The 41,361-nt window shown below is 64.4% G+C and carries 32 protein-coding genes, 2 tRNA genes and 2 pseudogenes (1 of these 36 cut by a window edge); 12 read left to right on the top strand and 24 right to left on the bottom strand.

What is annotated here, in order from left to right; translation table 11 throughout:
* The 3 genes and pseudogenes from HMPREF2924_RS35490 to HMPREF2924_RS12630 all read left to right on the top strand — a co-directional run.
* Positions 1 to 144: pseudogene (locus HMPREF2924_RS35490) on the top strand (P-type conjugative transfer protein TrbG); the annotation flags it as partial.
* A 2-nt stretch (positions 145 to 146) separates the two neighbouring features.
* Positions 147 to 1,418: a TraB/TrbI/VirB10 family type IV secretion system protein gene (locus tag HMPREF2924_RS12635; protein ID WP_003138971.1), complete on the top strand. Its 1,272-nt coding sequence runs from the start codon at positions 147 to 149 to the stop codon at positions 1,416 to 1,418.
* Positions 1,415 to 1,657: a DUF2274 domain-containing protein gene (locus HMPREF2924_RS12630; RefSeq protein ID WP_016254220.1), complete on the top strand. Its 243-nt coding sequence runs from the start codon at positions 1,415 to 1,417 to the stop codon at positions 1,655 to 1,657. Before HMPREF2924_RS12635 ends, HMPREF2924_RS12630 begins: the two co-directional genes overlap by 4 nt.
* Before the next feature lie 651 nt (positions 1,658 to 2,308).
* On the opposite strand, the gene HMPREF2924_RS12625 is transcribed toward HMPREF2924_RS12630, so the two are convergent.
* A complete protein-coding gene (locus HMPREF2924_RS12625; RefSeq protein WP_003131233.1) occupies positions 2,309 to 3,721 on the bottom strand; it encodes an ATP-binding protein in 1,413 nt (470 codons plus the stop codon).
* Positions 3,722 to 3,797: 76 nt separating this feature from the next.
* Here HMPREF2924_RS12625 and HMPREF2924_RS12620 point away from each other — a divergent pair, with 76 nt between their 5' ends.
* Positions 3,798 to 5,141 (top strand): response regulator c-di-GMP phosphodiesterase, NosR family, encoded by a 1,344-nt coding sequence (locus HMPREF2924_RS12620; RefSeq protein WP_003090053.1) that lies wholly within the window; start codon positions 3,798 to 3,800, stop codon positions 5,139 to 5,141.
* A 10-nt stretch (positions 5,142 to 5,151) separates the two neighbouring features.
* On the opposite strand, the gene HMPREF2924_RS12615 is transcribed toward HMPREF2924_RS12620, so the two are convergent.
* Positions 5,152 to 6,759 carry a methyl-accepting chemotaxis protein gene (locus HMPREF2924_RS12615; protein ID WP_003090055.1) on the bottom strand — a complete coding sequence of 536 codons (1,608 nt, stop codon included), beginning with the start codon at positions 6,757 to 6,759 and terminating at the stop codon, positions 5,152 to 5,154.
* 111 nt (positions 6,760 to 6,870) lie between these two features.
* Positions 6,871 to 8,019, bottom strand: coding sequence for an alkane 1-monooxygenase AlkB1 (gene alkB1 / locus HMPREF2924_RS12610; protein WP_003090058.1), 1,149 nt, complete (start codon positions 8,017 to 8,019; stop codon positions 6,871 to 6,873).
* Positions 8,020 to 8,365: 346 nt separating this feature from the next.
* Here alkB1 and HMPREF2924_RS12605 point away from each other — a divergent pair, with 346 nt between their 5' ends.
* Positions 8,366 to 8,968: a nitroreductase family protein gene (locus tag HMPREF2924_RS12605; RefSeq protein ID WP_003090061.1), complete on the top strand. Its 603-nt coding sequence runs from the start codon at positions 8,366 to 8,368 to the stop codon at positions 8,966 to 8,968.
* 64 nt (positions 8,969 to 9,032) lie between these two features.
* Here HMPREF2924_RS12605 and HMPREF2924_RS12600 read toward each other — a convergent pair whose 3' ends face one another.
* The gene (locus tag HMPREF2924_RS12600; RefSeq protein WP_003131230.1) at positions 9,033 to 9,932 is read right to left on the bottom strand and encodes a DMT family transporter; all 900 of its coding nucleotides are present in this window, start codon (positions 9,930 to 9,932) and stop codon (positions 9,033 to 9,035) included.
* A gap of 132 nt (positions 9,933 to 10,064) precedes the next feature.
* On the opposite strand from HMPREF2924_RS12600, the gene HMPREF2924_RS12595 reads away from it, so the two are divergent.
* Together HMPREF2924_RS12595 and HMPREF2924_RS12590 are read left to right on the top strand one after the other, a co-directional pair.
* Entirely contained in the window at positions 10,065 to 10,502 is a 438-nt protein-coding gene (locus HMPREF2924_RS12595) for an Lrp/AsnC family transcriptional regulator (RefSeq protein WP_003090065.1), read from the top strand.
* Positions 10,503 to 10,516: 14 nt separating this feature from the next.
* The gene (locus tag HMPREF2924_RS12590; protein ID WP_003090067.1) at positions 10,517 to 11,077 is read left to right on the top strand and encodes a GNAT family N-acetyltransferase; all 561 of its coding nucleotides are present in this window, start codon (positions 10,517 to 10,519) and stop codon (positions 11,075 to 11,077) included.
* A 31-nt stretch (positions 11,078 to 11,108) separates the two neighbouring features.
* Here the strand turns inward: HMPREF2924_RS12590 and kynA are convergent, their stop codons facing one another.
* Together kynA and HMPREF2924_RS12580 are read right to left on the bottom strand one after the other, a co-directional pair.
* A complete protein-coding gene (gene kynA, locus HMPREF2924_RS12585) occupies positions 11,109 to 11,975 on the bottom strand; it encodes a tryptophan 2,3-dioxygenase (RefSeq protein ID WP_003090069.1) in 867 nt (288 codons plus the stop codon).
* A gap of 291 nt (positions 11,976 to 12,266) precedes the next feature.
* On the bottom strand, positions 12,267 to 12,857 hold the full coding sequence (locus tag HMPREF2924_RS12580; protein WP_003131228.1) for an NADPH:quinone oxidoreductase MdaB: 591 nt from the start codon (positions 12,855 to 12,857) through the stop codon (positions 12,267 to 12,269).
* A 423-nt stretch (positions 12,858 to 13,280) separates the two neighbouring features.
* Here HMPREF2924_RS12580 and HMPREF2924_RS12575 point away from each other — a divergent pair, with 423 nt between their 5' ends.
* Complete coding sequence (locus HMPREF2924_RS12575) at positions 13,281 to 14,321, top strand: hypothetical protein (protein ID WP_003131226.1); 1,041 nt, start codon at positions 13,281 to 13,283, stop codon at positions 14,319 to 14,321.
* A 393-nt stretch (positions 14,322 to 14,714) separates the two neighbouring features.
* Here HMPREF2924_RS12575 and HMPREF2924_RS12570 read toward each other — a convergent pair.
* The 3 genes and pseudogenes from HMPREF2924_RS12570 to HMPREF2924_RS12560 all read right to left on the bottom strand — a co-directional run bounded on the left by HMPREF2924_RS12570 (position 14,715) and on the right by HMPREF2924_RS12560 (position 18,680).
* A tRNA-Cys gene (locus tag HMPREF2924_RS12570) sits at positions 14,715 to 14,788 on the bottom strand.
* 290 nt (positions 14,789 to 15,078) lie between these two features.
* Complete coding sequence (locus tag HMPREF2924_RS12565; protein WP_003090076.1) at positions 15,079 to 15,612, bottom strand: ProQ/FINO family protein; 534 nt, start codon at positions 15,610 to 15,612, stop codon at positions 15,079 to 15,081.
* 90 nt (positions 15,613 to 15,702) lie between these two features.
* Positions 15,703 to 18,680 (bottom strand): annotated as a pseudogene (locus tag HMPREF2924_RS12560) (response regulator).
* Between the two features lie 831 nt (positions 18,681 to 19,511).
* On the opposite strand from HMPREF2924_RS12560, the gene HMPREF2924_RS12555 reads away from it, so the two are divergent.
* Positions 19,512 to 20,372 carry a fimbrial protein gene (locus HMPREF2924_RS12555; RefSeq protein WP_225319081.1) on the top strand — a complete coding sequence of 287 codons (861 nt, stop codon included), beginning with the start codon at positions 19,512 to 19,514 and terminating at the stop codon, positions 20,370 to 20,372.
* Between the two features lie 732 nt (positions 20,373 to 21,104).
* Here HMPREF2924_RS12555 and HMPREF2924_RS12550 read toward each other — a convergent pair.
* The 5 genes from HMPREF2924_RS12550 to pqsH form a co-directional block, all read right to left on the bottom strand.
* Positions 21,105 to 21,180 (bottom strand) — tRNA-Gly (locus HMPREF2924_RS12550).
* 68 nt (positions 21,181 to 21,248) lie between these two features.
* Positions 21,249 to 21,809 carry a CDP-diacylglycerol--glycerol-3-phosphate 3-phosphatidyltransferase gene (gene pgsA, locus HMPREF2924_RS12545; RefSeq protein WP_003090349.1) on the bottom strand — a complete coding sequence of 187 codons (561 nt, stop codon included), beginning with the start codon at positions 21,807 to 21,809 and terminating at the stop codon, positions 21,249 to 21,251.
* Between the two features lie 33 nt (positions 21,810 to 21,842).
* On the bottom strand, positions 21,843 to 23,669 hold the full coding sequence (gene uvrC / locus HMPREF2924_RS12540; RefSeq protein ID WP_003130959.1) for an excinuclease ABC subunit UvrC: 1,827 nt from the start codon (positions 23,667 to 23,669) through the stop codon (positions 21,843 to 21,845).
* On the bottom strand, positions 23,670 to 24,314 hold the full coding sequence (uvrY, locus tag HMPREF2924_RS12535; RefSeq protein ID WP_003090351.1) for a response regulator transcription factor GacA: 645 nt from the start codon (positions 24,312 to 24,314) through the stop codon (positions 23,670 to 23,672).
* 341 nt (positions 24,315 to 24,655) lie between these two features.
* Positions 24,656 to 25,804 carry a 2-heptyl-3-hydroxy-4(1H)-quinolone synthase gene (gene pqsH, locus HMPREF2924_RS12530; RefSeq protein ID WP_003119987.1) on the bottom strand — a complete coding sequence of 383 codons (1,149 nt, stop codon included), beginning with the start codon at positions 25,802 to 25,804 and terminating at the stop codon, positions 24,656 to 24,658.
* 617 nt (positions 25,805 to 26,421) lie between these two features.
* Here pqsH and HMPREF2924_RS12525 point away from each other — a divergent pair.
* Positions 26,422 to 27,450, top strand: a complete 1,029-nt coding sequence (locus HMPREF2924_RS12525; protein WP_003130957.1) for an AraC family transcriptional regulator — start codon at positions 26,422 to 26,424, stop codon at positions 27,448 to 27,450.
* A gap of 15 nt (positions 27,451 to 27,465) precedes the next feature.
* Here HMPREF2924_RS12525 and HMPREF2924_RS12520 read toward each other — a convergent pair whose 3' ends face one another.
* From HMPREF2924_RS12520 to vqsR, 3 genes are all read right to left on the bottom strand, one after another.
* Complete coding sequence (locus HMPREF2924_RS12520) at positions 27,466 to 28,680, bottom strand: MFS transporter (protein WP_003130955.1); 1,215 nt, start codon at positions 28,678 to 28,680, stop codon at positions 27,466 to 27,468.
* Between the two features lie 10 nt (positions 28,681 to 28,690).
* A complete protein-coding gene (locus HMPREF2924_RS12515; protein WP_003130953.1) occupies positions 28,691 to 31,345 on the bottom strand; it encodes a TonB-dependent receptor in 2,655 nt (884 codons plus the stop codon).
* A 119-nt stretch (positions 31,346 to 31,464) separates the two neighbouring features.
* Positions 31,465 to 32,271, bottom strand: a complete 807-nt coding sequence (vqsR, locus tag HMPREF2924_RS12510) for a transcriptional regulator VqsR (protein ID WP_003130951.1) — start codon at positions 32,269 to 32,271, stop codon at positions 31,465 to 31,467.
* Between the two features lie 152 nt (positions 32,272 to 32,423).
* On the opposite strand from vqsR, the gene HMPREF2924_RS12505 reads away from it, so the two are divergent.
* Positions 32,424 to 33,527, top strand: a complete 1,104-nt coding sequence (locus HMPREF2924_RS12505) for a polyamine ABC transporter substrate-binding protein (RefSeq protein ID WP_003090368.1) — start codon at positions 32,424 to 32,426, stop codon at positions 33,525 to 33,527.
* Positions 33,528 to 33,736: 209 nt separating this feature from the next.
* Entirely contained in the window at positions 33,737 to 34,309 is a 573-nt protein-coding gene (gene qteE, locus HMPREF2924_RS12500; RefSeq protein WP_003090369.1) for a quorum threshold expression protein QteE, read from the top strand.
* Positions 34,310 to 34,375: 66 nt separating this feature from the next.
* Here the strand turns inward: qteE and HMPREF2924_RS12495 are convergent, their stop codons facing one another.
* The 7 genes from HMPREF2924_RS12495 to HMPREF2924_RS12465 form a co-directional block, all read right to left on the bottom strand.
* The gene (locus HMPREF2924_RS12495) at positions 34,376 to 35,335 is read right to left on the bottom strand and encodes an aliphatic sulfonate ABC transporter substrate-binding protein (protein WP_003130948.1); all 960 of its coding nucleotides are present in this window, start codon (positions 35,333 to 35,335) and stop codon (positions 34,376 to 34,378) included.
* 135 nt (positions 35,336 to 35,470) lie between these two features.
* Positions 35,471 to 36,427: an ABC transporter substrate-binding protein gene (locus HMPREF2924_RS12490; RefSeq protein ID WP_003090373.1), complete on the bottom strand. Its 957-nt coding sequence runs from the start codon at positions 36,425 to 36,427 to the stop codon at positions 35,471 to 35,473.
* Positions 36,428 to 36,438: 11 nt separating this feature from the next.
* Positions 36,439 to 37,425: an aliphatic sulfonate ABC transporter substrate-binding protein gene (locus HMPREF2924_RS12485; protein ID WP_003130946.1), complete on the bottom strand. Its 987-nt coding sequence runs from the start codon at positions 37,423 to 37,425 to the stop codon at positions 36,439 to 36,441.
* A gap of 107 nt (positions 37,426 to 37,532) precedes the next feature.
* The gene (locus tag HMPREF2924_RS12480) at positions 37,533 to 38,684 is read right to left on the bottom strand and encodes an acyl-CoA dehydrogenase family protein (RefSeq protein ID WP_003130944.1); all 1,152 of its coding nucleotides are present in this window, start codon (positions 38,682 to 38,684) and stop codon (positions 37,533 to 37,535) included.
* A gap of 4 nt (positions 38,685 to 38,688) precedes the next feature.
* A complete protein-coding gene (locus HMPREF2924_RS12475) occupies positions 38,689 to 39,771 on the bottom strand; it encodes an LLM class flavin-dependent oxidoreductase (RefSeq protein WP_003130942.1) in 1,083 nt (360 codons plus the stop codon).
* 9 nt (positions 39,772 to 39,780) lie between these two features.
* Positions 39,781 to 40,725, bottom strand: a complete 945-nt coding sequence (locus tag HMPREF2924_RS12470) for an ABC transporter substrate-binding protein (RefSeq protein WP_003130939.1) — start codon at positions 40,723 to 40,725, stop codon at positions 39,781 to 39,783.
* Between the two features lie 9 nt (positions 40,726 to 40,734).
* On the bottom strand, positions 40,735 to 41,361 hold the 3' portion of the coding sequence (locus HMPREF2924_RS12465; RefSeq protein ID WP_003130938.1) for an LLM class flavin-dependent oxidoreductase. Its footprint extends 441 nt past the window's final position; the window shows 627 of its 1,068 coding nt (coding positions 442–1,068); the start codon falls outside the window, past its right edge; the stop codon is at positions 40,735 to 40,737.

Raw genomic sequence — 41,361 nt, 5'->3', positions numbered from 1 at the left:
GGCGACGGGCAACTGGTGAACTACCGCTTCCGTGCGCCGTACTACATCGTGGATCGCCTCTTTGGGGCGGCGGAGCTGCGCTTGGGCGGCGACAAGGGCGACGTGGTGCGGATCGAGCGCACGGACGGCGCGCGGAGGAACTGACCATGAGCCAGGACGACACCCCCGACCGTGCCGCGCCGCAGGTGGGCAAGGTCGCGCCCGAGGCGGTGGCGCTGCGCGCGCAGCCGCGCCCGGTCACGCGCCTTAACCGGCGCACGCTGGCGATGTTCATGGGCGGCCTGTCGGTCGCCGTGCTGGGTGCGACCATCTGGTCATTGCAGCCGCACCGGCGCGGCGCGGGCGAGCAGACCGAGCTTTACAACGTCGATCGCGTGTCCAAGTCCGAAGGGCTGGACGGCCTGCCGGCCGACTACTCGAAGCTGCCGCAGAAGGTGCCCGAGCTGGGGCCGCCGCTGCCGGGCGACCTTGGCCCCGCCATCGTGGCCTCGCAGCAGCCGGTCACGCCGACCTATGTGCCGCCCGGCCACGACCCCGAGGACGCCTTGCGCAAGGAGGCTGACGCCGCTGCGGCCTCATCGGTGTTCTTCCGCTCGGGCCAGCAGGGCAATGCCGCAGCGCCAGCCACGGCCCAAGCCGCTGCGGCTGCGACTGGCAACGCCTTGGCAGGCTTCGACCCGCTGGCGGCTGGGCCTGCCTCGATGGCGGCCCAGCCTGCCGACCCGACTGCCACGCAGAACCGGCAAGACCAGAAGGAGGCATTCCTGAAAGGCGGTTCTACGGAAACCCGCAATTCCGGCAACCTGCAAATGCCGGCCTCGCCGTATCAAGTCATGGCCGGGACAGTGATCGCGGCTGCGTTGGTGACGGGCATCAAGTCCGACTTGCCGGGCGACGTGATCGGCACGGTGACAGAGCCGGTCTATGACTCGGCCACGGGCAAGTTCCTGCTGATCCCGCAGGGATCGCGCATCCTCGGCAAATACAACAGCCAGGTCAGTTACGGGCAGAGTCGCGTGCAGGTGGTGTGGAACCGGATCATCCTGCCAGACACGTCTTCGCTGACCATCGACAACCTGGTGGGTACCGACCCGGCCGGCTACTCCGGCCTCGAAGATGGCGTGGACTACCACTGGGGCCGCATCGTCGCCGGTGCGGCACTGACGACGCTGCTGGGCGTAGGTGCCGAGTTGGCCGCGCCCGAGAACCGCCAAGACGGCAACCGCATCGTGATCGCGGGGCGCGACAGCGCCCAAGACAGCATCAATCAGGTTGGACAGGAGATGACCCGGCGCAACATGAACATCCAGCCGACGTTGACCGAACGGCCGGGCCTGCCGGTGCGGATCATCGTCAACCGCGACTTGGTGCTGCGACCGTACCAGCCGATGTTCTTCAACCGGGGAGCGATGCGATGAGCACGGGTAAAAAGCTGCGGCTCGGGCCGCTACCGAAACTGGAATCCACGAAGATGACCTTCGCGTGCCCGGCCAGCCTACGGGCCGACCTCGACCGCTACGCGGCGCTGCACGCGCAGACCTACGGCGAGGCGGTCGATGCTGCGACGCTCATCCCGCACATGCTGGAGGCGTTCATGGCGGGGGATCGGGGATTCAAGCGCACGCACGCCATGAACGGAAAAGCCGCCCCCGCGTGAGCTGGAGCGGCTTTGGATTGGTGCCCGAGGCCGGAATCGAACCGGCACGCCTTTCGGCGAGGGATTTTCTTCCCACTTCGACTTTCGCCGCCGCCCTACTCAACGCAGGGCGTTCGTGGTCTGGAGCACGCCTTCACCATAGCCTTGCGGCCGTAGGTGCCCGCCGTCTGCTCTCTACACCTTCCCAAGCGATTGCTCGGGCTTGGCTCGGCGTTGGCTCGGTTGCCGAAGCATCCAGGGCTTTCGCCGAATTTGACGGGCTTCACTTCGGACGTTTCCCCCCGAAGGCTCAAATTATTCAAGTCCCTTGTGTCTACCGATTTCACCACTCGGGCGGAGTGCTCACCGCACTGAAAACACCTACTTCCATCTGTTGGCCCCTAGTTGGCCCTTGGCCGTCAAGCCAAGCTGTGCGACCGCAACTAGGATGCCCGCAAACCGTTGTCACTATTCACCTTTTGGCCCGGTAGCTCAAGTAGAAAAGACTTGACAAAAGGGATTTTAAGTCCCTTGCGTCTACCGATTTCGCCATCCGGGCAGGATCTCGCTTCAAGTGAGCCGGCAATGGGAACCAAACCGGCATCCCAACCTGAGACCCACCCCAAACGGTAGATAAATCATTGTCTTACGTTACCTTAAGCGGCGCAACAGTTAATTTCCGTGGGCTCCCCCCAGGTTGCCAGGCGATTCCAGGGGAAGCACGATCCGGAAAGCGCTGCCGACTCCCGGCTGGCTGCGTACCTCGATGGTGCCGCCGTGTTTCTGGACGATGCCGTAGGAGAGCGACAACCCCAGGCCGGTCCCCTTGCCTACCGGCTTGGTGGTGAAGAACGGATCGAAGATGCGCGGCAGGATCTCGGGGGAGATGCCCTGCCCCGAGTCTTCCACCTCGATCCAGGCATGCTCCACGGTATGCCCCGTGCGAATCACGATGCGACCCCGCTCCGGCCCCATCGCCTGGGCCGCGTTCATCACCAGGTTCATCACCACCTGGTTGATCTGCGACGGCAGGCACTTCACCTCGGGCAGATCGCCGTATTCGCGGACCACGTCGGCCCGGTACTTCAGTTCGCTGGCGACGATATTGAGGGTCGACTCGATCCCCTGGTGCAGATCGGTCCACTGCCAGTCGTCCTCGGCGTCGACGCGGGAGAAGTTCTTCAGGTCCTGGACAATCTTGCGCACCCGCCCTATTCCCTCCCTGGATTCGCGCAGCAACACAGCGACATCCTCCTTGACGAAGGCCAGTTCGACCCGCTCGCCGAGCTGCTCCAGGCGTCTTGCCAGCGCCTCGTCGCGGATCGCGGGGCGAGCCTCTTCATAGGCTTCAAGTACCTCCAGCAAACGCCTGACGTGCTCCTCCAGGGTGGTGTAGTTGGAGGAAACGTAGCTGATGGGGTTATTGATCTCATGGGCGACGCCGGCGGCCAGGTGCCCGATCGAGGCAAGCTTCTCCGTCTGCACCAGTTGGCTTTCCAGCTCCTTGCGCTCGCCGATCTCTTTCTCCAGCGCCTCCTTGGCCTGGCCGACTTCCTGGGTGATCTCCTGGATGGCAGCCTCCATCCGGCTCATCTGCAATTGGAGGTGAGCCGTCACGTTCCACTTGGCGCTGAGATTGCCGGCCATCTGGCGGACCTCCTGTCCCTGCAAAGGCAGGCCGAGAAGCAGCAGGCGCTCTTCCGCGGCCCATGGCGCCAATAGCGGAAAATCGGCGGGAGGCGCATGCACCACGACCTGCAAGCGGGAGTCGAGACGCCAGAACCGCTCGAGAACGGGAATATCCGCGCCTACCGACGACATCCCGAGAAACACCACGGCATACGGCGCATCGGCCTGGAGGGCCGAGCGTATCCGCCCCAAGGCCTCCTCGGCGCTTCCCGCCGTATCCACCTGGTAGCCCCGCTCAGGCGCCACGGGAGGCGATTCGGCCTCTCGGGTTCCCTGCAACAACCCGCATACACGGTCTCGATCCGCCTGCCGCTCATCGATCACCAGCAAGCGCCGGTTCCTGATGGGTAACGCCTCCATGATCCGCACCTCCGCTCGCCCTGTCGCCGCGTGCATGCCCCTCGTCCAGGCCAGACTCGGACTATGCTTGCCTGAAGCACTCAGGCAAAACTCACCCGGTGGACAGACACTCATGAACGATAGCGCACCTCCTTCCAACGAGACGGAGATCCGCTTCAGCGTACTGCTGGTCGACGACGAGCCGCTGATCCTCAGCAGCCTGCGCCGGCTGCTACGCAACCAGCCCTACGACCTGTTGCTGGCGGAAAGCGGCGAACAGGCCCTGCAACTGCTGGAAAGCCGGCCCGTGGACCTGGTGGTGTCCGACGCCCGCATGCCGAACATGGACGGTGCCGCCCTGCTCGCGGAAATCCATCGCCGCTTCCCGGAAACCATTCGCATCCTGCTCACCGGCCATGCCGACCTGCCGACCATCGCCAAGGCCATCAACGAAGGGCGCATCCACCATTACCTGAGCAAGCCGTGGAACGACGACGAGTTGCTGCTGACCCTGCGCCAGTCGCTCGAATACCTGTATTCCGAGCGCGAGCGGCGGCGCCTGGAGCGACTTACCCAGGAGCAGAACGACCGCCTCCAGCAACTCAACGCCACGCTGGAAAAGCGCGTTCAGGCGCGCACCGCCGAACTGCAGCAGACCGCCGACATGCTCGACCTCGCCTATGAGGAGCTAAAGCGTAGCTACGTGGTCGGCACCGAGGTCTTCTCGCTGCTGGTCAACCAGCGCCTGCCCAAGGACAAGCAGACCAACCAGCAGATCATCGAACTGGTCCGCGCCTGCTGTGCCAGCGGTCTCGTCGACGAATCGGATGGTCGCGACCTGGCGATGGCCGCGGCGCTCTACAACATCGGCAAGCTGAGCTGGAACGACACCCTGCTCCGCTCGCCCTCGGACCTGCTCTATCACCACGACCGCGATCGTTTCCGCGGCTACCCGGAACTCAGCGAGTCGCTGCTGATGTCGCTGGAGCCGATGCAGGACGCCGCCCGCCTGATTCGCCATCACCAGGAGCACTGGGACGGCAGCGGCTATCCGGACCACCTCAAAGGCGAGTCCATCCCCCTGGGCTCGCGCCTCTTGAAGCTGGCGGTGGATTTCGTCGAGTTGCAGCGTGGGCTGATCCTCGAACGGCGCATGAATCGCGACGAAGCGCTGATCTACATCCGCAAGTACGCCGGCCGGCTGTACGACCCCGAGCTGATCGAACCGTTCATCCAGGTCTGCGCGACGACCCTTGCCGACGTCACCCTGGCCGATCCGCAAGTCCGTGCCCATGGCACCCGCGACCTGGTTCCGGGCATGGTGCTGGCGCGCAACCTCACCGCCAACAACGGCATGCTGCTGCTCAACGCGGGCAAGGTCCTGAACCTGGCGCTGATCGAGAAGCTGATCGCCTTCGAAGCGATCGAAGGCGCACGCTACACGCTGTTCGTGCGCCTCCCGGAGTCGACGACCTAGGCGGCCCCCGTCAGATCTTGAAGCGCTCCACCGACGAGCGCATGGTCGCCGCAACCTCGTTCAGGCGCCTGGCGGTGGCGGCCATCTCGTGCATCGCCTGGGTGTTCTGCTGCGAACGCTGGGCGATGAGCTCCACGCGCTGGGCGATTTCATCGCTGGCGCGCGACTGTTCGCGGATGGTCTGGGAAATTTCGTCGACCACCGACGCGGCATGACGGGTTCCATCGAGGATCTCGTTGATCGATACCCCAGCCTGACGAGCGAACGACACCCCCTCGTTGACCCGGCTCACGCCGGCCTCCATGCTGTTGATCGCCTGCCCCGTGCTGGCGCGGATGCGCTCGATCATCGCGGTGATTTCCTGGGTCGACTGGGTGGTCCGCGCCGCCAGCCCGCGCACCTCGTCGGCGACCACGGCGAAACCGCGCCCGGCCTCTCCGGCCCGCGCCGCCTCGATGGCGGCGTTCAATGCCAGCAGGTTGGTCTGCTCGGCGATCCCCTTGATCACCTGGATGATCGAATGGATCTCGTCCGACGACTGACCGAGAGCGGTGATGCTGGTGGAGGACTGGTTGACCACGTCGGCGATGCGGCTCATCCCTTCCACCACGTTGAGGATCACCTGCCCGCCACTGCTGGCCAGCTCCTCGGACTTGGCCGAGATCACCCTGGCGTTGTCGGCGTGGTCGGAAATCTGCGAGATATTGGTGATCATCTCTTCCATGCTCGCAGCCATGCTGGTGGCGCTGTCGGCCTGTTGGCTGGCGCCGTGGACGATCGACTGCGAGGTCTGGCCGATGGACTGGGAGGTGTCGTGGAGTTCTTCGCTTTCCTGGCGGATGATGGTGATCATCTGCCGCAGGTTCTCCTGCATCTCGCCCAACGCCCGCTGCAACTGGCCGGCCTCGTCATTGCTGTCGACGCCGATCGGCTCCTGCAGGTTGCCCTGGGCGATCACCCGGGCCGATGAGACCAGTTTGCGCAGCGGCTGCAGGACGGCGCGCAGCAACTGGCGACAGAGCTGTCCGAGGACCAGGCAGGCGACCAGGATGCCGCCCGCGAGCATCCAGGCGGAATAGCGCATGCTGTCTTCGCGCGCCCGGTTGGTCTGCTCGACGTGTTTCTCGATCAGGCTGCTGAGCGCTTCGTTGCGCCCTTCCAGATCCTTGAAGGCCTGGACGAACTGCGGCAGCTCGGCCCGCGCCGCCACGGGATCGAGCAACGCCTTGCCGACGATGCTCTCGGCGGCGCCGATGTAGGCTTCCAGGTCGGGCCGCAACTCGACCAGCGCCTGGTGGATGGCGTCGTTGAGAGGCAGCCCCTGGTTCTGCTCGACTACCTTGCGAAACCACTGACTGTGCTCCTGCAGGTCCTCGCGGACCTGCTCGGCCGCCGCGCCGTCGCCGGGCTGGACCACGAACGCCGCCAGGACGTCGGCGCGCAAGGCGTCGTGCATCATGTCGCCTTCCATGTGGTTGCGCAGCGCATTGACGCTCAGCTCGTTCTCCGTCAGCGCCTTGCCCAACCGCAATTGCCCCCAGAAGCCGACCCCGCCGAGCAGCACCACAGCCACGATGCCGATGGCGCCCGAAGCGAGGATCCTCTGCCGAATGTTCATCCCTGGGCTCCTTTCCATGCGAGATATCGCTAAGGATAGCCAACCCCCGGCAAGGCGGAATTACCCGAACGAAGAGCTATCCGGGCACGGAGCGGGAGGCATCGGCGATGCTCAGGAGGCCGCCGGCCGCTCGCTCTGTTCGGCCGTCAACTGGAACTCTTCGCCCGCATAGTAGGCCCGTACCTTGGGATCCATGACCGCCCGCCACAGCGGCGGGATCAGCGCCAGCACCACCATCCCGGCGTAACCGCTGGGCATCTGCGGGCTATCGTCATAATGGCGGAGGGCCTGGTAGGGGCGTTTGGCGAAGGCATGATGGTCGGAATGCCGTTGCAGATGGAACAGGACCAGGTTGGTGAAGACGAAGTTGCTGTTCCAGGAGTGGGTATGGTTGGTCCGCTCGTAGCGCCCGTCCTCGCCCTTCCGCCGATGCAGGCCGTAGTGCTCGACGTAGTTGATGATTTCCAGCAGGGTCACCGCGACGAACGCCTGGCCAAGGAAGAAAACCATCCCCAGCCAGCCGAACGCCCAACCGAAACCGACCAGCAACGCCAGGCTCAGCAGGTACCACCAGATCAGTTCGTTCTGCCAGCCGAACACCGGCAGGCCCTTCTTGCGCAGCCGCACCGCTTCGAGGCGCCAGGCGTTGAGGAAGTTGTACTTGTAGGCATGCGGCAGGAACTGGTAGACCGACTGGCCGAAACGCGCCGACGAAGCGTCCTCCGGGGTGGACACATGCACATGGTGGCCGCGCACATGCTCGACCTTGAACCCCGCGTAGCACACGGCGGCCAGCAGGATGCCACCGGCAGCCTGCTCCAACGCCGAGTCCTTGTGGATCAGCTCATGGGCGACGACGATCCCCACCGCTCCCATCACCGTGCCCATCGAGAGGATCCACCCCAACCGGCCGAGCCAGCCCCATTCCTGGAAAGCGACGAACACGCCAGCGGCCCAGACCAGCGTGCCGATGAGCACCGGCACCGTGGCCAGGGTCAGCAATACGTAGTAGCCCTGGCCGAGCAACTGCGGCGTCTGGGTTTCCTCGTCGGGGTTGGCCGGGTCACGACCGAACAGCATGTCCAGCAATGGCCCGATGCCGAATACCGCAATCACCAGGGAAAATGCCCAGAAGGCCGGATGCGCGCTGTCCTGGGCCATCCAGTAGTTGAACGGCATGGACAACGCCAGCAGCAGCCAGAGCCAATAGGCATACTTCTTGATGGCCAGCATGGTGGTGGGAGAGAAATTTTCAAACATCGTGCGCTCCAGTTTTTGTCCGACAATCCTACAATCGAACCATCACCGAGCCGGGCCGCCGGGTCACCATCACTAAAGGTTGGCCGCCTCCCTGGCCTCCACCCTGCTTGACCTGAATCAACGGCCAGGTCCTCGCGGGTTTATGCCCATCGACTTTCTCGATATTCCGATTTCATCCGTACTCGCCATCCCTCGCTGTCGGCCTCGCTGGACTGCTGATACCCGGCTTTCCTGGGGAAACAGGACATCCATCACATCAGTCGATAGGAATCACCGGTTATTTCCCATTGATCTCATCGAGGCCGTCGCTAATATCGAATCCAACTTCCAAACAAGGAGCCTCACGATGTCTGACGCATTCCTCTCCTCCATCAAGAACCGCCGCACCATCTACGCCCTGGACAAGCAACTGCCTATCTCCCAGGAGAAAGTCGTCGAACTGGTCAAGGAGGCCGTCTCGCACAGCCCTTCCGCATTCAACTCGCAGACCTCGCGGGTGGTCGTGCTGTTCGGCGCCGAGCACGAGCAGTTCTGGAACATCGCCAAGGACGAGTTGAAGAAGATCGTTCCCGCCGACGCCTTCGCCGCCACCGAAACCAAGCTCAACTCCTTCGCTGCCGGTGCCGGCACCGTACTGTTCTTCGAAGACCAGACGGTAGTGCGCCAGCTTCAGGAGCAGTTCGCCCTCTACGCCGATAACTTCCCGGTGTGGTCGGAGCAGGCCAGCGGCATGGCCCAGTTCGCGGTCTGGACCGTCCTCGCCGAGCACAAGGTCGGCGCCAGCCTGCAGCACTACAACCCGCTGGTAGATGCCCAGACCCACAAGACCTGGAACCTGCCGGAAAGCTGGAAGCTGCGCGCACAGATGCCTTTCGGCGCCATCGCCGCCCCGGCGGGCGAGAAAGCCTTCATCGCCGAAAGCGAACGCTTCAAGGTCTTCGGCAACTGATCAGCCGAGATCGCTGTAGAAAAGCCTCGCCCCCGTCGCGGGGCTTTTTCTTTTCCCCGCCGCCTCAGCCGCGCCGCACTGCCGGCCCCGGCAGGCGCACGCTCCAACCCTGCTGCATGCCCGCCGCGGCAAGCAGGATGGCGGCCACGCCAAGCCACTGCGCCAGGCTCAGGCGATGTTCGAAGACCAGCCAGTCCACCAGGATCGCCGCGACCGGATAGATGAAGGACAACGCACCGGTCAGCGCCGTCGGCAATTTCTGAATGGCGCCGTAGAGCAGCACGTACATCAGCCCGGTATGGACGATTCCCAGGGTCGCCAGGCTGGCCCAGGGAGCAACGCCCCGGGGCAGTTCGGCAAGGTTCACCAGCGGTGCGAGCATCAGCACGCCGGTGCCCACCTGGATCAACGCGATAAGATGCGGCGGCGTGCCTTGCAGGCGCTTCACGATCAGCGCGGCAAAGGCATACAGCAGCGCGGCAGCGAGCGCCAGGAGGATACCGAACAGGTAGTCCCCGCGCGGGGCGTCGCTGTCGCCGTGGGCGCTGACGATCGCCAGCATGCCGGCGAACGAAAGCCCCAGCCAGCCCAGCTTGCGCGCCGTGACCTTCTCGCCGAGAAACGCCGCGCCTAGCCCCACCAGCATGAACGGCTGGACGTTGTAGACCGCGGTACCGATGGCGATCGAAGCCCGTGAGTAGGATGCGAACAGCAACACCCAGTTGCCGACGATGAACACCCCGCTGAGGAGCGCCAGCAGGAACGCCTCGCGCCCCAGGCTGCCGCGGCGCAGGAAGCCCAGCACGGCACAGGCGACCAGCAGGGCGGCGAAACCGAATACGCAGCGCCAGAACACCACGTCCAGCACGGGCTGCCCGGAGAGCAGCACCAGCCAGCCAATGGTGCCGCAGATCAGCATGGCCGAAGTCATTTCCAGCGTACCGCGACGGATCGGATCGTTCATGAGCGCTCTCCCGCAAGACAGGCCTATGATTATCCAAAGCCGTCTTCCAGCCCTCCATCGCATTACTCAGGCAAAAACCCGTGACGACCTTTTTTATCAGGGCTATTTTGAAAAAAAACTTTCGAGGCCGACATGACCGACGACATCGACCAACGCCTGATCAACGCCCTCATGGCTGACTCGCGACTGTCCCTCAAGGCCCTCGCCCAGGTCAGCGGACTATCGGCCCCGAGCGTCGCCGAACGCCTGCGCAAACTGGAAGAACGCGGCGTGATCCGCGGCTACACCCTGGATGTCGACCCCCGCTGTTTCGGCTACCAGTTCCAGGCGATCGTGCGCATCCGCCCCCTGCCCGGCAAGCTGCACGAGGTCGAGCGACAGATCCAGGACATCGCCGAGTTCACCGAGTGCGACAAGGTCACCGGTGACGACTGCTTCATCGCCCGCCTCCAGGTCCGTTCGATGGAACAGCTCGACACGCTGCTGGACAGGATCAACGGCTACGCGGAAACCAACACCGCCATCGTCAAGAAGTCCCCGGTTAAACGCCGGCTCCCCCCGATGACCTGAGCGAGGCACTCCGCATGCCCACACCCGGCACGGGTTCCGTCCCGGACCTGCAACTCGTCCCGTTCCAGCTGGAACACTTCCCCACCCTGCAACGCTGGTTCGCCACGGAAAAGGAGCTGGTGCAATGGGCCGGCCCCGCCCTGCGGCATCCGCTGAGCCTCGAGCAGATGCATGAAGACCTCGCGGAAAGCCGCCGGCAACCGCCGCTGCGCCTGCTCTGGAGCGCTTGCCTGGATGGCCAGGTCATCGGCCATTGCCAGTTGCTGTTCGACCGCCGCAACGGCGTCGTCCGCCTGGCTCGCATAGCCCTGGCGCCAAACGCGCGCGGCCAGGGCCTGGGGCTGCCGATGCTGGAGGCGCTGCTCGCCGAGGCTTTCGCCGACGCCGACATCGAGCGCGTTGAATTGAACGTGTACGACTGGAACGCTGCCGCCCGTCATCTCTATCGACGCGCGGGGTTCCGCGAAGAAGGCCTGCGCCGCTCCGCCACCCGGGTCGGCCGGGAACGCTGGAATGTCGTTCTCATGGGGCTTTTGCGGCAAGAGTGGGCGGCGGGAGGCGCCGGCAACGACTGAGGCGCAGGCGGATGCTGCGCCTCATCCGGTACTACAGGTTGGAACGGAGCCGCCACAGTTCGGGGAAGAGGATGGTATCGAGCATGCTACGCAGATACCCCACTCCCTCGGTTCCGCCCGTGCCGGGTTTGAAACCGATGATGCGCTCCACCGTGGTCACGTGACGGAAGCGCCACTGGCGGAACGAATCCTCCAGGTCGATCAGTTTTTCCGCCAGCTGATACAGGTCCCAGTAGCGCTCCGGCGCCTGGTAGACCTGTCGCCACGCCGCCTCCACCGAGGCCTCGTAACAGGTGCCGGCCGCCGCGTCCCGGACGAGCCGCTCCTGGCTTACCGGCAGCCCCTGGGCGGCCATCAGGCGGATCGCTTCGTCGTATAGCGACGGCGTATGCAGGGCCTGCTCCAGGGCCGCCAGCAGCTCGGCGCGGTGAGCATGGGGCTTGAGCAGGGTGGCGTTCTTGTTGCCGAGGATGAATTCGATCTCGCGGTACTGGTAGGACTGGAAACCGGAAGACTGGCCCAGGTACGGGCGGATGGTGTTGTACTCGGTCGGCGTCATGGTGGCCAGCACCGCCCAGGCGTGTACCAGTTGGTCGAAGATCCGCGAGACCCTGGCGAGCATTTTCAGCGCCGGACCGAGCTTGCCTGACTTGACGTGCTCCCGGGCGGCCCGCAGTTCGTGGAGCATCAGCTTCATCCATAGCTCAGAGGTCTGGTGCTGGATGATGAACAGCATTTCGTTGTGGTCGGGCGAAAGCGGGAACTGGGCGTCCAGGACCTTGTCCAGCTTCAGGTAATCGCCGTAGCTCATCGCATGGGTGAAGTCCAGGGCGGCGTTATGCCACTCAGCCTCTCCGTCCGTTTCTCCCTGGGCCTGGGAGTGAGGGCAAGGACACATGTGAATCTCCTGAATTCGGCGGCAGGCGTCGGAAGTCGATGAGCGACCTGCCGGCAACGTTGTCGGGGGTGGCTTCGACGCGGTCGAAGCGCGCTCATTTTACGATGCGCCCATTCGAATATTCGTGCAAAGCATCCTTTCCTCCCCGTCCCCGATGAAATCTAATTCGACGGATCGACGGAAAAGTCGAATTTCGGATCACTCGCGGGTCGTGGCCGACAAAAGCCCGGGCAGCGTACCCGCGACCGCTGGGCCACGTCCTGAGAGCCTGGTTCTCCCCCGCCGTCGAACTCAGCCAACGTGGCCGAACACCCTGTCCAGGTGCGCCTGGTAGGCAGCGACGGCAGCCGGGACGTCCGGGCGCTTCATCACATCCACCGCGAGGAACGTCGGCAGGCCGGACATGCCGAGGAACTGGTTGGCCTTATGGAAGGGGAAATACACCGCATCCACGCCTTTCCCTTCGAAGAAGTCGCTCGGATCGTCGAACGCCTGCCGTGGTGCATTCCAGGTCGCCGAGATCATGTAGCGCTTGCCCTGCACCAGACCGCCGCTGCCATATTTCTGCGTGCTGTCGGAGCGGGTACGGCCGTCGTTGGCATAGAGGCTGCCATGACCGGCCGTGAAGACTTCGTCGATGTAGCGCTTCACCGTCCATGGCGCGCCCATCCACCAGCCGGGCATCTGGTAGATCACCACGTCGGCCCAGAGGAACCTGTCCACCTCCGCCGGGATGTCATAGCCGCCGTCGATGAAGGTCTGGCGCAGGTCGAAGCCACGGCGGTCCAGATGGGCCAGGGCGGTTTCGTGCAGGGTCTGGTTGAGGCGACCGTCGGAATGGGCGAAACGCTTTCCGCCGTTGAGCAGGAGAATGTTTTTCATGGTGTTCCGTACATGCTGGAACCGCAGCGGAGATGCCTGCCGATCCCGGGTTGAAGAGAGCGGCAGGTTAGATAGGCGCAGGGAACGGAAAAAGTCGTACGGCGGTAAAACAGATTTGATCCGCACTCACGAATCGCCAGAAGAGCTGGGATGCGCGTCTTCATTGCGCCCCCACGCAGCCAGCCCTCGATGACCGGCACGAACTCTACCCGCAGCGAGCCATCACCAACGCAGTACGCACTGGCTCGCCAGCATTCGAACGCATGTGAGTACCCAGGATTGCAGCAACAGGCTGTGACGCGCTCGACTCAAACGCTCCTTCCTACGCGCGGGACGAACGCTCCTTGGGAATCCGCAAGGAGTAGATTAGGATTCTTCCCGCACTCGCCTTAAGTCATTGGCCCGTATAGATAAGGATATCTCATGAAAACCATCGCTCGGCGTCTGAGCCCCTTCGCGATCCTGCTCCCGGCAAGCCTGTTGTCAGCCTGCGCCTCCCTAGGCAACGCCGGACTCGGCGGCTCCCAGCAGACCCCCACCAACCAGCTCCTGAACATGATCGATGAGGCTACCCGCGAAGGCATGTCCGTGGTGCTGGTACCGGCGCTCATGCCCAACAAGAGCGTGACGGACCTCTCCAGCTACTCGCATCGGGTCATATTCAAGAACAAGGACGTGCCCGGGATCGCCTACATGCAGGCCTTTGCCAACAACGACCTGGAGAAGATCAAGGAAGCCGTCTATCTGTGGGACTTCCTCGAGGTCAACATCATCCCGCCGGGAACCTACCTGCTGTCCGGAGGGATCGACTACAAGATCGACAGCACCCTTGCCCAGATCAAGGCGCCAAAGGGGCAGCCGGCTGCCAGCCCACTTGGTTCGGTGAACCTGTCCGCCGTGCTGTATCGCCGGTTCGTGAAGGAGAACTACTGGCGCGACGCCTCCTATGCAGACAAAACCTACACACAGAATGTCTGCAGCGCCGTGCACATGGCCTCCGGCCAATGCGTGGGCTGGACCGAGCAGCAATACAGCCAGCGGGAAATGGTCTCGGATGCCGGTTGGGCCGAAGGCACGAAGATCGAGGATGTCCCCTCCATCAAGCTGCAAGCGCAGATACCCGACGCCTATGCCCCGCTGTCCTTCACCATTCAGCCTAGGCAGATCCTGCTCAGCGATCGGTTCCACTTGAAGACCCCGGCCGTGAGCTATGACAGGAAGACCTGCAAGGCCGTGGACACGCAAAACATCAAGTGCGCCTTGCAGGATATCCAGGTCTTCATGAGGCCAGCGCCCATGGAGCTGACGAAAAGGTTCATCGATCGCGAGCAGCCAAGGCTTGATGAAACGGGCCGCCAGGTGCTCGCGCGGATCCAGCCGATGAAAACCGAGATACTCGGCGAAGCAGGCATGGAAGACCTGACCTGGGGCCTGCCGGTTTCCTTGAAACGCAAGGCAAGATGAAACGGGCCCTCCGCCAAGCGCCTTCCGCTCGCGGTCGCCACAACGGTTGATCGATAGAGGCCCGGAAGGCAGGCGGCAGGACAGACCGGCTCGGCTGGTCATGTTCGATGACGACCAGCCGATGACCGACCCAGACCGGATCTTGCGTCCAGATAAAAGCCGCGCACGGGGGCTGGATTGCAGGCAACGGCCGAAAACGTGACAGGTGCTGGGGTACTCCTCGGACACTCCGGGAAAGTAGTAATTACGGAGCGGCTTATCGGGAGAGGGAGGCGGTTGCGAGGCCGTAAAAGTATGAAAGCGTTATGGGGACACCCCAAGGAACTTGCTTCAGCAATACCGGACAGGAAAGAAAAAAGCCCCGTAACTCACTGAGCTACGGGGCTTTCCTGTTGGAGGCTGAGGTCGGAATCGAACCGGCGTTCACGGATTTGCAATCCGGTGCATAACCACTCTGCTACTCAGCCTTTGAGCGAAGCGACATGCGTTTGGCATATCGCTGAAATCTCTTTCCTGGTGCGATTTTGAACTTATAACCCTTTGATTTCAAAAGATTTTTAGCTCACCCATCGCTGGAATGGACGCAATTATGGACGGATTCGCCGGGCTTGGCAAGCGCTCTACGAAAAAAACTTTGCAGATCAGGCTATTGCGTAACACAAGCCGGGAGAAACGGGCCCAGACGTCCGCGAAATGGGCCCCGCGGCGACCGGCAACCGAGGAGCGCGCCAGGATCCGACGCGCCCTGCCCCGGCGATCAGTTCGCCTCGGGACTCGCTTCGGTTGCGGGCGCTTCAGGCGTCGGCGCCTCCGTGGCGGCCGGCGCTTCGCTACCTGCCTGGGCACGCTTGGCGCGCTTCTCGCGCATCTGCTCGCGCTGCCGGCGAGACGCCTGCCGCCGCGCATACACCGCCTGCTCGGCGGTTACCTTGCCGGCAACCTGGCCTTGCAGATCCAGCCGCGGCGCATCTTCCACCATGCAACTCCAGTAGCGGCTGCCCTGGCACCAGGTGGCGATGGCCTGTTTCAGTTGTTCGGCGGTGATTCCCAGTAGCTCGAGGTGCTGCTGCGCATCCTGGAGGATGCCCTGCTTGAGCGGAACCTTGGCCGCGGGGCTTTTCGGAAACGCCAGCGGGAAATGCCGTTGCAGCCTCCAGATAGCCTCGACTCCCGGCTCGACGGCTTCACGTTTCTTCGCGCGTCCCGCGGAGCTTTTGGTTTGAGCCGGTTTCGCCTGCGCCGCCTGTGCGCGCAGACGGTCTCTCAGCTCGGCAAGTTGTTCAAAACCCATCGTTCGCTTCACTAGTGCTGGTTCATTTCTGCGAGAGATTACCCGATACATCCGCTCGCGGCACGCAAAACGGCAACCAGTCGGGCACTTTCATTGCGAATCGACGCTCGTAGGCATGAGCGGCTCTCCCCCGTTCAGCGCCCGAGCGAGCTCATCGAGCGTAGTCGGCTTGAACAGGACCCGGTCCATGCCGGCAGCCAGGCAACGCTCCAGCGCATCCTTCTCGGCGCTGGCGGTAAGTGCTATCACCAAGCAGCGACGCCGACCGCCAAGGGCTTCTTGCGAGCGGATCCGTCGCGCCAGCTCGTAGCCATCCATCCGCGGCATCATGCCGTCGGTAATCACGACGTCGAAGTCTTCGCCCTGCCAACGTTCGAATGCTTCCTCGCCATCTTCCGTGGAGGTCACCCGGTGCCCAAGGCTTTCCAATTGCATGGTCAGGGTCAGCCGATTGAACGGATGGTCTTCCGCAAGCAATATCGAGAGCGCCCTTGCCTCTTTCCGCTCCTCGACCTCGGCAACTCCGGAACGCGCTTCGGCGGACTCGCTGGGCGGAGGTTCGGTCAGCGGAAGATCGAACTCGACCGAGAAGCAGGAGCCGTTGCCCAGCTCGCTGCGCAGGCTGATCTGGCCGCCCATCAGGTGTACCAGGCGTCGGCTAATGTACAACCCCAGGCCGCTGCCGGACGCCTGGCCAAGCGCAGGCGAGCCGACCTGCGAGAATGGCCGGAACAGCCTGGCCTGGTCCTCCTCCGAAATACCGAGGCCGGTGTCGCTTACCTCGAGCAGCAAATGAAGCCTCTCCGCCTCGCGCCGCCCCACCGCCCGCACCGTTACCCCACCGCGCTCGGTGAACTTGATGGCGTTGCCCAGCAAGTTGAACAACACCTGCTTGAAATGCAGGGGATCCACCAGCACCCACTGCTCGAGATCCCCGTCGAGTTCCAGTGCCAGGGAAAGATTCTTCTGCCGCGTCAGCCCGCCAACCAGCGGCAGGATCCCTCTGATCAACTCGCCAGGAAGCACTGGTTCGGGAGCGGAATCGAACCGACCGGATTCGATCCGCGACAAATCGAGAATATTGCCCAGCAGAAGCAGCAACCCCTGGGCAGCTTCCTGGGCGATGCTCAGCGAATCGAGATCCAACACGCCCTTCTCGCCCTTTTTCAGCACCAGCTCCTGCAAGCCGATGACCGCGTTCAATGGCGTGCGGATCTCGTGACTCATCGTCGAAAGAAACACGCTCTTGGCACGGTTAGCAGCGTCGGCTTGCTCTTCTGCCTGGCGGGTCTTGCGCACCTGGCGCATCAGGTAGAAACCCCAGATGAGAGAGATGGAAATCAGTACGCCGAACAATCCGCCGATCTGCAGAATCTTGCTCCGGTGATCGCGCCAGAAGTCCGTCCCTCCCTTGGCGAAGCGAGGCTCCCAGCGGTGGAGGATTTCCGCCACTTCTTCCGGAGCGATCGCCAGCTGCGCCTTCTCCAGGATGCCCTGCAGCTCGGGCTGGTTCCTCGCCACACCGATGCTGATCGGAATGGAGAGATCATCGAGGATACCGACGACCTGGATCCGGTTGTCGAAATGCTGGGCGGACAGATAGCGACCGGTGTAATCGCTGCTGATGGAAGCCTCGCTCTGTCCGGCATCGACGCTTTGCATCGCGGCGAGAAAGGTCGGATAGACCTGGAGCTTGATCTCAGGGTGATCGCGCCGAATGGTGTCGTTGAGGAAATAGCCAACCGTCGTGGCCAATCGCTTGCCGTCGAGATCCGCGAGGCCATGGACACGCTCCAGCCGTTCGCCCCGGCCGCCCCGGCTGGCGCTCATCAGCACCGTGGTGCTACGCAGGTAGGGAGTCAGGACCTCGAGGCCGGAATCGAGACGCTCCGTCGAGGGCATGGTCGGCGTAACCAACGCCTCGCCCGCATCCAGTCGACGTTTCGCCTCGACGAAGTTTCGGGCTCCGCTGAAGGAAAACTGCAGGCCGCTGCGCTTGCCGATCAGGTCCAGATAGTCACGCCCGATACCGCTCAGCCGCCCCTCGCTATCCAGTTGCCCGAGCGCGCCAAGGGAATGGTTGATCACCACCGGCACGACCGGATGCGTGGAGAGCCAACGCTGTTCCGCCGGCGCAAGCGTCACCCTGGGCTCGTCGAAACGCAGGCGCCGCCCGGCGCTCCAACTGCGCAACAGTTCGTCGCCGTAGCGCCCATTGATACGCGGCAGGGCTCGATCGAGGACCGCGAGCAGAGGCTCATCCCCCGGCCGGAGCAGGAAACGGAAACCCTGGCTGTCGATGGGCGCGAAGTTCTCGATACGCAAGTTCAGCAGGTAATGGGTCTGGATGAGATAGTGCGCGGAGACGGCGTCACCCAGCACGCCATCGACGTCCCCCATGCTCAGCGCTTCCAGGGCAAGCTGCGGCGAGTCGAACCAGATGACCTTGCTGTGCGGATAGGCGGCCTTGATACGTTCGGCGGGAAGATAACCCTTGACCGTGGCCAGCCAGGACTCCGCCTGCGAATCGAACGGGGCGCCGCTGGAAGACACCAGTACCGGCCGGTCGGAAAGATACGCAGCGGATGCCAGCAATCCGTGTTGCCGGGCCTCGACCTCGCTACCGACACCGAGCAGATCGATCTCTCCCCGCGACAACGCAGCGATTGCCGCCTGCCGCGACGGAAAGTCCCTGACGCGCAACGGCCGCTCGAACACCAGGGCCAGGTAATCGGCCGTGAAGCCCTTGTAGGAACCTGCGTAGAAGATGGATAGCGGCGGATAGTCGGGAGAAACCACGCCTATCGTCAGCGGCTCCCGGGCATCCAGCCACTGCCTGGCTCGTTTGTCGAGCCAGGGGCGCGTCGTTGTCGTCATACGACCATCGAGCAGGATGGATTCGGCCGCGACGGGCAGCGGCTGCAGGATGATCGGCAACAGGCAAAAGACCGCGGACAGCAACGACCTTGTCAGCATGTCGAGTCTTCGATGGCAAAGTTCTCCGGCCGGATAGAGGGCATGGCATCCGCGCCCAGAGCCTGCGGACACATCGGCACCGATGTCGCCATGTTAGCAGGTGAACGGGTATTTTTCCCAGACAGCCGTGGCGGAAACGAGCGGCTGCCGGTGTTTTTACGCTGATACGAAAAAAGGGCCTCTCGATCCTTTTCGAGGTTCTGCAGAACTTGGTGAAATCTGCATATCGATATCCTGGAGCGGGAAACGAGCCTCCATGATACTGACTCCAAAGGAGAGCCTTGCACTCACCTCGGATCGATGGACTGAATTAAGGACTAGTCTTCGAGACAGGACAGGCAGGCACCGTCGAGGAACGCCAGGCAGCCATTGCGTGGCCCTTCCCATGAGTTCCTTTCCCAGCCTTCCGCGCCACGGCTTTTCCCGAAGCCGCTCCACGAACGCTTCATCCTGCGGCCGCAGCTCCTGCCCCATAGCATCGCAGGAAGACCGCCTTGCGATGAATCCGCCGACAGGATGCGAGGCACTACGCCTGGCAAGCATTCCCGCCAGAGACCTGCGCAACCTCAAGTGTTATGGCTGGTTGAGAGGATCAGATTCCAGCGTTACTTCCAATCAGAAAGTTAAGAAATTTCATACAAGCCCCCCGGACCGGTCCTGTCTCAGTTAAAAGACCAGGGATGGAATAATCAGCGCGAGCAAATCAACCTACGAGTTCAAGGGTTCCCGTGAAAAAGCCAGCCCCCGCACACGTCAAGCTACTCTTCTGCATTGGTATATCGACCGCTGGATGCCTTTGGTCGCTCTCCTCGGTGGCCTATTGCGGCAAGCCTGAACTACCTACCAAGACCCCCCTGCCGATACAGAGCCTCCAATCCGTTTTCACCTTGAAGCACGCACCGATCGGTAAATCGATGGGAACAATGACCGTGCAAGTCGGCTCAGGAGAAACTCTAGGTGGCTGGGCGTGGTGCGGAAGTGACGGAAAACCCGGACAATTCGGTTTTACAGCTCCCAAAACGACCCTCATTCCAATAGATGGAAATGGCCTCTATGAGTCTGGAGTGCCAGGGGTCGGTATCAGAATTGGACACCGAGCACGCTATAACTGGACCGAACCGACAGCAGCTCCCGCCACCTACCCCACGGGCAACATCGGCACCATGCGCTATATGCCCACTGTTCTCGTAGTTGATTTCATCCGAACCGCAATGGGGGTAGGAAAGGGAGACATCTCCCCTTTTAACTACTCAACCAATTTTTTCATCGATACCAACTACACAAATCCATCCAGGGCTGAATTCACCATAGAGGGATATAACCTTCGCGCAACGCTTGAACATAACGCTTTCTTCACCACGTGCAGCACACAAAAGTCGACCATTGATGTCAACATGGGGCGCCCAACGGCGTATGACATCAAAAGAGGGGCTGTGCCAGATCATGGCTTTTCACTGGATGTTGTGTGCGAAGGGCTCAATCCGAGTGTCAAACCTCCTGTGAAGGTCTACTTTGAAGGCAACTCGATCCAGGATGGCCTGTTGAACCTCACAGGCAGAGGAGAAGCCGGTGTAGCCCAAGGAGTCGGCATTTCGTTGACGTCCAGTAAGGGAGCGGCATTGCCATTCACCCAAGCCAGGGCCCTGCCCCTGGACTGGCTGGCCAGCGGTGCAGGGACGGAGATGTACCGCTTTGTGGGATCGGCTCGCTATGTCGCCACTGGCGGAAAAATCACCGCGGGTAAAGCTGACTCCATTTTGACCTACATCCTGGAGTACAACTAACCCAGCAGAACCGGTCGGTCGAACCGAACCCGGCCCACACTGCGGTACAACCAACGCATCGATGAGGCGACGCCGATGCCCACCAGCTTCCGGAATGAGCGCCTCCCCGTCGGCTCCGCCTAAGTTGAATACCTAGAGATAAGGGGGCTCGCTCTGCGCGTAACTCATCGACCGCATGAACGGGTCAAATCGCGGGAACCGACCCAATGCCGGGTCGTCGATGCGACAGGGCATTCCGATGACTCGGTAGATGTATCTTCGAGAAGGCGCCCCTTCCACACACCGGGCTTCCCGGCACTCCTGTGTCCGTTGCTCGCAAGAGCCGAGCGCATGCGATCAATTCGCGGACACGACGCATCGGCTGCGAGCCTCTTTGAGAGCGACTTCAGGATAGCTGCCCGACCAAGCGCCTTTTGCTTGTCCTTCCAGCGATAGTGGAAATGCCGGCTCTTGCCATCCTCGGGCGAAACAGCCAGGGAAAGGCCATCGATGACCAAGGCTATATGGACCTTGCCGGTGGCCTTCGAATGCCGAATGGCAACGCACCATGCTCAATGCTCTATTGCGCGGATCAAGGGATAGACGATCTGTAGCCGCCGCCCAGCACTGATGCACTAAAGAATGGACTAGAAGATGCTGGCCGATGCCGGGCCGATGGAACCCGCCGAAACGAAAAAAGGGCCCTAAGGCCCTTTTTTCAATGATCTACAGGCAAGCCTGTGGATCTATATCTGGAGCGGGAAACGAGACTCGAACTCGCGACCCCGACCTTGGCAAGGTCGTGCTCTACCAACTGAGCTATTCCCGCATCGTCTTGGTGACGGGCGCCATTCTATAGCATCGCGGCGCCGTGTCAACTCCTTGATTCAAAAAAGTTTATTTCTCTTTCGGGGTGGTCGACAGATGCGGCCACGCGGCCAGCAGGTAGTGCACCATGGACCACAGGGTCAGCGCCGCGGAGATGATCAGCAGCACGTAGCCGAGAATCACCCAGAAGGTCATCAGCGGCGGATTCGCCAGGAGAATGACCAGCGCCAGCATCTGCGCCGCGGTCTTCCACTTGCCCAGGTTGGACACCGCCACCTGAGCCCTCGCCCCCAGTTCGGCCATCCACTCACGCAAGGCGGAAACCACGATCTCGCGGCCGATGATGATCACCGCCGGCAGGGTCAGCCACAGGTTGGCGTGCTCTTCCACCAGCAGGACCAGCGCAACCGCCACCATCAGCTTGTCCGCGACCGGGTCGAGGAAGGCGCCGAACGGCGTGCTCTGGCCGAGGCGCCGGGCGAGGTAGCCGTCCAGCCAGTCGGTGGCGGCGGCCAGGGCGAACACGGCACTGGCGGTCAGGTAGCTCCAAGACGTCGGCAGATAGAACAGCAGAATGAAGATCGGAATGAGCAGGACGCGCAGTAACGTGAGCAGATTGGGGATATTCATCGGACCATCTAGGCTGCGAGGTGAGCCGGCATTCTACTCGCTGTGCAGGACGGCATAAATCTGCTCGGCAAGCTTTTTACTGATACCGGGGGCTTTGGCCAGTTCATCGATACTCGCCCGCGACAATTCCTGCAACCCGCCGAAATACTTGAGCAGGTCGCGCCGACGTTTCGGGCCGACGCCGGGGACATCCTCCAGCGTCGACGTCCGCCGTGCCTTGCCGCGCCGCGCACGGTGGCCGGTGATGGCGAAACGGTGCGCTTCGTCACGTATCTGCTGGATCAGGTGCAGCGCCGGCGAATCGGCCGGCAGGGTGAACTCGTGGGAGGCATCGTTCAGGTAGAGGGTTTCCAGCCCCGGCTTGCGGGTCACGCCCTTGGCCACGCCGAGCAGGATCAGACCGGCGACCGCCAGTTCCTGGAGCACCTCCTGGGCCATGGCCAATTGCCCCTTGCCGCCATCCACCAGGAGAATGTCGGGCATCTTCCCCTCGCCGTCCTTCAGGCGACTGAAGCGGCGGGTCAGCGCCTGGTGCATCGCCGCGTAGTCGTCGCCGGCCGTGACGCCTTCGATGTTGTAGCGGCGATAGTCCGACTTCAGCGGCCCTTCCGGGCCGAACACCACGCAGGAAGCCACGGTGGCCTCGCCGCTGGAGTGACTGATATCGAAGCACTCCAGGCGTTGCGGCGGCTCCGCCAGGTCGAGCGCCTCGGCAAGGGCTTCGAAGCGTGCCGCCACATGCTGGCGGTTGGCCAGGCGTGCGCCCAGGGCCTGTTCGGCGTTGGTCACCGCCAGTTGCTGCCAGCGGGCGCGGGTACCACGCACCCGGTAGCTGATCTCCAGTTCGCGGCCTCGCGCTTCGGCGATCGCCGAAACCAGCACCGGGAAATCCTCGTGCGTCACGTTGACGATCAACTCCGCCGGCAGGTCGCGCTCCTGGTGGCTGAGATAGTACTGGCCAAGGAACGCCAGCAGCACTTCGCCCACCTCCTCCTCGATCGCGACCTGCGGGAAGAAGTTCTTGCTGCCCAGCACCCGTCCGCCGCGTACGCTGATCAGGTGTACGCAAGCGCCGCCAGGGGTGACGATGGCGGCGACGATGTCGACGTCGCCGTTGCCACCTTCCATGCTCTGCTGGTCCTGGACCCGCCGCAGGATCGCCACCTGGTCGCGCAACTCCGCCGCCTTCTCGAAGTCCAGGCGCATCGCCGCCTGCTCCATGCCGACGTTCAGCTCGTCGGCCAGCGCGTTGCTCCTTCCTTCGAGGAACATCACCGAGTGGCGCACGTCCTCGGCGTACTCCTCAGGACTGACCAGCCCCACGCAGGGCCCCTTGCAGCGCTTGATCTGGTATTGCAGGCAGGGCCGCGTACGGTTGCGGAAATAGCTGTCCTCGCACTGGCGGACGAGAAACGCCTTCTGCAGCAGGTTGAGGCTCTCGCGGATCGCTCCCGCGCTCGGATAGGGACCGAAGTAACGCCCCTTGCGCTTCTTCGCGCCACGGTGCAGGGACAGCCGCGGATACTCGTCCTCGCTGGAGAGGAACACGAAGGGATAGGACTTGTCGTCCCGCAGCAGGATGTTGTAGGGCGGCCGCCACTCCTTGATCAGCGTCTGCTCCAGCAGCAACGCCTCGGTTTCATTGGCGGTGATGGTGGTTTCCACCTGGGCGATGCGCGCCACCAGCGCAGCGGTCTTCGGCGCCAGGCCGGACTTGCGGAAATAGCTGGCCAGGCGCTTCTTCAGGCTCTTCGCCTTGCCCACGTAGAGAAGCTTGGCGTCCGCATCGAACATGCGGTAGACGCCCGGACGATTGCTACAGGTAGCGAGGAAGGCGCTCGCGTTGAAAACGGCGCTCATCTAGCTGGCGGCATCGACCATGCCGTGGCGGACGGCGAGCAGCGCCAGCTCCACGTCGCTGGTGATCGAGAGCTTCTCGAAGATGCGGTAGCGATAGGTATTCACGGTCTTCGGCGACAGGCACAGCTTGTCGGAGATGCTCTGCACCTTGTGGCAGTTGGCGATCATCAGGGCGATCTGGATCTCGCGCTCGGACAGCGAATCGAAGGGGGAATCGTGCTGCTGCGGCTGGAAGGACTTCAGCGCCAGTTGCTGGGCGATCTGCGGGCTGATATAGCGCTGGCCGGCGAAGACCTGGCGAATCGCCTGGACCATTTCCTCCAGCCCCGCGCCCTTGGTCATGTAGCCGGCGGCGCCGGCCTGCATGAGGCGGGTGGGGAACGGATCCTCTTCGCAGACGGTGACTACCACGACCTTGATGTCGGGCTGGCTGCGCAGCAGCTTGCGGGTTGCCTCCAGGCCGCCGATACCGGGCATCTTCACGTCCATCAGGACGACATCCGGCTTCAGTTCGCGGGCCAGTTTCAGACAGTCTTCACCGCAGTCGGCCTGGCCGACCACTTGCAAGCCTTCGATGTCGGCCAGCATGCGGGTAATACCGGTGCGTACCAGATCGTGGTCGTCGACCACCAGCACCTTAATCACGCTGCACCTCGTCGCGCATTAGCAGACAACCGCCCACACGGGCCCCCAGGAGATTTCGGCAACCTTAACAGAAAGCCATCCCATGACCTAGCTTGGCGCAAAGGCGTCATAAATCAAGCGTCATGGAAACATCATTCGACGGCATCGAACGGGCGCTGCGAAGTATACCGCCAGCCCCCGGCGAGCGGCAGACCGGATCGCAGCAAAAACCGGCGAACCTGTGGAGAGCCCAGCGACGCCGGGCCTGGTAAAGCGCAAGCGCCCTGGTTGCCCGGGACTTCTCCATAGCGACCATCGCCGAAGTCGAAAACAGGCGACCAAGACGCCACTGGCACCGGCGGCTACTGCGCGGCCATCTCACCGACACCGGTGAAAAGACGCTGGTGGAGGCGCCTGCGACTGGCATTCGGCACCAGGCGAACGAGGGTATTCCTCAGCCAGACGCTCCAGGGCGATTCCCATTGACCAAGGCGGCCGACGATCCAGGATTGCTTCCTGATGAACTCGATCCGCGCCTCGCGTTGCTGCTGGAACAGGATCAGCGTCTCGGCGCGCGGCGCCAGACACCACAGGCGCGCCAGCAAGAAGGCGTCCTCCAGGGCCATGGCCGCGCCCTGCCCCAGGTTCGGCGTCATGGCGTGTGCGGCGTCACCGATCAGCACTACCCGTCCGCGGCACCAGGAGGCGCCGGCCAACTCCTCGAGGTCGTTGTGCACCAGCGTGGTGGCGCTCGGTATGAGCCGGGCGATGCTCGCGCCGATGCCGTCGAAGTCCGCGTAGTGGGCGGCCAGCCGTTGCGGGGTGACGAAGCCCTCCTCGTCCTCGGGCTCCTCCCGGCGCACCTTCAGGGTCGCGTAGACATACATCTCGCGCGGGCTGATCTGGATGAAGCCGAGGCGCTTGCCGTGCCCCCAGACCTCTCCCGCCAGCTCGGCGTCCTCCAGCCGATGGGGAACGACCAGGCGCCAGCAGGTTTCGCCGGAATGACGCAAGGTCGCCTCCGGCCAGACATAACGTCGCACGCTCGAACGAATGCCATCCGCACCGACCACCAGCGAACAGTCGTGGACAGTGCCGTCGCTCAGGGTCACGCGTTCGTGGTCGAGTCCGTCGAGGATCTGCACGATGGAGACCCCGACCCGAATGCGCGACTCATCCAGCCCCTCCAGTAGCGCCGCATGCAGCTCGTGGCGCTGCAACGCCAGGCCGCCGCGGGAACTCCCACCCAGACTGGAAGGCATCGACATCAGCATCGAACCGTCGTGGGCGTATACGTTGATGCCGGCCAACGGCATGCCACGGCGGAACAGCCGGTCGAGATCCAGGGTGCTGGACAACGCCGTCAACGCATTGCTCGCCAGGGTGATGCCGGTACCGATGGGCCTGATCTCGCTGGCCCGCTCGACCAGCAGCCAGTCGATGCCTGCCTTGGTGAATTCGCGCGCCAGCGCCAGGCCGGCGATCCCGGCCCCCTGGATAAGAACGGTCATCCGTTGCTCCTTAGCAGCGGCATCCGTCGCGACTTCGCGCGGTCGCGACAGGCCTGCCCGAGACGATGAAAATGTCCATCCTAGCCGCCCCGGACAGCCCACCGACCCTATCAGAAGATCGAGTTGACCCTGCTCGCCGACACCTCGCCGCTCGCTTTTCCTGTCCTCCCGGCCACCGGAAGTCCGGCGCGCCGGGAAGGCAAGCGTGGCCCGGGCACGGCACGCGTGGCCGGAAATCCCCGCTAGCAGCCGCCCGCCGCGGCGCTACGGTTTTCCTTGGCCAGCAGCCTCCCGAGCGCCGGCAAACGGCGATGGCGCTTGAAGCTCACGGCGATCGGCCCGCGCCACCATCGCCCACGACGATCATCCAGGCGCAGCCACCCCGGCGAGAGTGGCCGGGACGGCAGCGTTCGGCCGGGCCACGGCGAGCATGCACGACCGATCGGCACGGCGTCGCGGAGGCGCGACTATACGCAGACCCCGCTCCTGTCAACCCCTTACGCAAGGTAGTGATTGCCGGAAGCCCAGCGTACGAAAATCAACCGAAACGACATCCGCATGGAATAACGAAGCCCTGACGCCTTCAGGGCGATAGCATCGCGTGCAAGAGGTAACCGATGAGCCCGTCCGAAAACATCCAGTACGATTTCGAGTGGCGACCACTCAACAACTACCTCGCCGTGCAACGCATCACGCCTCCGGACATGCGCCAGGGTTCGGCTGCCGAGCCGCGCCTGCCCAGCGAAGCGCTCTACGAGTGGATCGTGCTGAACGGGCGCTCCCCCCTGGAAGGCCTGAGCCTGGGGGAGCACTACCGCCTTTCCGACTATGGCGTCGCCGGGCTGGCGCTGCAGAGTGCCGGCACCATGGGCGAAGCCTTGCAACTGATCAAGACCAACATGCTGCTGTTCCGCAAGGACATCCGCGGGATCGCGGTGAGACGTTCCAGTTGCGACACCGTGGATGTGGATATCGACCTGCAGGACAAGCCGGACTGGCCGCAGTTGGCCCGGTTGTACCACGCCAACGTCCTGGCGTCGGCCGCCTACGCGGTGTTCCGCGACCTGCTGCTGGGCGATCTGGAACTGGTCCGCCTGCGCCTCCCGGAAAGGAACGGCGACGTGCGGGCATACGAGGAGTATTTCCGGGTGCCGGTGTATTTCGCCGGCGAAGGCATCACCTTCACCCTCCCCGAGGAATTGCTCGAGGCCGAGATCGCCACTGCCAACTCCGCCGTGTTCCAGGCCTCGCTGGCGCTCGGCAGCAAGGCTTTCAACACCCGCGTCACCCGCGAGATGGGCGGCTACCGCCAACGCATCGTGGCACTGCTGGAGGTGCTGCAGGACCGCTACCCGAGCATCGCCTGGGTCGCCCGGCAGTTGAAGGTCACCGAGCGGACGCTGCGCCGACGGCTCGCCGACGAGGGCACCAACTACCGGGAAGTGCTCGACCTGGTCCGCCACGACAGGGCGCGCCAACTGCTGCGGGACGAGCGACTGCGCATCGAGGAAGTCGCCGAGAGGCTGGGCTACATGGATACCTCCAGTTTTCGCCACGCCTTCCGCCGCTGGACGGGACAGTGCGCCAACGACTATCGCCAGACCCGCATCGGCGGCAAGACCGCGCGGCGCCAGGGCGAACGCTAGCCGGCATGATTCCCCTCAGGGCAATTTCTGCGGATAGGGGCGAAAGGCGAACAGGCTGCACGCAGCCAGGGAAAAAGCCGCGAGCAGCACCCATTCGGCCGTCCCGTAGCCTTCGGCGCGGTCGTACAGCCAGCCCAGCAGGTAAGCGCCGAGACTGATCGACAGGGCGAAGGTGAACGGCTGGATCGAACCGTAGATCACACCGAAGCTGCGCAGGCCGAAGTAGCGCATCAACAGGTACTTGGTGGTGCCGCTTTCCCCTCCTCCGCCCAGGCCGACCAGGAACACCGCCAGCCATAGACCGCTCGGTGTGTCGCCCACCAGGAACCAGGCCATGCCGAGCACCGCCGCCAGGGCGAAGGGCAACGCCACCCGCGGCGTCGCCACGCGGTCGAGAAGCCAGCCCATCAGCGGCTGCGACAGCATCATGCCGACCCACAACGCCGACAGCGCGGTGCCCGCCTCGCCCCGGGACAAACCGCGCTCCACCAGCATCGGCACACCATGGGTCATGATCCCGGACATCACGAACACCGCCAGCACCTGGTTGCCCAGCACCAGCCAGAAACTGGCGCTGCGCCAGGCCTGGGGCGCCGTCGATCCGCTCAGCGCGGTTTCCGCTACGGCCGTGCCGGCGGCCACGCCAGCGCCCGGCGCTGGCTCGCGGAACAGCCAGGCCAGCAGCGGCAGCGCCAGGCCCAGTTCGAGCACGCCGTAGACCAGGAAAGCGCCGCGCCAGCCCCACGCTTCGAGGCTCTGGTGGCCGACCAGCAGGCCCAGCGGCCCGCCCACCCCGAAGCCCAGGCCGAGCAGGCCGTAGGCCACGCCCAGGCGGTGGCGGAACCAGAGTCCGAGGATACGTCCGTAAGGCAGGTTGCCTGGCGCCAGCAGGCCGATCAGCAGGAACAGCGCGTAGAGTTGCCAGACGGCATTCACCGCCGCCAGGCCGAGCAGCGGCAGCGACAGGGCCGCGGTCAGCCCGAGCATTGTCCGCCGCGCGCCCCAACGGTCGATCAGCCAGCCCTTGAGCGGGCTGGTGATGGCGACCGCCAGTCCGAACAGCGTCACCAGCAACGACACCTCGGCGCGGTCCCAGGCGTACTCGGCGCTCATCGGTGCGATGAACAGACTGAAGGTGTTCAGCAGGATGCCGGTGGGCCCGAGCATGATCGCCACCACCGACGCCAGCAGCACGCCGCCGCTGGTCGCGGAAAATTCTCGTTGCGCCACGCCTGGCCCTCTAGAAGCGGTAGGCCGCGCGCAGGTAGTAGAAGGCGCCGTTGAAGCCGATCTGAGAGGCATAGGTGTCGTAGCGCAGCACGTCGCCATAGGTGGTGTTCTGCGCGGGCAGCTTGTCCGGACGGACGTCGAACAGGTTGTCGGCGCCGGCGGTCAGCGTCAGGTCAGCGCTGAGCCGGTAGCGCGCGGCGATGTCGGTGATGTACTTCGGGTCGTTGACGAAATGGTTGAATTTCTCCGTCGACCAGGCGTCCGGCCCTACCGTGTAGTCGAGTTCCGAGCTGGTCCGGCCGTAGCGCGTCAGGCGCAGGCTGACCTCCCAGTCCTGGCGGCTCCAGGTGCCACCGAGGGAAACCTGGCTGCGCGGGGTGGAACTGGTGATCCAGGCGACCTGCTGGGCATTGAGTAGCGGTTCGCCGTTGGCGCCTCGATGGTTCTTGCGCAAGGTGGTGCGGTTGAAGTTGGCCGACAGTTCCCAGTCGACCTGCCCGTACTCGCCAAGCGCGACGAGGTAGTGACCGGTGATGTCGACACCGCGGGTGCGGGTGTCGGCACCGTTGGCCAGGTAATGGGTACTGACTGTACTGGCGCTGGCCGGCAACGAGATCCCCGCCGCGGCCAGGGCATCGATGGCTTCCTGGCCGGAATAGGTGGCGCTGTCGACGATGCGGTCGCGGATGCTGATCTGGTAGGCGTCGATGTTCAGCCCGACGTTTTCCCAAGGGTTGAGTACCAGGCCAAGGTTGAAGCTGGTCGACTTCTCCGGTTGCAGTTCGTCGGCGCCGAGCATCTTCGCTGCCGGCGAGTTGGCCGCCAGCAGGCCGAGGGCGATGGTCGGGCCGACGCTGAGGCCGGTGTAGTGCTCCTGGACCAGGGACGGCGCGCGGAACCCGCTGCTTACGCTGGCGCGCAGCGCCACCCGCGGATCGAACTGGTAACGGGTGGCGAACTTGCCGTTGGTGGTGCTGCCGAAGTCGCTGAATTTCTCGTGGCGCACCGCCACGTCGACCTCCCAGGCCGGGGTCAGGGAGGTACCCAGGTCCAGGTAGGACGCCCAGGCGTGCCGCGACCATTGCCCCTCGCTGAGCGGCGAGAGGCCAGCCAGGGATTCCGCCCCGCCGCTGTAGTAGGACGCCGGGTCGCCGGCGTCGATGCGGTAGGTTTCCCGCCGGTATTCAGCGCCCAGCGACAGCGCCAGCGGGGCGGCGAGGAAATCCAGTTGGAATTCCCGCCCCAGGTCCAGGTTGCTGGTCCATTGGCTGTTGCGGTAGCGCGCCAGGTCGAAGCTTCTCGGGCTGTTGCCGGTTTCACGGTAGATCGCCGCGTTCACCGACTGGGTCATGCCGATATTGGGACGGTCGGCGCCGTAGCCACTGCTCAGGTCCCAGTGCCAGGCATCCAGCAGACGCTCGCCGCGCACCCCGGCGAGGAACGCATAGTCGTCCTCGTCGCTGTTCGGGCGCGGCGTGAAGCCGTCCGGATACAGCGTCGGCGCCACCGAAGCCAGGCGATAGTTGGCCGCCGAGGAGGCCTTGCGCCGAGTATAGGTGCCGAAGCCGTACACCTCGATATCGTCGCCCAACCCGAAACCGGAGTTGAGCGCCAACGATTGCCGGTGGAACGCGGGATCGCCCATGGAAATGTTGTCGCGCCGACCGGTGCGCTCATCGATGCCGCTGCGCATCGTGCGCTCCTGCTCGCGATATTCGGCGGTGAGGTTGACGAAGCCGCTATCGCCGAAGGCCAGTCCGATGTTCCCCCCGCCGCCATGGGTGAAGCCGTCGCCGTCGCCGGTCTGCCCCACGTCAGCGGCCGCCGACCCGCCGTGGTCGGCGGACTTGAGGATGACGTTGATCACCCCGGCGATGGCGTCCGAACCGTACTGCGCCGAGGCGCCGTCGCGCAGCACCTCGACCCGCTCGATGGCGTTGATCGGGATGGTGTCCAGATCGACGCCGGTGGAGCCCTTCTCCAGCCCCCCGCTGATATTGAGATTGGCCGTTTCGTGGCGACGCTTGCCGTTCACCAGCACCAGCACATGGTTGGGGCTCAGCCCGCGCAGCGACTGCGTGTGGGTCAACGCCGAGGCGTTGAACGGCTGGGCCTGGCGGGTCAGCGAGGGCAGCAGTTTGACCAGCGCATCGCGCAGGTCGACCGCGCCGCTGCTGCGTAGCTGGGTAGCGCTGACCACATCGATCGGGCTCAGGCTGTCCTGCGCCTTCACATCGCTCTTGCGCGTGCCGGTGACCACCACGGTGGACAAGGTCGGTGCCGCCGCCGCACCTCGCGTCTCCTGCACAGGCGCCTGTCCGCCGCGCAGGACGAAGGCACCGCTTTCGTCCTGCGCGTATGCCAGCCCGCTGCCGGCCAGGGCACGCCGCAAGGCGTCCTCGACACTGAGCCGGCCGCGGATATCCGGTCCGCGCAACCCCGCCACCAGGCGCTGGTCGAAGGCGATCGGCACGTGTCCCTGGCGCACGATGTTCAACAACACCTCGGCCAGTTCGCCGGGCGCTATGTCGAATACCCGGGGCGCCGTGGCCGCGTCGCGCGGCCCACCGTCGGCGGCCTGCACCTCGCCCTGCAGCGCGCAGGCGAGCCCCACCGCACAGAGCACGGGGGTCAACGAACGAGAGGAAAGACGTACATCGGGCATGGTCGAATCGTCCTGGATGGAATTCGCCCATGAGTGCAATCCGACGCCGGCTTTTTCAGCGTCGGGCAATATGAATTTCGCATAACCTTATGCGCCCGGGTTCCTCCGCAGGCGGCGCACTAGCGTGCGTCGGCGAGCCGCGGCGCGGGCGGGTTGATCAACAGCGCGAATATCTCGGAGTGGGACTTCACGTTCAGCTTCGCGTAGATGTGCCGGCGATGCACCTTGATGGTGGCGATCGACAGCGTCAGCCGATCCGCTATTTCCTTGTTCGAGTATCCATCCAGCATCAGCCGGATGACATCCGACTCCCGCGCGGTCAGCGGCGATATCAACCCTCTCCAGGGCTGGACTTCCACCTCCGCCGCTGCGATCGGTTTCGCCTCCTCCCTGACCGCATCCTCGAAGTGGATGCGTTTTTTCATCAGCGCGATGACCCACGGGCGAAGCAGCTCGAACAGCGCGATCTGCTCGGCACCGAAGCGGCTCTCGCTGCCCAACGACAGGCATAGGGTTCTTTCACCATCCAGCGGGACGTTATATTGAACTTCGTCCGTCACCACATAATGCGCAAAGTACGCATTGTAATACTCGGTCGTTTCGAAATCTTCGGAGACGATATCCGCAAGATGAAAAAGCCCGCCGCGCCGACAGTTTCTGGATACCTGGTAGAAAGGATCTTGCAGATAGAGTCCGGTTATATATCGACTGATCAGCGGGTCCGGCTCGATTTCTTCTATCTCCTCTTCCATGAAGGAAAGAATCAAGGGGCTGGAGTCGCTGAATATCAGGGCCGCCCAGTTGTCGACGGGGGCGAACTGGCCGAGGGTCTGCGCCAGGATCCGCCAGAAGAACGGCCGGTCCAGCGCTTCGAGCAACTTTCCCAGTGACTCGTGCCAGGCGCCGCCGTGCAATGCGATATCCACACAACTACTCCTCTGGGATTAGTCACTCGGCGTTATGTCATGAAGAGTTCCAATGTGCATAATATCGATGCCTTCGAAGATAGCCACAGGTCAGAACTACCAGTTCTGGTAGGTGCAAAATCCAACTTGTTTCGTTTCGGAAAGGAAATCCAATGAAAAAAGTTTGTGCACTGGCGTTATCGATCCTGACGACGATCGGTGCGACAGCGGCGGACAGTGCATGGGCTGCGCAAACCAGCGTCCATCTTTACAACTGGTATGACTTCATCGCCCCGGAAACGCCCAAGGCTTTCCAGAAGGAAACCGGCACCCGTGTCGTCCTCGACACCTTCGACAGCGCCGAGACCGCGCAGGGCAAACTGATGGTCGGCCGCTCCGGCTACGACGTGGTGGTGATCACCTCCAACATCCTGCCCGGACTGATCAAGGCAGGCGTCCTCCAGGAACTCGACCGCGATCGGCTCCCCCACTGGAAGAACCTCGACGCGGACATCCTCGGGAAGCTTCAGGCCAACGATCCCGGCAATCGCTATGCCGTACCTTATCTCTGGGGAACCACCGGGATCGCCTACGACGTGGACAAGGTCCGTAAGCTGCTCGGCCCCGACGCGCCGGTCGACTCCTGGGACCTGGTCTTCAAGGAGGAGAATATCTCCCGCCTCAGCCAGTGCGGCGTGGCCACGCTGGACTCCTCCACCGAGCTGGTTTCCATCGCCCTCAACTACCTGGGCCTGCCGCACAACAGCCAGAATCCCGAGGATTACCAGAAAGCCCAGGAACTGTTGCTGAAGGTTCGCCCCTACATTCGCTATTTCGACTCCTCCAGAGTCGACACCGACCTCTCCAACGGCAACGTCTGCGTGGTGGTCGGCTGGCAGGGCACGGCCTACATGGCCCAGGTCAACAACGAACAGGCCGGTAACGGTCGCCATATCGCCTACAGCATTCCCCGGGAAGGCTCGCTGGTCTGGGCCGAGAACATGGTGCTGCTCAAGGATGCACCGCATCCGCAGCAGGGTTATGCGCTGATCGACTACCTGCTGCGTCCGGAGGTCATCGCCAGGACCTCCAACTACGTGGGCTATCCGAATGGCAACCAGGCGGCGCTGCCGCTGGTGGAGCGGAAGCTGCGGGAAAACCCGGCGGTTTACCTGAGCAAGGAAACCATGGCGACCCTCTTCCCGCTGGAAACCCTGCCACTGAAGGTCGAGAGAATCCGTACCCGGGTCTGGAGCCGAGTCAAGACCGGGAGCTGAAACCCGTCCGAGACGCCCCTGGAAGCACGGGAGCGCCCGGAGCCAGAAAAATCCAGCGAGGTCCGCCAGAACCGGCGTTCGCGCCCTTCACCGGGCGAGGCTCTGCCTCGTCCGTCAGGACGCGGCTTGCCGTCTGACCCGCGACCGATCGATAGAGATACCTCTCCCCCTGGGCGGGAAAGCCCCGGGCATGCCTGATGGAGAAAACCATGCTTATCCATTTCTGCCCCAGGCTGCTGACGCCTGCGGGGTTCGACCTGCCGTGCGAGCTGATCGACATCCGCATCAAGGAGTTCGACCTGCACCTGCTTGGCGGGCGCGACGTGGTGGCGCGTCACCCCCTCCCCGACAAGCGCTACCACGTGGCCTGCCGCAAGTCCGGCTGCAAGGCGGTGAATGGCCTGCTGGTGGACGTGGAAAAGCACGTTCCGCTGTTCACCGTGGACACCCGCTGGAGCATCGACGCCGAAGTGGTCCTGCGCCACCGCGTCGAGTACGTGGTGCTCGACGCCGAGCACGATGCGGTGAGCGACTACATGCTGCTGTGGTGCGACGAGGTGCCCAACTACTTCCTCGGCCAGAGCACCCCGGCCATGCAGGTTCCGTTGATGGAACTGATGCGCGGCAATGCGTTGCAGACCGAGCGGCAGGATGTGTTCCGCCTGCCAACGCTGAGGTCCGAACGCCTGCGCCAGGGCAACGCCGATGCCAACCAGCATCTTCCGAGCCGTGAGCAGGCGTTCCACGTCAAGGCCGAGCAGATCAGCTATGGGCTGGCCTGAAGGACGCGCGCCAGCGGCAAGCTACGCTGGCCGCCGGTGCCGCGCATCACAGGGCAGCTGCGTCGCTCAGTGCCGCGGCTGCCATACCTCCACGGCGCGCGCATCCACCGGTTTGGGTAGCAGTCCCTGGGCGTGGAAGGCGTCGGCGATGCGCTGTTGCTCGTCGAGACCATCTGCGCTCACCGGTTGTACGTCGTAGCTGCGCCGCGCATTCGCCTGCTCGACGGTAGCGGCATCGAGATTGCCCCACAGCGGCCCCAGCACCTTGGCCGCGTCGGCCGGGTCGCTCTTGAGCCAGCGCCCGGTGCGCTGCAGTTCGGCGAAGACCTGCTGGAGCACTTCAGGATGTTTCCTGGCGTAGTCGCTGGAGGCGAGGTAGTAGCGCTGGTAGCTGGCCAGGCCCTGGCCGTCGGCCAGTACCCGCGCGCGTTGCTGGCGCTGGGCGCTTGCCACGTAGGGGTCCCAGGTCACCCAGGCGTCGACCTTGCCGTTCTCGAAGGCGGCGCGGCCGTCGGCTGGCGTCAGGTAGGCTGGCTGGATGTCGGAGAACTCAAGCCCGGCGCTGGCCAGCGCGGCGATGAGCAGGTAGTGGCTGCCGGCGGCCTTGGTCACGGCGATGCGCTTGCCCTTCAGCTCGGCCAGGGACTTCAGCGGCGAATGTTCGCCGACCAGTATCGCCTGCGCCGCGGGCGAAGGTGTTTCGCGGGCGAAGTAGGTCAGGCGAGCACCCGCCGCCTGGGCGAACACCGGCACGGTGTCGGCGACGTCGGCGGAGAGATCGACGTTGCCGACATTGAGCGATTCGAGCAACGGCAGGCCGCTGGGGAACTCATGCCAGGACACCCGGATGCCCTGCCTGGCCAACTCGCGCTCGAAGGTGCCCTGGCTGCGGATCAGGGTCAGCAGAGTCGAGGATTTCTGGAAGCCGATGCGCAGGACCTCCTCGGCCTGTGCGCCACCAATGCCCGACAGGACGACGGAAGCGGCAAACACGATGGCCAAGCGACGCAGGAACGGACGAGACATGCGATGACTCCTGGGATAGGTGCGAGCGCCCGCAGGGACGGGAGTTCCAGCTGCCGGCGACGGAACGGATAGATTATTGGAATAAAAAACAATCGATAAATAACTTATAGTTATCAATTAATGCCCGGGCAGCGCCTACCGGATATCCGCATCCGACGCCTGCCTGACCGCAAAGCCGCTGGCGAAGGTCGGCCGCACATCGAGGCGCTGCGGAATCAATCCATGGGCCTGGTAGAAATCGGCGGTCTCCTGCTGCTGGCCGAGCGTTCGCTCATCCAGCGCCTGCCAACGCAAGCGCCGGCGTTCGAACTGCAAGCGCGCGGCGTCCTCGGGGAAGCCGATGATCTGCGCCAGGCTTCGCGAATACTCGTCCAGGTGCAGGTACGCCCAGCGCTGGGCGCTGGCCAGGCGTTGCAGGTAGTCCTGCAGCACGGCGCGTTTCGCCGGGTCGGCCAGTGCGCTATCGGTAGCAGCGAGGAAGCTGTTGCCAGCCCACAGGCCGCGACCGTCGACCAGTACCCGAGCCTTGTCGGCGGTCTCCGCGAACGCGGTGTAGGGCTCCCAGGTCGCCCAGGCATCCACGGAACCATTGGCGAGGGCCATTTTCGCGTCCACCGGGCCGAGGAAGCGGAATTCGACGTCCTTCTCGCCCAGCCCGACCGAGGCCAAGGCCTTGAGCGCGACGAAGTGGCCGATGGAACCGCGCCCGGTGGCAATGCGCTGGCCTTTCAGGTCGTTGGCCGAGCGCAACGGCGAATCCCCTCTCACCAGCACGGCGGTACCGTAGGGATCGGATTTGTCGACGGCGATGGCCTTCAGCCGGGCACCGGCGGCCAGGGCGAAGAGCAATGGCGCGTCGCCGATGATGCCGGCATCCACCGCACCGGCATTGAGTGCTTCGGCGAGGGGGGCGGCGGCGGGGAATTCGAACCAGCGGATGTCGTAGGTCAGGTTGTCCAGCGCGCCGGCAGCCTCCAACTGGGCGCGCATGTTGCCCTTCTGGTCGGCCAGGCGCAGGGTCACGCGCTCGTCGGCACAGGCCTGGCCGACGAGCAGGCAGAGAAGCAGGAACAGGCTCAGGGTCTGACGCATTCCGTAACTCCTCAACGCTGGCCGACGCGGAGGTCGGCGGGCAACTGGCGGGCCACTTCGGCGGCACCAGCGGACAGGCTGAAGTCGAACGCCGGGGCGACCTCCAGCGACTTCGGCAGCACGCCTTCGGCATGGAAGAAATCGGCGGCGGTCTGCAGGGTGGCGGCAACCTCCGGACCGAAGACCACAGGACTGATGCGCGCCTCGCCAACCCAGCGCCGAGTGACTTCGCGCGGCATGTTCAGATCCTTGGCCAGGGCCTCGGCGAACGCCTCCGGGTGCCTCAGGGCCCAGGCCTGGGCACGCGCCAGGCGGGTCAGCAGGTCGCTGATCGCGGCCTTCTTGCGGGCGATCGCAGCGTCGCTGGCCAGGGCATAGGAGTAGCCGGTCATGATCCCGGCACCGTTGTCGATGACCCGCGCCTGATCGAGCAGCACGGCGCTGGAGGTATAGGGCTCCCAGGGCACCCAGGCGTCTACCGAGCCACGCACCAGGGCGGCGCGGCCGTCCACCGGACCAAGGAAGGAAAAGCTTACGTCCTGCGGTCCGAGGCCGGCGCGACGCAACGCGCCAAGGGCGAGGAAATGCCCCCAGCCGCCGCGATTGACGGCAATGCGCTTGCCCTTGAGGCCGGCCACCGAACGGATCGGCGAGTCCTTGCCGACCACCAGCGCCACGGTCGCTGGGTTGAAGTGCCAGGCGCCCACCGCCTTGAGCGGCGCGCCGGCAGCGTAGACGAAGAGGAACGGGATGTCGCCGGTAAAGCCTATGTCCAGGGCCCCGGCGTTGAGCGCCTCGAGCACCGGTGCACCGGAGGGGAACGCCGACATTTCCAGCTTGTACGGCAGGTCGTCGAGCTCGCGGGACGCGCGCAGGGCGGCGTAGCGGTCGCCCTTCACATCGCCCAAGCGCAGGCTGATGAGGTCGGCGGCGCTGGCGGCTCCAGCCAGCAGGGTCGCGGCCAGCAGGCCGGCAAGCACACACAGGGGTCGTTTCATGGGCAATCTCCAGGCAGCTCCGCACGGAGCCGGGGCTATCCTGGGCTATCCGTTCCGCCGGTGCGGTCGCCGACAAGGCCAGGGTCGAGAATCGTGGGAGGTACGTTTCAAAGACTCAGCGCCGCCCTCCCCGCCGCGCTCCAGACGCTATCTTTCTGTGGCGTGTGGACCCGTCCGCAAAGCACGTCGCGGTAGTGCCGCTGTAGCGGATTGTGCCGGCTGAGGCCGTGGTTGCCGCTCAGTTCCAGGGCCTTCTCGACCACCGCCAACGCGTTGTCGATGACCGCGACCTTGAGCAGCCCGGAGTCGCTGGCGGGCAACTGTCCGCAGCACGCGGCATCGAGCAGCAGGCGGTTCTGCAGGAGCAGGCCGTCGATCTCGCCGAGCGCCTCCTGCATCCTCGGCAGGCTCGCCAACGGCGCGCCGAGACTGGCCGGCACGCGCTCGCGCAGCCAGCCGACGAGCCACTCGCGGGCGCTCCCGGCGATACCGTCGTAGAGAGCGCCAAGCAACACCGCGCTAGCCTGGGCGAAGTCGCGCAGCACGGCCTGGTCCGGCGCCGGAGGCTGGTCGTGGGGATGCAGGCCGATGGCGTTTTCCAGAGGCACCGCCACCTCTTCGAAGAGCACCTCGTGGCTGCCGCTGGCGCGCATGCCCAGATGGTCCCAGCTCTCCACGATACGGATGCCTGGGCTGTCGCGGCGCACCAGCCAGGTACCCACGCGTGGGATCGGCTCGTCGCTGCACGCCCATACCGCCAGCCAGGTCAGCCCAGGAATGCCGGTGGTGTAGAGCTTGTGCCCGGACAGCCGCCAGCCGTCGCCGACACGCCGCGCCAGCGTACCCGGCAGACCGCCGCGTGACGGCGAACCCAGCTCGGGCTCCACGCGCAGGCTATTGATCAACGCCCCCTGCTCCAGCACCTCGCGCGCCACGCGCCGCTTGAGCGCGCCGGGCCAATCGGGGTTATCGGCCAGGCGCCGCAAATGCAGGTACTGCATGCACAGCACCAGGGCCGTGGAGGGTTCGCCGCGAGCCACCGCGCCGATTACCCTGCGCAGCTCGCCGAGGCTGGCGCCGGGACCGCCGAGCGCAGGCGGCAAGGCTAGGGCGAGCAGCCCGTGGTGTCGCAGCAGGGCCAGGTTGGCATGGGGAAAATCTCCGCTGCGGTCATGGGCATCGGCGCTTTCCGCCAGTTGCCGGGTCAGTTCCGGCAGCCATTCGTCGAACGCCGCCGAGGGAGTCTGCAGGACGGCCATGGGATCAGGCCGTGGCGCGCCGGCGCTCGCGCTCGGCGACTTTGGCGCGGGTCAGCGGGATCAGCTCGCGGCCATATTCCACGGCATCGGCGAGGGGATCGAAACCGCGAATGAGGATATTGCGCACGCCCAGGTCGTAGTAGGCGAGCAGCGCGTCGGCCACCTGTTCCGCGGTACCGACCAGGGCGGTGGAGTTGTGCCCGCCACCGACCAGCCTGGCGATTCCGGTCCAAAGGCGCTCGTCGAGGCGCTCGCCCTGCTCCACCGCCTTGAGCAGACGCTGGGCGCCGACGCTCTGCGGCTTGCCCTTGGGGAAGCCGGCCTCGCCCAGGCGCGCGCCGGCGCTTGCGCGTATCGCCTCGGCCTTGGCCCAGGCCTCGTCCTCCGTGCGCCCGAGGATGGGCCGGAACGACAGGCTGAATTCCACTTCGCGACTATTCGAGCGCGCCTGTTCGCGCACAGCGGAGATGGTTTCGGCGGCCTGTGCCAGAGGTTCGCCCCAGAGCATGAACACATCGGCCTGCTTGCCGGCGACCTTCAGCGCGGCTTCCGAGGAGCCGCCGAAATACACCGGAATGTGCGGTTTCTGCTGTGGACGGATGGCCGAGAAGGCGTGCTCCACGCGGTAGTACGCGCCGTGGAAATCGAAGGGTTCGGTGCTGGTCCAGGTGCGCTTGAGCAGTTCGATGAATTCGTCGCTGCGGGCATAGCGCTGGTCGTGGTCGAGATAATCGCCGTCCTTGCGCTGGTCGGCGTCGCTGCCGCCGCTGATGATATGCACCGCCAGGCGCCCGTCGAGGAGGTGTTCGAGGGTCGCCAGCTTGCGCGCGGCCAGGGTCGGGGCGACGAAACCGGGGCGGTGCGCCAGCAGCAGACCGATCCGGGAAGTGGCCAGGCCAGCGGCGGCGGCCACCAGGAATCCATCCGGCTGGTCCGACCAGTAGCCGACCAGGATTCGATCGAAGCCGGCCTCTTCGTGGGCGCGTGCGAAAGCGGCGATGTAAGGCTTGTCGAGGATAGGTCCGACCGGCGCGAGGGTCTCCGAGGCCAGGCGATGGCCGATCATGCCGAGAAACTGGATGCTCATGGTCCGTACTCAGTGGAAGGCTTCGTTGAAGGACGTGTCGATCACCGTGGAAGTGTCGAACGGCTTGGGCAAGGCACCGGTCTGCAGCAGGAAATCCGCGGTCTCCTGGTAGTCGGTGGCGGCCTGGGCGTCTACCGGGCCGACGCTCATGCCGGCCTGGCCGATCCAATGGCGGGAGACTGCCCGGTCGAGATTGGCCTTCTGCGCCCAGAGGTCGGCGTACTGCTCCTTGTGTGCCTCGACCCAGGCCCGTGCCTTGCGCAGGCGGCCGAGGAAGTCGGCGATCTGCGCGCGCCTGGGCTCGATGGAAGCAGCGTTGGCGGCGATGCTGGACAGCCCCGGCATCAGGTCGCGGGCGGTGAGAATCGGCCGTGCGCCGGAAACCACGATCTGCTGCGAGATATACGGCTCCCACACCGGAAAGGCATCGATGCTGCCGCGCGGCAAGGCGGCGGCGGCGTCGATCGGCATCAGCTTGACGAACTCCACGTAGTCCTTCGGCAAGCCGGCTTTCTCCAGCGCGCGCAAGGTCAGTTGCTGGCTCCAGGCACCGGGCCAGTAGGCGACTTTCCTGCCCTTGAGATCGGCAATGCTGCGCACCGGAGAATCCTTCGGCACCAGCAGGGCTATGGTATCGAGGTTCTGCCGCGAGACGCCGACCAGCTTCACCGGCGCACCCTTGGCGGCGAGGAAGATGAAGCCCGAGTCGCCGAGGAAACCCAGGTCCAGCGCTCCGGCCTGCAACCCTTCGGCCACCGGCGCGGCGGACTGGAAATGCTTCCATTCGACCTGGTAAGGCGCGCCTTCGAGAACTCCCGAGGCCTCCATTGAAGCCCGCACGTTGTAGTAGTTCTGGTCGCCCACACGCAACGTCGGCAGGTCTGCGGCCTGGGCCAGGGAGGCACCGAGCAGAAGCGTGGCGAAGCTGGTTAGCAGGTATTGCTTGAGTTTCATCGGAGCTCCTCAACCGGCGTGCCGCAACAGCGGCAGGCGGGCGATATGGTCATGTATGGCGGGAATCAGGCCCTGGCCGTAGCGCACGGCGTCGCCGAGCGGATCGAAGCCTCGAATCAGGAAGGTCGAGACGCCCAGCCGGTAGTACTCGCCAAGCGCAGCGGCAACCTGCTCGGGGGTGCCTACCAGGGCGGTGGAGTTCCAGCGCGCCCCGGTCAGCCGGGCCACGCCGGTCCACAAACGGCTGTCGAGCACCTCGCCCTGCTCGGCGGCGGCCAGCAGGCGCTGCGAACCGACGTTCTGCGGCTGGTGGTCGCGCAGCGGCAGACCGAGGCGCGCACGGTTCTCGCGGACCTGTTCGAGCACCTCGGCGGCACGCTTCCAGGCGGCCTCCTCGGTATCCGCGACGATCGGCCGGAATGACACCGAGAAGCGCGGATCGCGTCCCTGGGCCTTGGCGGCGGCGCGCACTCGGCGGATATGCCCGTCGACCGCGGCCAGCGGCTCGCCCCAGAGCATGTAGGTGTCGGCGTGCCTGGCGGCGACCTCGATGGCTGCGTCGGAGGAGCCACTGAAATAGATCGGTATGTGCGGCGACTGGCGCGGGCGCACCGCTGGCGAGGCGCCCTGGAAGCG

This window comes from Pseudomonas sp. HMSC063H08, assembly GCF_001813645.1.
Taxonomy (GTDB): Bacteria; Pseudomonadota; Gammaproteobacteria; order Pseudomonadales; family Pseudomonadaceae; genus Pseudomonas; species Pseudomonas aeruginosa.
This window is presented reverse-complemented; position numbering and strand designations above follow the sequence as displayed.

Bases quoted from the DNA above. Each gene is read 5' to 3' on its own strand.
- pgsA (WP_003090349.1), bottom strand. From the start codon at position 21,809: ATGAATATCCCCAATCTGCTCACGTTACTGCGCGTCCTGCTCATTCCG.
- uvrC (WP_003130959.1), bottom strand. From the start codon at position 23,669: ATGAGCGCCGTTTTCAACGCGAGCGCCTTCCTCGCTACCTGTAGCAAT.
- HMPREF2924_RS12620 (WP_003090053.1), top strand. From the start codon at position 3,798: ATGAACGATAGCGCACCTCCTTCCAACGAGACGGAGATCCGCTTCAGC.
- qteE (WP_003090369.1), top strand. From the start codon at position 33,737: ATGCTTATCCATTTCTGCCCCAGGCTGCTGACGCCTGCGGGGTTCGAC.
- HMPREF2924_RS12600 (WP_003131230.1), bottom strand. From the start codon at position 9,932: ATGAACGATCCGATCCGTCGCGGTACGCTGGAAATGACTTCGGCCATG.
- HMPREF2924_RS12630 (WP_016254220.1), top strand. From the start codon at position 1,415: ATGAGCACGGGTAAAAAGCTGCGGCTCGGGCCGCTACCGAAACTGGAA.
- pqsH (WP_003119987.1), bottom strand. From the start codon at position 25,804: ATGACCGTTCTTATCCAGGGGGCCGGGATCGCCGGCCTGGCGCTGGCG.
- HMPREF2924_RS12575 (WP_003131226.1), top strand. From the start codon at position 13,281: ATGAAAACCATCGCTCGGCGTCTGAGCCCCTTCGCGATCCTGCTCCCG.
- HMPREF2924_RS12555 (WP_225319081.1), top strand. From the start codon at position 19,512: ATGACCGTGCAAGTCGGCTCAGGAGAAACTCTAGGTGGCTGGGCGTGG.
- kynA (WP_003090069.1), bottom strand. From the start codon at position 11,975: ATGTGTCCTTGCCCTCACTCCCAGGCCCAGGGAGAAACGGACGGAGAG.
- HMPREF2924_RS12485 (WP_003130946.1), bottom strand. From the start codon at position 37,425: ATGAAACGACCCCTGTGTGTGCTTGCCGGCCTGCTGGCCGCGACCCTG.
- HMPREF2924_RS12625 (WP_003131233.1), bottom strand. From the start codon at position 3,721: ATGCACGCGGCGACAGGGCGAGCGGAGGTGCGGATCATGGAGGCGTTA.
- HMPREF2924_RS12490 (WP_003090373.1), bottom strand. From the start codon at position 36,427: ATGCGTCAGACCCTGAGCCTGTTCCTGCTTCTCTGCCTGCTCGTCGGC.
- HMPREF2924_RS12635 (WP_003138971.1), top strand. From the start codon at position 147: ATGAGCCAGGACGACACCCCCGACCGTGCCGCGCCGCAGGTGGGCAAG.
- HMPREF2924_RS12505 (WP_003090368.1), top strand. From the start codon at position 32,424: ATGAAAAAAGTTTGTGCACTGGCGTTATCGATCCTGACGACGATCGGT.
- alkB1 (WP_003090058.1), bottom strand. From the start codon at position 8,019: ATGTTTGAAAATTTCTCTCCCACCACCATGCTGGCCATCAAGAAGTAT.
- HMPREF2924_RS12525 (WP_003130957.1), top strand. From the start codon at position 26,422: ATGAGCCCGTCCGAAAACATCCAGTACGATTTCGAGTGGCGACCACTC.
- HMPREF2924_RS12615 (WP_003090055.1), bottom strand. From the start codon at position 6,759: ATGAACATTCGGCAGAGGATCCTCGCTTCGGGCGCCATCGGCATCGTG.
- HMPREF2924_RS12475 (WP_003130942.1), bottom strand. From the start codon at position 39,771: ATGAGCATCCAGTTTCTCGGCATGATCGGCCATCGCCTGGCCTCGGAG.
- HMPREF2924_RS12590 (WP_003090067.1), top strand. From the start codon at position 10,517: ATGCCCACACCCGGCACGGGTTCCGTCCCGGACCTGCAACTCGTCCCG.
- HMPREF2924_RS12595 (WP_003090065.1), top strand. From the start codon at position 10,065: ATGACCGACGACATCGACCAACGCCTGATCAACGCCCTCATGGCTGAC.
- HMPREF2924_RS12580 (WP_003131228.1), bottom strand. From the start codon at position 12,857: ATGAAAAACATTCTCCTGCTCAACGGCGGAAAGCGTTTCGCCCATTCC.
- HMPREF2924_RS12480 (WP_003130944.1), bottom strand. From the start codon at position 38,684: ATGGCCGTCCTGCAGACTCCCTCGGCGGCGTTCGACGAATGGCTGCCG.
- HMPREF2924_RS12515 (WP_003130953.1), bottom strand. From the start codon at position 31,345: ATGCCCGATGTACGTCTTTCCTCTCGTTCGTTGACCCCCGTGCTCTGT.
- HMPREF2924_RS12565 (WP_003090076.1), bottom strand. From the start codon at position 15,612: ATGGGTTTTGAACAACTTGCCGAGCTGAGAGACCGTCTGCGCGCACAG.
- HMPREF2924_RS12605 (WP_003090061.1), top strand. From the start codon at position 8,366: ATGTCTGACGCATTCCTCTCCTCCATCAAGAACCGCCGCACCATCTAC.
- HMPREF2924_RS12470 (WP_003130939.1), bottom strand. From the start codon at position 40,725: ATGAAACTCAAGCAATACCTGCTAACCAGCTTCGCCACGCTTCTGCTC.
- HMPREF2924_RS12495 (WP_003130948.1), bottom strand. From the start codon at position 35,335: ATGTCTCGTCCGTTCCTGCGTCGCTTGGCCATCGTGTTTGCCGCTTCC.